Source organism: Enterobacter sp. DN, from assembly GCF_046054285.1.
Classification (GTDB): domain Bacteria; phylum Pseudomonadota; class Gammaproteobacteria; order Enterobacterales; family Enterobacteriaceae; genus Enterobacter; species Enterobacter hormaechei_C.
Genome location: NZ_JBJJTG010000010.1, coordinates 1 through 56,075, shown reverse-complemented (window position 1 = coordinate 56,075; position 56,075 = coordinate 1). Strand labels below are relative to the sequence as shown.

The following is a 56,075-nucleotide window of genomic DNA, read 5'->3' as shown; positions in this document are numbered from 1 at the left end:
CGAAGGTGTGATGAATACCGTTGAAGTGCTGATCCATATCCATCGACGGCTTATCGCTGTCTGGCTTACCGACGATGCGCGCCGGGACGCCAGCGGCGGTGGTGTGCGGCGGTACAGGCTGGAGCACAACCGACCCCGCGCCAATCTTCGCGCCGCGTCCGACTTCAATATTGCCGAGGATTTTAGCGCCCGCGCCAATCATCACCCCTTCACGAATTTTCGGATGGCGATCGCCGCTGGTTTTACCGGTACCGCCCAGCGTAACGGATTGCAGGATCGACACGTCATCTTCGATCACCGCCGTTTCACCTACAACAATGCCGGTGGCGTGATCGAGCATGATCCCGCGGCCAATTTTCGCCGCCGGGTGAATATCGACCTGGAAGGTCACGGACACCTGGTTTTGCAGGAAGATGGCCAGCGCGCGGCGTCCCTCATTCCATAACCAGTGGCCGATGCGGTACGCCTGTAAAGCATGGAAGCCTTTGAGATACAGTAGCGGCGTGGAGTATTTATCCACCGCCGGGTCACGCGTGCGCACGGCCTGGATGTCGCAGGCGGCAGAAGCAATCATCTCCGGATCTGCGGCGTAGGCCTCTTCTACCACCTCACGAATGGCAATAGCAGGCATGATAGGGGAAGCCAGTTTATTGGCGAGCATATAGCTCAGGGCGCTGCCGAGATTTTCGTGCTTAAGTAGCGTCGCGTGATAGAAACTGGCCAGCATGGGCTCACAGTCGGCCAAAGCTCGGGCTTCGGCCTTAATATTATTCCAGACGATATCCAGTTCTTCACACGGCATTGCTTGCTCCAGACGATAGTTAATGACCAGCCAGTTCTGCGCTGGCTGGGTCATTCAGGTGACGATACTTCCCGGCTAATTGCTGCTGCGCTCGTCCTTGCGCGCACGACCTAATAAGGTCAATGCTGCCTCGCGCGCATTTTTTCCGCAATACAATACCTGATAAATTTCCTCGGTTATTGGCATTTCGACACCGAAACGGTGCGCCAGTTCGCGAACTTCCTTGGTATTACGATAGCCTTCAACCACCTGACCAATCTTCTCCTGCGCGCTTTTTACATCGCTGCCCTGTCCGAGCATCATGCCAAAGCGGCGGTTACGCGACTGGTTATCGGTGCAGGTCAGCACCAGGTCGCCCAGCCCTGCCATTCCCATAAAGGTGGCCGGATCGGCACCCAGCGCTTCGCCCAGGCGGGACATTTCGGTCAGGCCACGGGTGATCAGCGCAGTACGCGCATTCGCGCCGAAACCGATGCCGTCAGACATCCCGGCCCCGATGGCAATGACGTTCTTCACCGCACCGCCCAGCTGCACGCCGATAAAATCGGGGTTGCTGTACACGCGGAAGCTTTTGCCGCAGTGCAGCAGTTGCTGAAGATCGTCGGAAAATGCCTGGTCGGTGGACGCCAGCGAAATCGCCGTCGGCAAGCCCGCAGCCAGCTCTTTGGCAAACGTCGGCCCGGAGATCACCGCCAGCGGGATCGCTGTTCCCAGCGCTTCGCGGGCAACATCCTGCAACAGACGTCCGGTTTCCGCTTCCAGCCCCTTCGTCGCCCACACAATACGCGCATCCGCACGCATCAGCGGCTTAATCTGACGCAGGACTTCGCCAAACACATGGCTTGGCACCACAATCAAAATATTGCGGCTGGCCGCCAGCGCGGTCGCGAGGTCGCTTTCCAGATACAGGGAGTCAGGGAACGGAACGTCCGGGAGAAACGCCACATTGCAGCGGTCGTGTTGCAACGTCGCGATATGTTTTGGATCGTGGCCCCACAGGACCACGTCGTGACCATTTCTTGCCAGGGTGATGGCAAGAGCGGTGCCGTAAGAGCCGGCACCGATCACAGTCATTGACGCATTAACAGTGCTCATCAGGCATCCTGATGTTGTTCGGTACCTTCGCCAGCCTGCTGCTGTAGATAGTTCATGAACAGCGCATCAAAGTTTACTGGCGCAAGGTTCAGTTGCGGGAATGTACCGCGAGAAACCAGGCTGGTGATGCATTCACGCGCATACGGGAACAGGATGTTCGGGCAGTATGCACCCAGGCAATGCGCCATCTGGTTGCCTTCGATGCCACCGATGGAGAAGATACCGCCCTGCTGAACTTCGCACAGGAATGCGGTTTCTTCGCCCAGAGAGGCGGTCACGGTGACACGCAGTACGACTTCATACACATCATCCGCCAGTTGGGTGGATGCGGTATCCAGATCAAGTTTAACCTCTGGCTGCCAGTCTTTCTGGAAAACGTGCGGCGCATTTGGCGCTTCGAAAGAGACATCCTTGGTGTAGATGCGCTGGATCTGGAAAGTCATCTCGGTGTTGTTTTGTTCTGACATGGAAAAACCCTTTTTAATTGTCCTAAAGTCTCTAGCTCAGCAGCGGATCGAGTCCACCACGGGCGTCGAGCGCATACAAGTCATCACAGCCGCCAATGTGCTGCGCATCAATAAAAATCTGTGGAACCGTTGTGCGACCACTGCGTTGGATCATCTCTTCGCGTTTAATCGCGTCACCATCGATCGGCAGTTCCTTGAACGTTACGCCTTTGCTGGACAGCAGCGCTTTCGCTCGGTGGCAGAACGGGCACGTTGCTTTGGTGTAGATCTCAATATTGGCCATCACTTAACTCCTTATTTACCGCGCACTAAAGGAAGATTCTCCCCGCTCCAGCCGGAGATGCCTTCTTTCAGCACCGTTACGTTTTCAAAGCCTGCTTTATGCAGTGCGTTGGCAGATTCCTGCGCCTGCATGCCAGTGCCGTCAACAACAATAATCGGCTGGGCTTTATGCTTCTCCAGCTCACCAATGTTGTTCGCTTTAATTTCCGCTGGCAGCAGGTTGATAGCACCTGCGATGTGACCCTTGCGGAAATCGTCGCGCTGACGCAGATCGACAACCACGGCGTCCTCTTTGTTGATCAGACGTGTCGCTTCACCGCGGGTGATCACCTTAATTTTAGACGTCAGTCCCTTAAATGTGGTGAACAGTACAGCGACCAGCAGGCCAATCCACGCGATGCTCAGAACCGGGTGGCGGCTAACGAATTGCATAATTTCTTGCATGGGGGGTAACAACTCCCGACTAAGTGATTAAAAAAACCAGGACAGGAGTATACCTGTGCGCTGTGGCAAATACAGCCAGCGACATAAAGCTAATCTATTTTCTGCGGCATGCCACGTAAAAAAAGCCTCAAAATGGCTTGAGAACAGCATTGCCCCCGCGCTTTCTTTGATCTTCTGCGGCTATTTTATCGATTCAGCTGTAGTAAAATTACGCAAATTTTTTGTCTCTTGAGCATGAGGTTGTCGCAATGTCGGTTTCTAAAAAACCTATGGTACTGGTGATTCTGGATGGCTATGGCTACCGTGAAGATCAACAGGATAACGCCATTTTCAACGCCAAAACCCCGGTTATGGATGCGCTATGGGCAAAACGTCCCCACACCCTGATTGATGCGTCTGGCCTGGAAGTGGGTCTGCCGGATCGTCAGATGGGCAACTCTGAAGTGGGTCACGTTAACCTGGGTGCGGGCCGTATCGTTTATCAGGACCTGACGCGCCTGGACGTTGAAATCAAAGAACGTACATTCTTTGCCAACCCAACGCTCACCGGAGCGGTTGATAAAGCCGTTGCCGCAGGCAAGGCCGTTCACATTATGGGTCTGCTCTCTGCGGGGGGCGTTCACAGCCACGAAGATCACATCATGGCGATGGTAGAACTGGCCGCTGAGCGCGGTGCGGAAAAAATCTATCTGCACGCCTTCCTGGATGGTCGCGATACGCCGCCACGCAGCGCAAAAGGTTCTCTTGAAGCGTTTGAAGATAAATTTGCCGCACTGGGCAAAGGCCGCGTGGCGTCCATCGTTGGCCGTTACTATGCCATGGACCGCGACAACCGCTGGGACCGCGTTGAGCAAGCCTATGATCTGCTGACCCTGGCAAAAGGTGAGTTCCAGTTCCCGACCGCCGTTGAAGGCCTGGAAGCGGCTTACGCGCGTGATGAAAACGACGAATTTGTGAAGGCAACCGTGATCCGCGCTGAAGGCCAGGCCGATGCCGCCATGGAAGATGGCGATGCGCTGATCTTCATGAACTTCCGTGCTGACCGCGCGCGCGAAATCACCCGCGCCTTCGTCAACAGCGATTTCGACGGTTTCGCCCGTAAGAAAGTGGCGAAGATCGATTTCATCCAGTTGACCGAGTATGCAGCGGATATCAAAGCCCCATGCGCGTATCCACCCGCTTCCCTGGAAAATACCTTCGGCGAGTGGATGGCGAAAAACGATAAAACGCAGCTGCGCATCTCCGAAACTGAGAAGTATGCGCACGTGACCTTCTTCTTTAACGGCGGCGTAGAAGAGCCGTTTAAAGGCGAAGACCGCATCCTGATTAACTCGCCGAAAGTCGCCACTTACGATCTCCAGCCAGAAATGAGCTCTGCGGAGCTGACCGAAAAACTGGTGGCCGCGATCGAAAGCGGTAAATACGACACCATCATCTGTAACTATCCGAATGGCGACATGGTGGGCCACACCGGCGTGATGGAAGCAGCCGTTAAAGCGGTTGAAGCGCTGGACCACTGCGTTGAGCAGGTCGCGAAAGCGGTTGAATCCGTGGGCGGCCAGCTGCTGATCACCGCTGACCACGGTAACGCAGAACAGATGCGTGATCCGGCAACCGGTCAGGCGCATACCGCCCATACCAACCTGCCTGTTCCACTGATTTATGTAGGTGATAAATCAGTGAAAGCTGTGGAAGGCGGCAAGCTTTCCGACATCGCGCCAACCATGTTGTCGCTGATGGGTATGGAAATCCCTGAAGAGATGACTGGCAAGCCGCTGTTCATCGTGGAATAATCGCTCCCCATGAGGGGAAAGGCGATTTTTTCAATCACATGGGTCGTGAAGCCGCTTCGGTTATCAGTCAGACCTCTGCTTTGCGCCAGCGCACTCAGCGCTGGCGTATTGCTGTGCGCCGCATCCGCCCACGCGGATGACCGCGATCAGCTTAAATCCATTCAGGCCGATATCGCCGCCAAAGAGCGTGCGGTACGTCAGCAGCAACAGCAGCGCGCCACCCTGCTCGCCCAGCTTAAAAAGCAGGAAGAGGCCATTTCCGCCGCCGCGCGTAAGCTGCGTGAAACACAAAACACCCTTGCCCAGCTCAATAAGCAAATCGATGAAATGAACGCGTCGATTGCGAAACTGGAGCGTCAGCGCGATGCCCAGGAGCGGAACCTTGCTGCACAGCTTGATGCTGCTTTCCGTCAGGGTGAGCACACAGGCCTTCAGCTGATCCTCAGCGGTGAAGAGAGCCAGCGTGGTCAGCGTTTACAGGCCTATTTCGGCTATCTAAACCAGGCGCGTCAGGAGACCATTGCGCAGCTGAAACAGACGCGCGAAGAAGTCACCACGCAAAAAGCCGAGCTGGAAGAGAAGCAGAGCCAGCAGCAAACGCTGCTCTACGATCAGCAGGCGCAGCAGGAGAAGCTTGAGCAGGCGCGCAATGAGCGTAAGAAGACGCTCGCCGGGCTGGAGTCCTCTATCCAGGCAGGACAAAGCCAGCTGAGCGAAATGCGCGCCAACGAATCCAGACTGCGTAACAGCATTGCCCGGGCAGAAGCCGCGGCCAAAGCGCGCGCCGAAAAAGAAGCGCGCGAAGCGCAGGCGGTGCGTAATAAGCAGCAGGAAGCCTCCCGGAAAGGCACCACCTACAAACCGACTGAAAATGAACGTTCCCTGATGTCGCGTACCGGCGGCCTCGGCTCCCCGCGTGGTCAGGCTTACTGGCCCGTTCGCGGTACGATCCTGCATCGCTATGGCGAACAGTTGCAGGGTGAGCTACGTTGGAAGGGGATCGTTATCGGTGCGTCTGAAGGTAGCGAAGTGAAAGCCATCGCCGATGGCCGCGTGATCCTGGCCGACTGGCTACAGGGTTATGGGCTCGTGGTGGTGGTTGAACACGGTAAAGGCGATATGAGTCTTTACGGCTACAACCAGAGCGCGCTGGTCAGCGTTGGCACCCAGGTGCGCGCGGGTCAACCCATTGCCCTTGTGGGCAGCAGTGGCGGTCAGGGCCGCCCGTCACTCTATTTCGAAATTCGTCGTCAGGGTCAGGCGGTCAATCCACAGCCGTGGTTGGGAAGATAGGTTTTGCTTCAATTTCGTCGAATTGTTGTTTCCGTAGTCAGCGCACTGGCGCTGGCTGCACCGGTTTATGCAGGCAAACTCGCGATTGTGATTGATGACTTCGGTTATCGACCACACTATGAAAATCAGGTGCTGGCGATGCCGCCAGCCATCTCTGTCGCCGTCCTGCCTAATGCGCCTCACGCGCATGAAATGGCGACCAAAGCGCACAATGGCGGCCATCAGGTCCTCATCCATCTGCCGATGGCCCCCCTCAGCAAGCAGCCGCTGGAAAAAGATACCCTGCGCCCGGACATGAGCAGCGACGAGATCGATCGCATCATCCGCGATGCGTACAATAAAGTGCCGTATGCCGTGGGTCTGAATAACCATATGGGCAGCGCGATGACCTCCAGCCTGTACGGTATGCTGAAAGTGATGCAGGCGCTGGAGCGTTACAATCTCTATTTCCTCGACAGCATGACCATCGGCAACAGCCAGGCGATGCGTGCCGCTCAGGGGACAGGTGTAAAAGTCATCAAGCGCAAAGTATTCCTGGACGACTCCCAGAACGAAGCGGATATCCGCGTGCAGTTCAACCGCGCGGTACAGCTGGCGCGCCGTAACGGTTCGGCGATTGCCATTGGGCATCCGCATCCGTCTACCGTTCGCGTTTTGCAGCAAATGTTGTCGGGCTTACCCGCCGATATTACGCTGGTGCGTCCGAGCGATCTGCTCAATGAACCTCAGGTGGATACTTCTCGTCCGGGTAGCACGCAACCATCCGCAACGCAGCCGCGTAATCCATTCCGCGGCGTGAAGAACTGCACGCTGAAACAGCCGCCTGAACCGGTCTATGCAACCCGCTTCTTCTCGGTGATTGGCGAAAGCATCAGCAGCAGTACACTGGTTAAATACGTCCAGCAACAGTGGCAGGGTTGGGGAAAAAAAGCCTGATCGGCTAACGCCTATTCTGCCAGATAAGAGTCCGACTGCTCTTTTGCAACGGACTCTTTCTTTTCCCGATCCTGATACCAGGCCTTGAAATACTTCAAAAAACTGTACGCCGTGGCATAAAACCCTGTCACCACACCTACTTTGCCCTGACGCCAGGCACCGCTAAACAGATACCATTTGAAAAATGCGCCGATAGCGCTGATCGCGCCGCGACCAAGAGAGGGACGTATCGTCTGATATTGAACCAGGCGAGTGGTATATCCGTTTAATTTATTAAAAAGTTCATGCAGCGAATGAAACGTCTCATGTCTGACATAACCTGGAATACGTTCAGAACGGAGAAAACCTTCAACCTGATCGTCTACTGGCCGGTTATTAAATCGCGACTGCGTACGGTTAAAAAGACGCACCGGATAATCCGGTGATGAGACGGGATAAATCGTTCGGACATTTTCTCCCAAAACAAACCAGTGACGACATATCCGCCACGCCATATCCAGTTCGGGTTCATCGCCCATTTTTAATTCTAAAATAGCATCAACGGTTTCTTGATCGAGTATTTCGTCACTGTCCATGCACAGCACCCAGTCGTTATGCGCATGGGATACGGCATGGTTCATCTGCTCGCCGTGCCAGCTATATTTTTTGAATATGGGCGACAATCCATAACTCTGGCAAATATATATCGTCGAGTCTGTACTTCCGGAATCCACTATAACGAATTCATCTGCTATTTTTAAAAGAGGAGGAATAACATCGTGCAACGTTCTTTCGGAGTTAAACGTTAATAAGCAGACCGTTATTTTAAACATATTTTCACTCTCTCAATAACGACATAAAATTTTTCACTCATACTATCGAATTGAGAAGAGGCGATTAAAGTCTTAAATCGCACTTTTAAAATAAGCGCGTTTAAAATGTTTTCTTGTAAAAAGACAAAGAAATACAAAAAATCTATTTTATTTCAGTAAATTCTTTATAATGCGGTCAGATGAAGGGTAGCATACGGATTCAGACATGCCGCAAAAACGTAAAATCCTCCTCCTGGACACGGGCAAAGAATGGGGGGGAGGTACCAACAGTATGCTTGAGCTTCTGAAGCGAATCAACCGCGACAAATTCGACATTACTTGTTGTTTTTACAGTGATTATAGTCGTGCTGAAGGTCAAACGATTGGCCAGGTGCTCAATAGCATTGGGATCCCGCTACTCGTTATCCCTCAACGTAAGCAACCGGCATGGGCAAAACTACTGAAAGAAGCGGGACGTGGTCTGCTGTTTTTCTCGCGTTCAGCGCGCAAAGCATTTACGCGGCATATCGATACCCTGTGGCGCATTCGCCCCAACGTCAGCAAGATCGAGACCATTTTCAGGGAAGGTGGATTCGATACGCTGTATATGAACAACCAGCCAGGCTCTAACGAAGAAGGGTATCTGGCGGGCGCAAACCTGCATGCGCGGATAATCCAGCACTGCCGGATTGAACCGGTGCTGACCCCGCCGCTGGTGAAGCTGGTCAATGCCCATGCCACAAAAATCATCGCCGTCTCGCACGGCGTTGAACGCGTGTTGCTTCAGCATGGCGTCCGGCCAGCGCTGTGTACCACGGTCAACAATGCTATCGACATCCACCAGCCTTTGCCCGACCGACGCGCGATGCGCCAGCGTCTGAACATTGATGACGACACGTTTGTGTTCGGCAGCATTGGCTCGCTAATCCCTCGCAAAGCCAACCACCATACGCTGGAGGCGCTGGCACAGTTCAGCCAGAGGCACCCGCAGGCAAAATGGAAGATGGTGCTGGTCGGTGAAGGGGCGGAGCGCGGCGCACTGGCGGCACAGGCTGACGCGCTGGGTATTGCTGAGCACGTCATTTTTACCGGTTTCCAGAACACGCCTTTTGACTATCTCGCCACCTTTGACGCATTTATTCTGGCCTCGAAGAGCGAAGGCCTGCCGCGCGTCGTGCTGGAGGCAATGCTGCTGAATATTCCCGTGATTGGTTCAAAGGTGACCGGCACGGCAGAATTGATCGATCATGAGTCGACCGGCCTGCTGTTTCCCTGGAGCGACGTGTCGCAACTTGCTCAACATCTGGATAATATCTGGCAGGATCCTGCTCTGCGCGCCCGGCTCGCCGCTGCCGCACACCAGAATGTCTGCAACATGTATGCCATTGAAAGCTATGTTAACGGTGTCGAGGCCGTTCTTGGCGCGCAATAACCAAACGAGAAGAACATGTTTAAATTCCTGAATGCTCGCTACCGCCACATTACCGGGCGTCATAACATTCCTTACGCTTCCCTTCCGGTCACGCGCGATCTCGTTGCGGTGGATTCTATTGTGATCCCGTGTACGGGCGCGGATTTCGTCGAAGAGGCGTTATTGTCAGCGACCTTTGCAGAGCGTTATGCCACCGACGTCAGCGAGATTGTTATCGTCAGCGATCAGCCTGAATCCGCTTTCGGCGAGCTGCCGCCAAAAACCCGCGTTGTTACCCTCACGCTTCCAAAACGTGAAGAAGGTTACCGCTATAAGCAGATCTACCTCAGTCGTCTGGTGAAGCTTAACGCTCCGTTGCAGGCGCGCGGTGAAGGTGTGCTGATGATCGACTCCGATCTCAACCTGCTTAAAATGCCAGAGATCAACATGGCGGATATGCACATCTACTCCAGCTTCCGTCAGGGCAAAATGATTGCCAAGCTGGACGGCGCGCCAGCGGAGAAAGTGCCGGCATATTACAAAGAAACGGTGCGTCCGTATCTGGTCGATCACGTTAACGGCGCGTTTCTTGCCGCCACCAAAAAGACCTGGCGCCGTATCTGCCCGCTGTGGCTGACGCTGTTCCAGGATACCTGGGAGCTGATGGACGACACGCAGCCGCCGACCGATCAGCTGCCGCTCGCTGCGCTGCTGGACATGCTGGATGTAAAAACGGTTAACCTCGGTGACTGGATGAACTGGCCGGTCTCCAAGAAGATCGGCGGTCAGGAAGCCGTTGTGCCGAAAGAGGTGATTGGCGCGCACGGTGGTTTCCCGCTTTCCGAATGGCAGAAGTATCTGGAATCGCCGGATAACAGGCTGCTGTTCAAAGGCCAGGATTACACCCGCAAGGTGCGTTACCTGACGGACGAAGAGAAAAAGAATCAGTAAAAAAAGGGGCCGCTGGCCCCTTTTTAATTACTTATCCCAGCTCAGGATCACTTTCCCTGACTGGCCGGACCGCATTGCGTCAAAGCCCTGCTGGAACTCATCGATGGAGAAACGGTGAGTGATAATCGGGGACAGATCCAGACCGGACTGGATCAGCGCGGCCATCTTGTACCAGGTTTCGAACATCTCACGGCCATAGATGCCCTTAATGAACAGCCCCTTGAAGATGACTTTGTTCCAGTCAATGGACATATCTGACGGTGGAATACCCAGCATCGCGATACGGCCACCGTGGTTCATGGTGTCGAGCATGGTGCGGAACGCCGGTGGCGCGCCGGACATCTCCAGACCCACGTCAAAGCCTTCGGTCATGCCCAGCTCTTCCATCACATCGGTCAGGCTCTCTTTCGAGACATCCACCGCGCGGGTGACGCCCATTTTGCGCGCCAACGACAGGCGGTATTCGTTCACGTCGGTGATCACCACGTTGCGCGCACCCACATGCTTCGCCACGGCTGCCGCCATAATGCCGATGGGGCCCGCGCCGGAAACCAGCACGTCTTCACCCACCAGGTCGAAGGAGAGCGCCGTGTGTACCGCGTTGCCGAACGGGTCGAAAATGGAGGCCAGATCGTCAGAGATATTGTCCGGGATTTTGAAGGCGTTAAACGCCGGGATCACCAGATATTCCGCGAAACAGCCCGGACGGTTCACGCCCACGCCGACGGTGTTGCGGCACAGGTGGGTACGCCCACCGCGACAGTTACGGCAGTGACCGCAGGTAATGTGGCCTTCACCGGAGACGCGATCGCCAATGTTGAAGCCTTTTACTTCCTGGCCGATACCCACCACTTCGCCGACATATTCGTGACCGACAACCATCGGTACCGGAATGGTTTTCTGCGACCACTGGTCCCAGTTGTAGATGTGAACGTCAGTACCGCAGATGGCGGTTTTACGAATTTTGATCAGCAGATCGTTATGACCGACTTCCGGCTCCGGCACGTCGGTCATCCAAATCCCTTCTTCCGCTTTCAGTTTGGATAACGCTTTCATCATACGTCCTCAGGCAATGACGCCCAGCTGTTTGCCGATGCGGGTAAAGGCTTCCACCGCACGTTCAATTTGTTCAGGCGAGTGCGCCGCAGACATCTGGGTGCGGATACGCGCCTGACCTTTTGGTACCACCGGGAAGAAGAACCCGGTCACGTAAATCCCTTCTTTCTGAAGCTCACGAGCAAATTTCTGCGCGACAACCGCGTCGCCCAGCATCACCGGAATGATTGCGTGATCGGCACCGGCCAGGGTGAATCCTGCGGCACTCATTTTTTCACGGAACAGGCGGGCGTTAGCCCACAGGCGGTCGCGCAGCTCAGCCCCGGATTCCACCATCTCCAGCACTTTAATGGAGGCAGCCACAATCGCCGGCGCCAGGGAGTTGGAGAACAAATACGGGCGGGAGCGCTGGCGCAGCCACTCGACCACCTCTTTACGCGCGGCGGTGTAGCCGCCAGACGCGCCGCCGAGCGCTTTGCCCAGCGTACCGGTGATGATATCCACGCGGCCCATTACGTCGCAGTATTCGTGGGAGCCACGACCGTTTTCGCCGACAAAACCGACCGCGTGAGAGTCATCCACCATCACCAGCGCGTCGTATTTATCCGCCAGATCGCACACGCCCTTCAGGTTGGCGATCACACCGTCCATGGAGAACACGCCGTCGGTGGCGATCAGGACGTGGCGAGCCCCTGCTTCACGGGCCTCTTTCAGGCGCGCTTCCAGCTCCACCATGTCGTTGTTGGCGTAGCGGAAACGCTTCGCTTTGCACAGGCGTACGCCGTCGATGATGGAGGCGTGGTTCAGGGCGTCGGAGATAATCGCGTCTTCTGCGCCGAGCAGGGTCTCAAACAGACCGCCGTTGGCGTCGAAGCAGGAGGAGTACAGAATCGCGTCTTCCATTCCGAGGAAGTTCGCCAGCTTTTGCTCAAGCTGCTTGTGGCTGTCCTGCGTACCGCAGATAAAGCGAACGGAGGCCATACCGAAACCGTGGGTGTCCATGCCGTTTTTCGCCGCGGCAATTAGCTCAGGGTGATTCGCAAGACCTAAATAGTTGTTCGCGCAAAAGTTGATCACATGGCTGCCGTCGGCAACGGTGATGTCCGCCTGCTGGGCAGACGTGATAATACGCTCTTCTTTGAACAACCCTTCCGCACGTGCGGTGTCGAGGTCGCTGTTTAACTGTTTGTAAAAATCACCACGCATTGCAATTCTCCAGACTCGGCAAATTTTGGCACATATTACCCAAACCAATAGTTCATGACGAGATGACGCAGTATCTCTTCTCGTTTTTGCAGCATAAATCACGCGTACCCCTGCTGCATATCGGTGAATGGCTGAAGCCTGAGCATTGTGATGATATGATAAAGAGATTAGCGTTCGGGATATTCCCCGACTCATACTTCAAAGGTTACAGTTATGATCATCGTTACTGGCGGCGCGGGCTTTATCGGCAGCAATATTGTTAAGGCCCTCAATGACAAAGGCATCACCGACATTCTGGTGGTGGACAACCTGAAAGACGGCACCAAGTTCGTGAACCTGGTGGATCTGAACATCGCTGACTACATGGATAAAGAAGACTTCCTTATCCAGATTATGGCGGGTGAAGAGTTCGGCGAGATCGAAGCCATCTTCCACGAAGGTGCGTGCTCCTCCACCACCGAGTGGGACGGCAAGTACATGATGGATAACAACTATCAGTACTCCAAAGAGCTCCTGCACTACTGCCTGGAGCGTGAAATTCCGTTCCTGTACGCCTCTTCCGCGGCAACTTACGGTGGGCGCACTTCAGATTTCATCGAATCCCGCGAATATGAGCAGCCGCTGAACGTTTACGGTTACTCCAAGTTCCTGTTTGATGAGTACGTACGTCAGATCCTGCCAGAAGCGAACTCGCAGATTGTCGGCTTCCGCTACTTCAACGTCTACGGGCCGCGCGAAGGCCACAAAGGCAGCATGGCGAGCGTGGCGTTCCACCTGAACACCCAATTAAATAACGGCGAAAGCCCGAAACTGTTCGAAGGCAGCGACGGCTTCAAGCGTGACTTCGTCTACGTGGGCGATGTGGCGGCAGTAAACCTGTGGTTCCTGGAAAATGGCGTGTCCGGCATTTTCAACCTGGGCACCGGCCGCGCGGAATCCTTCCAGGCGGTGGCAGACGCGACGCTGGCGTACCATAAGAAAGGCAGCATCGAGTACATTCCGTTCCCGGATAAGCTGAAAGGCCGCTACCAGGCATTCACCCAGGCGGACCTGACTAACCTGCGCGCCGCAGGCTACGACAAGCCGTTCAAGACCGTTGCCGAAGGCGTAACGGAATATATGGCCTGGCTGAACCGCGACGCATAAGCATGAAAATTCTGGTGATCGGCCCGTCATGGGTGGGCGACATGATGATGTCGCAAAGTCTCTATCGCACGCTCAAGGCGCGTTATCCCCAGGCGATAATCGACGTGATGGCACCCGCATGGTGCCGTCCGCTGTTATCGCGTATGCCGGAAGTGAACGAGGCGATCCCGATGCCGCTCGGACACGGGGCGCTGGAAATCGGTGAACGCCGCAAACTCGGCCACAGCCTGCGCGAGAAACGCTATGACCGCGCGTACGTGCTGCCTAACTCCTTCAAATCCGCCCTTGTGCCCTTCTTTGCGGGCATCCCGCACCGTACCGGCTGGCGCGGTGAAATGCGCTACGGCCTGCTGAACGACGCCCGGGTGCTGGATAAAGAGGCCTGGCCGCTGATGGTGGAGCGCTACGTGGCGCTGGCCTACGACAAAGGCGTGATGCGCAGCGCGAAAGATCTGCCGCAGCCGCTGCTGTGGCCGCAGCTCCAGGTAAGCGATGGGGAGAAATCCCACACCTGCAACGCATTTGGCATTTCGTCCGAACGCCCGATGATTGGGTTCTGCCCTGGCGCAGAATTCGGTCCGGCAAAACGCTGGCCGCACTATCACTATGCAGAGCTGGCGAAACAGCTTATCGATGAAGGCTATCAGATTGTGCTGTTTGGCTCGGCGAAAGATCATGAGGCGGGCAATGAAATTCTCGCCACGCTGAGCACCGAGCAACAGGCATGGTGCCGCAACCTGGCCGGGGAAACGCAACTCGAGCAGGCGGTTATCCTCATTGCCGCCTGTAAGGCCGTGGTCAGTAACGACTCTGGCCTGATGCACGTCGCCGCCGCGCTGGACCGCCCGCTGGTCGCGCTGTATGGCCCAAGCAGCCCGGACTTCACGCCGCCGCTGTCGCACAAGGCGCGCGTGATCCGTTTGATCACCGGCTACCACAAGGTGCGCAAAGGCGATGCCGCAGAAGGTTACCATCAGAGCCTGATCGACATTACCCCGCAGCGTGTTCTCGAAGAACTCAACGCACTGCTGTTGAGCGAAGAAGGATAACGGATGCGGGTATTGATCGTTAAAACCTCCTCAATGGGTGATGTTCTGCATACGCTGCCGTCGCTGACGGACGCCATGCGGGCCATTCCCGGCATCCGTTTTGACTGGGTGGTGGAAGAAGGCTTCGCGCAGATCCCCACCTGGCATGAAGCGGTTGATCGCGTGATCCCGGTGGCCATTCGCCGCTGGCGCAAAGCATGGTTCTCCGCACCGATTAAAGCCGAACGCAAAGCCTTCCGCGAAGCGGTGCAGGCCCGGCGTTACGACGCGATCGTCGACGCCCAGGGGCTGGTGAAAAGCGCCGCGCTGGTCACGCGTCTGGCGCACGGCGTAAAGCACGGCATGGACTGGCAAACCGCCCGCGAACCGCTGGCGAGCCTGTTCTATAATCGTCGCCACCATATTGCGAAGCAGCAGCACGCCGTGGAACGTACCCGCGAGCTGTTCGCTAAGAGTCTCGGCTATGCAAAACCCGACCTCCAGGGTGACTACGCCATCGCACAGCATTTTCTGCGCGAAACGGACAAGGATATCGCGCCCTATCTGGTCTTCCTGCATGCCACAACGCGCGACGATAAGCACTGGCCGGAAACGCACTGGAGAAGGCTGATTGAACTAATGCAACCTTGCGGTATCCATATTAAACTCCCGTGGGGCGCTGAACATGAGCGGCAGCGAGCGGAACGTCTGGCAGCAGGTTTTTCCCACGTCGAGGTGTTACCCAAACTCACGCTGGCGCAGGTTGCCGCACAGCTGGCGGGCGCTAACGCCGTCGTTTCTGTGGATACAGGGTTAAGCCATTTAACCGCCGCACTGGATCGTCCTAATATCACGATTTTCGGCCCGACCGATCCGGGGTTGATCGGGGGTTACGGTAAAAACCAGCATCAGATGGTCAGCCCTACGCAACAAACGAAGGATATTAGCGCAGATGCTATTTTTTCATTTTTACAGGGCAGCCATCGGCTTTCCAACAGGGATATTTAACCCATGAGTTATGTATTTCTGCTGATTTTACTCTTTCCGGTGAAACTCATCCGGAAGCTGTTTCGAAAGGACACGGGCAAGAACCTTGTCATTCAGACAGCCAAAATCGGTGACTTTATTAATGCGACGCCTCTTCTGGCATATCTGCAAAAAAGCGATGTGTTGATCAGTCGCAGCGTTGGCGCGCTGGCGAAGCATGATGAGACTATTGAGCAGATCTATTTTATTGAGCAGCATAAGCGCAACCTGTGGCGTAAACTGTGCTTCGCGTGCAGGATCATGAACCGCTACGACAACGTCTACCTGCTACAGCCCAACAGCGTGAACCTCTTTTTTGCCGCCGTCTGCAATGCCAAAAACAAACAATTTTTAAGCATTTACACGCGCAGGTGGTATCACGGGATTTTCTATCTCGCGGCCGACGGTACCGTTGAGCATGGCAAAAAAACGCTTTCGGTGACGAACTACCTGAAACTGGCCGACCGCTCGCTCACGTGGCAAGACTCTCCCAAGCACGCCACAAAGCCACTCTTCAAGCCGACGACCTGGCCGGCCATTCTTGATAAACCTGGCGTTATCCGCATCGGCATCAGTATTGCGGCGGGCAATAAAGCCAAAACCGTCCCTCCGGTTATCTGGAAGCGGATTGTTGATCAACTCGCTGATTTACCCTGCGAGTTTTATGTCTTCGGCGCGCCAAACGAACAGTCGTGGATGGACGATATCACCCGTCTTTACGGTGACATCCCCAATTTTATCAATCTTATTGGCAAAATTTCGCTGGAAGAGCTTCCCTGGGCCATTTCTAAGATGGACTGCTATATCGCGTCTGACTCGGGGAATGTCTACATCGCAGACGCCGTCGGCGTGCCGGTGGTCCTGCTGTTTGGACCGTGTTGTCACTATGAACAGCGTCCGCTTGGCAATGTGATGCTGATCGGGAATGACGATAACATTTGTTCTTATGTGTTTGAAACGCGCTATTACTTCCCGCAAGAGCGGGAAGCGCTATTCTCTGTCACTGACTCCGCGTTACACGATCTTCAGCAGTTTATCCGTACACTACCAAAAGCCCGCTCACTGGCTAGCGCTACCGACGCTCAAGGAAACTAATTTTTATGGCTTTTTTAAGCGTCATTATTGCTGCGCATAACGCTGAAGCTACGCTGCACGCCACGCTTTCAAGCCTGCTGGCAGCAACCGATCAGGACACTGAAATTATTATTTTCAATGACAGTTCTGAGGATGCCACGCAGGCAATAATTGATGAGTGGTCGCCGAAATTTCCTCAGATCATAACGCGCACCGTGAACTTTCGTAACGTTGGCCGGGTAAGAAACAGCGCTGTCGCGCTGGCATCGGGTGAGTATATTACGATGCTCGACAGTGATGATTGCTTAAAGCCGGGCAGCCTCAGGGACGCAATAGCCTTCCTGAAAGCGCAACGTCCGGACATGTTACTGACTCGTTTGCTTGAGATTCGCGATCCCCGGAGAATGACTTCAGACTGGCAGGGATTTAATCCTGTGCCATTGTCACAACATGAAGCAATTGCTCGTTTCTTACTTCATAAAGACTTTCAGGCACATCTCATTGGCCAGTTTATTCATCGTAGTCTTTACGAGAAAAACCCCATACCTCCGATGTTATGTTATGAGGATTTCGCTGTCTTCCCGGGAATGTTGATGCAATCGAGCAAAATAGCCTATCAACGCCAGGGGCATTATTATTACATCAAGCGTCGCGACAGTTTGTCGAGCAGTCTGGACGCCAGTAAAATTTCAACGCTTGTCGAATGCACGTTACAGATGGAAAGAACATTTCCGTCACGCTACAAACATCTCGTCAATTGCCACTGGTTTGATATTTACAGCAACCATCGGTCCTGTCTGACAGACCAACAATTGCAGCTCGTGAAACAACGCGTAAAGACCATGTATACATTGTCTTTTTTCATGTCCACCGATGTTCGTTTTAGCTACAAAAAAAGGGTTATTGAGGCGTTATGGAAAAAATAAAACCACGGCTATATCAACTGACGATCGCTTTAAGCCTCATCTCCTTGATACTGGCCTTAGTCAGTTCTGGGAAGCAAAGAGAGTTTTTCTATATCGCTATTTACGTCAGTATTATTGGCCTGGCTTTCGAATATAAAAAAATCACTTTGCGACCTTTTACTATAGCGCTGCCCATTCTGCTGATTGGGTTACTTAACCTCGGCTGGTACTTACTCTATGAGTATCATAACGAGGGCCTCAACCTTTACAGCGACTACCTCGGTGCCAGCAAAAAGTTAATTTTAGCGAGTGTCCTGATTTTCTATATCGACCGCTTTAAGTTTTATATCGATAAGGATACCTTCAGGAAATTCTTCTTCTTCGCAACGGCCCTGGGGTTTGTGCTCGCCACAGGGTATGGCTTGTGGCAGGCCTCGCAAGGTATGACTCGCGTTGAGATGGCAATTAACCGTGCCACCGTTTCAGCTTATGTTTATTCTGTCCTGTCACTGGCTTTTGTATACAGTCTTTACCTTCAACAGAACGTGAAGCTGTATGTTGTTGCGGGCTTCACTATATTAATCTCTTACTTCGTCATACTGTTGACGGGGACCCGCGCTGCGATGGGTTTATATCTGCTTCTGGCGATTGTGCTCACGCTTTATCATTTCAGAAAGATTCATCTTAAATCAGCCCTCATCTTTTTATGCATTGTTGCAGGCGTTGTAATCGTTAGCTACAAGCCATTGATTTCGCCAAAAATACAACAAACCCAACGTGAGGTTGAACGTTATCAACAAGGTTTTGACCGCACCTCACTCGGCGCACGTTTTTCGATGTGGACTATCGGGATCGAGAATGGTCTTGCCCATCCGTTAGGGCAATCGCTGGAAGAGCGTGAAGCGTGGACCCGACACTACATTAAAGACGGCCATCCTCACCTTGGCAGTGCACTCGAATACATCAAAGTCCACCTGCATAATGAATTTATTGAGAAATACTCTTTGCAGGGGATCCCCGGCGTAGCGGTAATGCTCTTTTTCTTCGTTTCGATGATTGTGTATGCCCTACGAAACAGAAATGCACTGCTGCTGACGTCGATGCTTCTTTTGCTTTTGTATGGACTGACAGATGTCATACTGCTCAGTTCAGAAGCCTTAATCTTCTTTATGATTTTGTTTGCGCTAAGTACACCTTTCTCACAAACAAAACAGCAATAACAAATATGCCCGCCTGGCGGGCATAACTATTTTTTGTACTGGTAAAACTCCGCCAGCGTCATCCCCACGGTCTTATCTGATAACCAGGTAAAGAGCTGCTCCAGATCCTGATACAGCCCCTCAATCGCGACCTCGTCTTTAAAAGTAGGGCTCCCGCCAGGCATAAATTCCGACGAATGCAGCATGAATTCCACGTAGTCATTCCCCTGAGCCAGGCACTGCTGCGCAACCTTAATCATCTCCGCCGCATTTCCTCCGGACGGACGTAACCAGTTAACTGACGGAGAACGGTATTTACCGCGCAGACGATCATAACCCTGCTTCAGGGAATTCAGCCATGCCGGGTGTTTATACTGGATGCTCATCGGCACTTCGAGGAGAGGGCTGTTTCCCGGCCGGGAAATGTCGTCTACGTCCAAAAAGTAGGCACGATCGGGAAAATGCTGGTAATTCGTTCCGCCCTTACCCTGCGGGGCACCTTTCGCGTTGCGCCAGTTCACGCGCGGCGTAACGGAACAATCTACCTGATACCCTAGCTCAATCAGCAACTGGGCGTAACGGCTGTCGAATGCCCAGCGCCCGGCGCGATGGCTGAGCATTTTTGTCTGGAAAGTCTCTTCCAGTAAGCGGGTCATGAAGAGCACTTTCTCACGCATGACCTCGTCTGAAAACTCAATCAGATAAGGCTGCCAGCGCCAGTCATCACCGGTCAGATCGTGTTCCGGAGGGCTATTCCAGGCATGGAGATGCATTCCCACCTCACCCTGGCCGCGGGCTATGACCTCTTTCGCGAACTCAATGAATACCGGTTCGACTGCCATCTCGTAGTTGGTCAGCCAGACGGGCTTAAAGCCGAAGCGTTCACAAAGCGCCTGAAACCGCGCCAGGTAGCGCGCGTTTTCCGTTTTGATCAACCGGTGGTTCTGCCAGAGATTATCCCCTTCGGTATCGATCGTGATGATAAACGCTGGTTTTTTCATAATGAGCCCGCAAGACAAAATAGTTAGCGCTATGTTACGCACGCCCGAAAGCAGGAGTAAACCCTTCCAGGGAAATTCCTGACATTATGGAGAAAGAGTGCAAGTCGTTACCAGGTCTATTAGAATTGCCAATAGTACAACGCCGATAAGATGATGATGAATAACTTACCTGACACGCCTGATTTGCGCATTTTACTGATCAAACTTCGCCATCATGGTGACATGTTACTCACCACCCCCGTCATCAATTCATTACGCCAGAAATGGCCTGACGCCCAAATCGACGTGCTTCTCTATGAAGAGACGCGAGACATGCTCGCCGCGCATCCGGCAATCAGGACGATCTATGGTATCGATCGTAAATGGAAGCAGCTGGGGACGCTGAAGCACCTGCAAAAAGAGTGGCAGTTGCTTCGTGCTTTACGTGCTCAGCATTATCATCTGGTGATCAATCTTGCCGATCAGTGGCGCAGCGCGATTGTTACCCGCTTCACCGGTGCACCGGTTCGGCTCGGGTTCGCTTTTAATAAGCGCAATAATGCCTTCTGGCGTTTTTGTCACAGTGAACTGGTCTCGGTCGCCAGCCATCAGTCGCTGCACACCGTTGAACAAAATCTCTCCATACTGTCAGCGCTGCCGGTAATGGCCAACCCTACCGTGACCATGGCTTACAGCGCGGATGACTGGCGCCATGCTCACCAAAAGCTGTCGCAAAAGGGCGTGGGAGACCGCTACATCGTTATTCAACCCACTTCACGCTGGTTCTTTAAGTGCTGGGATGAAGGCAAAATGGCGCAAACTATCGCCGCGTTGCAGCAGGACGGCCACACTATCGTCCTCACGGCGGGACCGGACAAGAAAGAGCTGGCGATGATTGACCGCATTCTTGCCGCCTCCCCGCAGACGGGTGTTGTATCACTGGCAGGCCAGTTAACCCTGCGCCAACTGGCCTCGCTAATCGATCACGCGATCCTGTTCATTGGCGTTGACTCCGTACCCATGCACATGGCCGCCGCCCTTCAGACGCCCTGCGTGGCGCTGTTTGGCCCGTCAAAATTGACGTTCTGGTCGCCATGGCAGGTTAACGGAGAGGTCATCTGGGCAGGTAACTACGGCCCGCTTCCCAACCCTGACGCCATTGATACAAAAACGACGGAACGTTATCTCGACGCCATCCCCGTTGATGCTGTCGTCTCCGCCGCAAGGAGATACCTGCAATGAAGCTTCATCGTCTGGCCATTGTGCGCCAAAAATATCGTCCGGATGGGGGAGCAGAACGTTTTGTCTCCAGGGCACTTACCGCGCTGAGCAATCAAAATCTTGAGCTCAACGTCATCACCCGCGAGTGGCAGGGCGAAAAGCAGGACGACTGGCATATTCATATTTGCGATCCCCGGAAGTGGGGCCGCATCAGCCGTGAGCGCGGCTTTGCACACGCCGCACGCGCGCTGTGGCAGCAACAGCAGTTTGATATTGTCCAGAGCCACGAACGTATTCCGGGCTGCGATATTTACCGCGCCGGGGATGGTGTACATCGACGCTGGCTGCTACAGCGTACGCGTATTCTTCCCGCCTGGCGCGCGAAGCTGCTTATGCACGATCGCTATCACCGCTACGTGATGCACGCAGAACGTGAAATGTACCAGGCTCCCGAGTTGAAAGCCGTTATCTGTAATGCGGAGATGATCAAGCGCGAAATCGTCGAAGACTTTGATATTGACGCAAAAAAGATACATGTGATTTATAATTCAATAGATTCCAGCCGCTTCGTTCCGGCAGAAGAGAGGCAACGCGCTGTACTGCGTCAGCAATTTGGCTTACCCGCTGATGCCGTCATTTTCTGCTTCGTGGGTTCAGGGTTTGAACGCAAGGGGCTGGCAAGCGCTATTCGGGCTATAGCAGGAACCTCGGCGTGGCTGGTTGTGGTCGGTCAGGATAAAGCGGAAAGCCGTTATCGCGACCTCGCCCGTTCATTAGGCTGTGAGGGGCAAATCCGTTTCCTGGGGATGCAAAAAGAGACGCTGCCATTTTATCAGCTTTCTGATGGTTTACTGCTGCCGACGCTGTATGATCCTTTCCCTAACGTCATACTTGAAGCAATGGCCTGTGGATTGCCCGTCATTACGTCAGAGAGTTGCGGTGGTTCAGAATTTATTGAGCAAGGCCAGAACGGGTTTTACTGTGATGCACTTGATATCCACACATTGAAGGAGGCCGTCATGTCCATCCCTTCACTGGAAAAAAATAACAATATGGGGCTTGCGGCGCGTGAACGCGTCAGAGAAGCAACCCCTGAAAAACTATCAAGTCAGCTTATTTCGCTTTATCAAAAATTACTGGATTAATAATGCGCATCCTAATGATTATTGATGGTTTACCCGGTGGAGGAGCCGAAAAAACGGTTCTCACCCTCTCCAGCGGACTGACAGAACTGGGGCATCAGGTCACCCTTTTCTCCTTACGGAAGGTGTGCGACTACGCCATTCCGGAAGGCATCGATTTTCAGGTTGTGCAGGATACCTGTAAAAAACCCTGGCGGAAGCTGACCGAGATCCCGCGTCGCGCCCGTTTGCTGGATCGCGCCATCGAGCAGGCAGAACGCAGCGGTAAATTTGATGTCGTCTTCTCACATCTGCATAAAACCGACCGTATCGTGGCGCACAGCCGCGTGCTGGATCGGGATAAGGTCTGGTTCTGCGTACACGGGATGTTCTCCTTCTCCTATTTGCGCCATCGCAGCGGGCTTTCTCGCTGGTTTAAGCATTATAAAATTCGTCATACCTATGAAAACCGCAACGTGGTGGCGGTATCCGGCGCCGTGCTGCACGATCTGTCTGAAGTACTCGCGATCCCCCTGCGGCGCAAAGCGGTTATCCATAACCCCTTTGATATCCCTGAAATTCAGCGTCTGGCGGAAGCGCCCTTTGAGATGCAGGGGCAGGATTACATTATCCATGTTGGCCGTTTTCATGAACACAAACGTCACGACAGGCTGCTGCGGGCGTTTGCGCTGAGCAAGATCGACGCATCGCTGGTGTTGATGGGCAAAGGTTCTGACGCGAAAATAAATCAGCTCAAACAGCTTGCCGCTAAACTGGGAATTGAAAACAAGATCGTCTTCCGCCCGTTCGAAACCAACCCCTACCCGTGGATCAAAGGGGCACGCCTTTTAGTGTTAAGTTCCGACTGCGAAGGTTTTGGTAATGTACTGGTAGAGTCCATTATCTGTCAGACCCCACCGGTGAGTACAAACTGCCCTGGCGGCCCTGCTGAGATCCTTACTGGCCCCCTGACGCGTGGTCTGACAGCGTTAACCGACGAATCACTGGCGAAAACACTGGCAGAACTGTATGCCTCTCCGCCGGTTGTTGATCGCGAAACGATCGCATCGTTCGGTATCAACGCCATTTGCCAGCAATACATTGCTTTGGTCGACAACCAAAAATAATCAGGTTTCATATGCAAAATTCAGCGCCTTTATTAAGCGTGGTGGTGGCCGTTTATAACGGTGAAGCTTTTCTCGATCAGTTCTTTACCTGCCTTGTAAATCAACACATCGACAGTATGGAAGTCATCATCGTGAATGACGGTTCCACTGACCGCTCGATGCAGATTGTCGAAAAATGGCGCGAAAAGCTGCCACAGATGCAGGTTATTGAACAACCTAATCAGGGCGTGTCCATCGCGCGTAATACTGGCCTGGCCGTTGCGACCGGGCAGTATCTCTCTTTCCCGGATATTGATGATGTCTTCAAACCCGGCATGTACCAGCGTCTGCTGGATATGGCCGTCACGCAGAACCTGGATGTCGCCACCTGCAATGGCAACTACGTCTGGGAAAATAACAAAAAACCGTCTCGCCCTATCTTCCCTGAAGATAAGCTCGCCTCAACGGGCGTCATGAATGGCGCGGCATGGTTAAAAAAGGCGCTGGATTCACGTAAGTTCCTGCATGTGACCTGGCTGAATATCTATCGTCACGATTTTATTCGTCAGCACGGCTTCCGTTTCGAGCCAGGCCTGCGCCATCAGGATATCCCGTGGACGACTGAGGTGCTGCTTGCCGCGGAACGCGTTCAGTACACCAGCGAACGCTTTTACGACTACTACATTCACTCCGCCTCGGTATCGCACACCCCGGATAATGACGACACGCTGATTCGCTCTGCGCGCCATTATATGAAGATCCTGAAGATGCTTGATGCCATTAACCAGCGCTACCCGGATAAAGTGAAAAATATCCCGGCCTGTTACTGGCAAATCGCTAAAGAGGGTCTGGGAATTATTCATACCTTCGACAACATGAAGGATGAGGCGAAGAAATCAATGATAATCAAAGAGTTCTTCGACACCGGGATCTGGAAGCTCATCTGGAAAAGTGCCAAAAGCCCGCGTTTGCGCTGGCGCCTGGGCCGGCGCTACTTCCGTTTAAAACGGTATCTGGCATAAGAGATAGCTTTAGCACGCTTAAATGCTTAGAATTTCCCGGCCGAAACTAAAAAAACGGATAATCGCTTGGAATTGTTGTATACCGCCCTGCTCTACATCATTCAGCCACTGGTGTGGCTGCGACTGTTGCTTCGTAGCCGTAAAGCGCCTGCGTACCGTAAACGCTGGGCCGAACGTTATGGCTACTGCCGCAATAAAGTGGCGCCGGACGGTATTCTGCTGCATTCCGTGTCAGTCGGGGAAACGCTGGCCGCCATTCCACTGGTGCGTGCCCTGCGCCACCGTTATCCGTCACTGCCCATCACCGTCACCACGATGACGCCAACCGGCTCAGAGCGCGTGATGTCTGCCTTCGGTAAAGACGTGCATCACGTCTACCTGCCGTACGATCTCCCCTGCGCCATGAACCGTTTCCTGAATACCGTGCGCCCTAAACTGGTGATCGTCATGGAAACCGAACTGTGGCCGAATATGATTTCCGCCCTGCATGCCCGTAAAATTCCTTTGGTTATCGCCAACGCGCGTCTGTCGGAACGCTCGGCGAAAGGGTACGGCAAGCTGGGTAAATTTATGCGTCGCCTGCTCAGCAAAATCACGCTGATCGCCGCGCAGAACGAAGAAGATGCCGCGCGCTTTATCGCCCTCGGCCTGAAGCGCAACCAGCTTGCGGTCACGGGTAGCCTGAAGTTCGATATTTCCGTCACCCCTGAACTCGCCGCCCGTGCGGTAACACTGCGTCGTCAGTGGGCGCCGCGTCGCCAGGTCTGGATTGCCACCAGCACCCATGATGGCGAAGAAGCCATTATTCTTCAGGCTCACCGCCAGCTGCTGGAAAAATTCCCTGATTTACTGCTGATTCTGGTTCCTCGCCATCCTGAGCGTTTTAAAGATGCCCGCGAGATGGTGCAAAAAGGCGGTTTCAGCTTCACCCTGCGCAGCAGCGGCGAAATCCCCTCTGGCAGCACGCAGGTGGTGATTGGCGATACGATGGGCGAACTGATGCTGCTGTACGGGATCGCCGATCTTGCATTCGTTGGCGGAAGCCTGGTGGAGCGCGGTGGTCATAACCCGCTGGAGCCGGCAGCCCACGCCATCCCCGTGCTGATGGGACCACACACGTTTAACTTCAAAGATATCTGCGCGAAATTGCAGCAAGCCGATGGCTTAATCACCGTGACCGACGCGGATTCGGTGGTCAAAGAGGTCTCTACCCTTCTGACTGACGAAGATTACCGCCTGTGGTACGGTCGTCACGCCGTTGAAGTCCTGCATCAGAACCAGGGGGCGCTGACCCGTCTGCTGCAACTTCTGCAACCTTACCTGCCGCAGCGGAGCCACTAATGTCAACGCGTCTGTCGGTCGTGATGATCGCCAAAAACGCCGCCGACCTGCTTCCGGATTGCCTGGCCTCTGTTGCCTGGGCTGACGAAATCGTCATTCTCGACTCCGGAAGTACGGACAACACGGCGGACGTTGCCCGTGCAGCCGGAGCAAAAGTCTTTACCGACACCGACTGGCAGGGCTACGGTATTCAGCGCCAGCGTGCGCAGGGTTACGCCACGGGCGATTACGTGTTGATGATCGATACCGATGAGCGCGTCACCCCGGAACTCCGACAGGCCATTCAAATGGTGCTTGCCGCGCCACAGCCCGGCGCGGTCTACAGTATCGCGCGTCGTAACTATTTCCTGGGCCGCTTTATGCGCCACAGCGGCTGGTACCCCGACCGCGTGATGCGCCTCTATGCGCGCGAGCGTTATCAGTACAACGACAACCTGGTCCATGAATCTCTGGCCTGCGATGGCGCTCAGGTCATCCCCCTGACGGGCGATCTGCTTCATCTGACCTGCCGCGATTTCGCCAGCTTCCAGCGTAAACAGCTGAACTATGCCACCGCCTGGGCACAGGAGCGGCATACGCGCGGCAAGAAGGCCACGCTGACCGGCATCTTCACCCACACGCTGGGCGCGTTTCTGAAAACGCTGCTGCTGCGTGGCGGCGTGCTGGACGGCAAACAGGGCTGGTTACTGGCCGTAGTGAATGCCCAGTATACTTTCAACAAATACACCGAGCTGTGGGCGCTGAACCGCGGCTACTCAGAGAAAACGTGAGCCATGAGCACAAAAGCGATTTATCCGGGTACCTTCGATCCGATCACTAACGGTCATCTTGATATCATCACCCGTGCGGCGTGTATGTTCGACAAGGTGATTCTGGCCATTGCCGCCAGCCCGAGCAAAAAGCCGATGTTCGACCTGAACGAACGCGTGCAGCTTGCCACCGATGCGATTTCGCATCTGTCGAATGTTGAGGTCGTCGGATTCAGCGACTTGATGGCAAACTTTGCCCGTGACCGGCAGGCCAATATCCTGATCCGCGGTCTTCGCGCGGTAGCAGACTTCGAATATGAGATGCAGCTGGCACACATGAACCGCCATCTGATGCCGGAGCTGGAGAGCGTATTCCTGATGCCCTCCAAAGAGTGGTCCTTCATCTCTTCTTCGCTGGTGAAAGAGGTGGCGCGCCATCACGGGGACGTTACCCACTTCCTGCCGGTTAACGTCCACCAGGCGTTGATGGAAAAGCTAAAGTAACCCTACTTCTGGCACTGACGGCAGTAAAACGTGGCGCGCTGAGCGTGCTTCGTGGCAATAATCGGCGTCCCGCAGGCTCTGCACGGCTCACCCTTACGGCCATAAACCTGCAACTCCTGCGCAAAATAGCCCGGCTTCCCGTCGCTTTGCAGGAAATCCTTCAGCGTCGTCCCGCCCTGCTCAATTGAGCGCAGCAGTACCGCTTTAATTACTCTGACCAGCAGCTCGCACTCCTGCGCCGACAGCGAGGAGGCCAGCCGATCGGGATGGATCCCGGCGGCAAACAACGATTCGCTGGCATAGATATTTCCCACGCCCACCACCAGCTTGTTATCCATCAGCCAGGGTTTAATCGGGGTTTTCTTTTTCGCGCACTTCTCTTTGAGATAATCCGCGTTAAACGCCTCTGACAGCGGCTCAGGTCCGAGATGCGCCAGCACGTTGTGTCCTTCCAGCTCTTTGGTCCACAGCCATGCGCCAAAGCGACGCGGGTCGGTGTAACGCAGCACTTTGCCGTTACTCATCACCAGATCAACGTGGTCGTGCTTTTCCGCAGGCAACTCTTCGGTGAGGATGCGCAGGCTTCCCGACATGCCCAGATGGATAATGATCCAGCCGTCAGGCAGCTCCAGCAGCAGGTATTTCGCGCGGCGCTGCACGCTCAGGACGGGTTTGTCGCTTAACGCGTGGATCTCATCGGACACCGGCCAGCGCAGACGCCCGTTGCGAACGACAGCATGAAGAATAGTCGCGCCAACCAGATGGGGCTCAATGCCGCGGCGGCTGGTCTCTACCTCTGGTAATTCAGGCATGGTTCCTCCGTTGAGATGCAGAATGCAAAAAACCCCGCAGTTGCGGGGTTTTTCAATACAAGGAGACTAAAATTATTTGATTTTAGCTTCTTTGTACAGTACGTGCTGGCGTACAACTGGATCGAATTTTTTCAGTTCCAGTTTTTCCGGCTTAGTACGTTTGTTCTTCGTGGTGGTGTAGAAGTGACCTGTACCAGCAGAAGAAACCAGCTTGATTTTCTCGCGAATACCTTTAGCCATGATTTATTTCCTCTTTAAGTACTTAGTACTTTTCGCCACGGGCACGCAGTTCGGACAGAACTGTATCGATGCCTTTCTTATCGATTACACGCATACCTTTAGCAGATACGCGCAGGGTGACAAAACGCTTCTCGCTCTCAACCCAGAAACGGTGAGAGTGCAGGTTCGGCAGGAAACGGCGTTTAGTCGCGTTCAGTGCGTGGGAACGGTTGTTACCGGTCACCGGACGCTTGCCAGTAACTTGGCAGACTCGGGACATGTCTATTCTCCAAAAATCAAATTAGCTCGAGCTTCGTATGGGGTATCGGCGCCTCGTCAGGCTTTACAGCCCGGTCATCGCATAGTTCTATTGAACTCTCGATTGCCAGGCCCAAATGCCAAACCCGAGATTCTCAAAGGTGGCGTAGTATACGCTGACTCGGCGGTGTGCTCAAGTCCCGAACAGACAAAGATCCCGATGGATCGCGAGAAAAGGCCTAAATCCAGCCACGTTCGGCAAAAGAAATGTACTCTCCGCGGCCAATTATCAGATGGTCCAGCACACGAATGTCCATGAATTGACAGCATTTGATAATACGTTCGGTAATTGCTTTGTCAGCTCTGCTTGGTTCTGCACAGCCAGAGGGGTGATTATGCGCGAGGATCACGCCGGCTGCATTCACTTTTATCGCTTCCCGCACAATTTCACGCGGATGCACCTCAACGTGACTCAATGTTCCCGAAAAAAGGCGGGTATGTTTCAGTACCCGGTTTTTGTTGTCGAGAAAGATCACCATAAAGATCTCCCGCTCCAGATCGGAGAGCTGGCTTTGCAGAAATTCGCGGGTCATGTCGGGGGTGAGGATCGGGTCTTCTTCCTCCATACGCACGTTGTAAAATCGCCGGGCCAGCTCGGCAATGCCCCGTAGCTGGGCATATTTCGCCACGCCAATGCCCTCAACGTGCGTAAACGCCTCCAGCTCAGCGGTCAGCAATCCATACAGTGAACCGAAATGGTCTATCAGTTCTTTCGCCAGCGTAAATACCGTTTTCCCCGGCGTGCCTGTGCGTAAAAAGAGCGCCAGCAGCTCGTCGTCCTTTAACAACGTGACGCCATGACGCAGCATTTTTTCACGCGGTAGCAGCAGTTCAGTCTCTTCCATGCCCGGCCTCCTTCTGTTTGCCATTATGCTGCCACAGGCAAATTCGGGGTTCGACGCTGGCATTTCGTTCTTGCGTAACGCCTCGCAAAGTGAATTAAGGACATCATCACCCCGTTTTAGGGATTGTGATAAAATGCCCGCTCTCTGGTGAAACCCAACAGGAAAGAATCATGATGAGCCTGGCCGGTAAAAAAATCGTTCTTGGCGTCAGCGGCGGTATTGCTGCCTATAAAACGCCAGACCTGGTGCGCCGTTTGCGCGAGCGCGGGGCCGACGTACGGGTCGCGATCACCGAAGGCGGCAAAGCCTTTATCACCCCCCTGAGCCTGCAAGCCGTCTCGGGATACCCGGTATCCGACAGCCTGCTCGACCCGGCGGCCGAAGCCGCAATGGGCCACATTGAGCTGGGGAAATGGGCCGATCTGGTTATCCTTGCCCCCGCCACGGCAGATTTAATTGCCCGCGTGGCAGCCGGTATGGCGAACGATCTGGTAACGACCATTTGCCTCGCCACGCCTGCGCCCGTCGCGGTTGTGCCCGCAATGAACCAGCAGATGTACCGCAACGCCGCTACCCAGCATAATCTGGACACGCTGGCCTCGCGCGGCCTGCTGATTTGGGGACCGGACAGTGGCAGCCAGGCCTGCGGCGACGTTGGGCCAGGGCGTATGCTCGACCCATTGACGATTGTTGATATGGCCGCCGCCCATTTCTCGCCTGTCAACGATCTGCAACATCTCAACATCATGATTACCGCGGGCCCCACGCGCGAGCCGCTGGATCCGGTGCGTTACATCACCAACCACAGCTCAGGCAAAATGGGCTTTGCGATTGCTGCCGCGGCAGCCAAACGCGGCGCGAACGTCACGCTGGTGAGCGGCCCGGTGTCGCTTACCACCCCTGCGTTTGTGCAGCGTATTGATGTAACGACCGCGCTGGAAATGGAAGCCGCCGTACAGGCACATGCTCAACAGCAGCATATTTTTATCGGCTGTGCGGCCGTCGCTGATTACCGCGCCGAAACCATTGCCGACGCCAAAATTAAAAAGCAAGGTGATGAATTAACAATAAAAATGGTGAAGAACCCGGATATCGTTGCCGGTGTCGCCGCATTGAAAACTCATCGACCTTACGTTGTTGGGTTTGCCGCAGAAACGAATAATGTGGAAGAATATGCCCGGCAAAAACGTACCCGCAAAAACCTCGATTTGATTTGCGCGAACGACGTATCGCTGTCCACGCAAGGATTTAACAGCGACAGCAACGCATTGCACCTTTTCTGGCAGGAGGGAGATAAAGTCTTACCGCTTGAGCGCAAAGAACTCCTGGGCCAACACTTACTGGACGAGATCGTTACCCGTTATGATGAAAAAAATCGACGTTAAGATTCTGGACCCGCGCGTTGGCGAGCAATTTCCGCTGCCAACGTATGCCACCTCCGGCTCTGCCGGTCTTGACCTGCGCGCCTGTCTTGATGACGCCGTAGAACTGGCGCCGGGTGCAACGACCCTGATCCCGACCGGGCTGGCGATTCACATTGCTGACCCGTCACTGGCAGCGGTGATCCTGCCGCGCTCTGGCCTGGGCCACAAGCATGGCGTCGTGCTGGGTAATCTGGTCGGCCTGATCGATTCTGACTATCAGGGTCAGCTGATGGTATCCGTCTGGAACCGTGGCCAGGACAGCTTCACCATTGAGCCGGGCGAGCGTATCGCGCAGATGGTGTTTGTACCGGTGGTGCAGGCAGAATTTAACCTGGTGGCAGACTTCGACGCTACCGACCGTGGCGAAGGCGGCTTCGGCCATTCCGGGCGCAAATAACCGCCCGACAAACACGCATCTCACAGCGCCATAATGCAATAACAAACCGCAAACGTCAGTTTGCGGGTCGCTGTGTGGTTGCCAGCCTGACAAGTGCTTATTTTCAGGGGTATTTTGTAACATGGCAGAAAAACAAACCGCGAAAAGGAATCGTCGCGAAGAAATACTTCAATCTCTGGCTCTGATGCTTGAATCCAGCGACGGCAGTCAACGCATCACCACCGCAAAACTGGCGGCCTCTGTGGGCGTGTCAGAGGCGGCGCTGTATCGTCATTTCCCGAGCAAAACCCGGATGTTTGACAGCCTGATCGAGTTTATCGAAGACAGCCTGATCACGCGCATCAACCTGATTCTGAAGGATGAAAAAGACACCAGCACGCGTCTGCGTCTGATTGTGCTGCTGATTCTGGGCTTTGGTGAACGTAACCCGGGTCTGACCCGTATTCTGACCGGCCACGCGCTGATGTTTGAACAGGATCGTCTGCAAGGCCGTATAAACCAGCTTTTTGAGCGTATCGAAGCCCAGCTGCGTCAGGTTCTGCGCGAGAAGAAAATGCGGGAAGGCGAGGGATATAATACGGATGAGACCCTGCTGGCAAGCCAGATCCTGGCTTTTTGCGAAGGGATGCTCTCCCGGTTTGTGCGCAGCGAGTTTAAATATCGACCAACGGACGATTTTGACGCCCGCTGGCCGTTAGTGGCTGCTCAGTTACAGTAACGCCATCGCCGGATGGCGGCTTTGCCTTATCCGGCCTACGAACGGGTAGGCCCGGTAAGCGTAGCGCCACCGGGCAATTGAATTATACGCCAAACTCTTCGCGGTATTGACGCACCGCCGCCAGATGATCAGCCATCTCAGGCTTCTCTTCCAGATACGCAATCAGGTCTTTCAGCGTGATAATCGACGTGACCTTGCAGCCATAATCGCGCTCCACTTCCTGAATAGCAGAGATGTCGCCGCGCCCGCGCTCCTGACGATCGAGCGAAATCAGCACACCCGCAAGCGTTGCGCCGTTAGCCTGGATAATCTCCATCGATTCACGGATCGCGGTACCTGCGGTGATCACGTCATCCACCAGCATCACGCGCCCCTGCAACGCACTGCCTACCAGATTGCCGCCTTCACCGTGGGTTTTGGCCTCTTTACGGTTAAAGCAGTACGGTACGTCGCGGTCATGGTGCTCCGCCAGCGCTACCGCCGTGGTGGTTGCAATTGGAATGCCTTTGTACGCGGGGCCAAACAGCAGGTCAAAATCAATCCCGGAATCCACCAGCGCTTCGGCATAGAAGCGGCCTAACAGTGCCAGGTCGCGCCCGGTATTAAACAGCCCGGCGTTGAAGAAATACGGGCTTTTACGCCCGGATTTCAGCGTGAACTCGCCAAACTTAAGTACCTGCTTGTTAAGCGCAAACTCAATAAACTGGCGCTGATACGATTTCATGGATTTGCTCCTTTGTCTTTTCAGTCTTACAGGCAAAAAAAAGGCGACTCATTGGTCGCCTTAAAATCAATTTTCTAACGCCGCTTTCTGCGTCGCTACAATAGATTCGATTCCCCCTCGGGCCAACGCCAGCAAGGTGAGCAGTTCTTCGTGAGTGAATGGCTCGCCTTCTGCCGTACCCTGCACTTCAATGATGCGACCATCTTCGGTCATCACCACGTTCATGTCGGTTTCTGCGGCAGAATCTTCAACGTATTCCAGATCGCAAAGCGCCTCGCCGTTAACGATACCAACGGAGACAGCAGCAACCATCCCTTTCATTGGGTTGGTTTTCAGCTTACCGGCGGCAACCAGCTTGTTCAGGGCATCTGCCAGCGCCACACAGGCACCGGTAATAGAGGCCGTACGCGTGCCACCATCGGCCTGGATCACGTCGCAGTCCAGCGTGATGGTGAACTCACCCAGCGTTTTCAGGTCAACCGCGGCGCGGAGCGCACGCGCGATCAGGCGCTGGATCTCCATAGTACGGCCGCCCTGCTTACCTTTTGCCGCTTCACGGGCATTACGGGTATGGGTTGCGCGCGGCAACATACCGTATTCGGCGGTGATCCACCCCTGGCCCTGACCTTTCAGGAAGCGAGGCACGCCCTCTTCAATGGACGCGGTGCAAAGCACCTTGGTGTCACCAAACTCAACCAGCACGGAGCCTTCAGCGTGTTTTGTATAGTTACGGGTCAGGGTGACGGGACGCACCTGGTTGGCGCTACGACCTGCTGGACGCATGATGGATTCTCCGGCTTGAAACGAATGTGGCTGCGCATTATACGGATAAAGGACGCTTATTCCTATCCTGAGAAGCCCCTGAAAGCTATAATCCCCCCATCTCTCCTTTAAAAACGGGAATGTCTATGATCCGCAGTATGACCGCCTACGCCCGGCGTGAAATCAAGGGTAGCTGGGGTAGCGCTACCTGGGAAATGCGCTCGGTAAACCAGCGCTATCTGGAAACGTATTTCCGTATGCCGGAACAGTTCCGCAGCCTGGAGCCTGTGGTGCGTGAGCGTATCCGTACGCGTCTGACCCGCGGGAAAGTGGAATGTAATTTGCGTTTTGAGCCCGATGCCAGTGCACAGGGCGAACTGATCCTGAACGAAAAGCTGGCAAAACAGCTGGTTAATGCGGCGAACTGGGTCAAAATGCAGAGCGATGAAGGCGAGATCAACCCGGTTGATATTCTGCGCTGGCCTGGCGTGATGGCCGCCGGAGAGCAGGATCTGGACGCGATTACCGCTGAAATCCTGGCTGCACTCGACGGCACGCTGGACGACTTTATCGTTGCCCGCGAAACCGAAGGCCAGGCGCTGAAAGCGATGATTGAGCAACGCCTTGAAGGCGTGAGCGCCGAAGTCGCTAAAGTGCGCGCTCATATGCCAGAAGTGCTGCAATGGCAGCGTGAGCGTCTTGTCGCCAAACTGGAAGAGGCGGAAGTTCAGCTGGAAAACAACCGTCTGGAACAAGAGCTGGTGCTGATGGCGCAGCGTGTGGACGTGGCTGAAGAGCTGGATCGTCTGGAAGCGCACGTTAAAGAGACCTACAACATTCTGAAGAAGAAAGAAGCGGTAGGCCGCCGTCTCGACTTTATGATGCAGGAGTTCAACCGCGAGTCGAACACGCTGGCGTCTAAGTCTATCAATGCAGAGGTAACCAATTCAGCGATTGAGCTGAAGGTCCTGATTGAGCAGATGCGCGAGCAGATCCAGAATATCGAGTAATTCCTTTCAGGGTGGTGTTGCCTCGCACACCACCCATTACTTTTTCTAATCCTTATTTAGCCTTACTTTCTTTTCCTCCCGCCTTATCACAAGCCCGCCAGGCATGCGTTGATAAATTTCTGTAGGGCAAACCCCCTCGCCTTAGAAAATCTCAATCGTGATCTTCCGCACAAATCGCTAATCTCCTCCTCTTCATTCCGGAGGGTTTATGCTGCTTCACATTCTCTATCTTATTGGCATTACCGCAGAAGCCATGACCGGCGCGCTCGCTGCCGGACGTCGCCGTATGGACACCTTCGGCGTGATTATTATTGCCACGGCCACCGCGCTCGGCGGCGGGTCCGTGCGCGATATCCTGCTTGGCCATTATCCGCTCGGCTGGGTAAAAAACCCTGAGTACGTCATTATCGTGGCAACGGCAGCCGTGCTAACCACGATTGTGGCCCCGGTGATGCCTCATCTGCGCCGCGTGTTCCTGGTGCTGGATGCGCTTGGGCTGATTGTTTTTTCCATCATCGGCGCGCAGATCGCTCTCGATATGGGTGAAGGCCCGGTTATCGCCACCATTGCTGCCGTGATCACGGGCGTGTTTGGCGGGGTGCTGCGGGATATGTTCTGCAAACGTATCCCGCTGGTTTTCCAGAAGGAACTGTATGCCGGCATCTCCTTTGCCGCGGCAGTGCTTTATGTCGCCTTGCAGCACTATGTCACCAGCCACGATGTGGTGGTTATCTCCACCCTGCTGTTTGGCTTCACCGCGCGTATGCTGGCATTGCGCCTTAAGCTGGGCCTTCCCGTTTTTCATTACAAACACAATGCGCATTAATGTCAGAACGGGCAGGCGCCGGATAATCAGTTACTCGAGTAGTTGTAACCGTAGTGATGATAGCCGTAGCCGTAAGCGTTGCTTGCCCGCTTAACGACGCCGTTGAGAATCACCCCTTTGGTATTGACGCCACTCTGCTCCAGACGCTGTACACAGACCAGCATCTCCTTCACGCTGTTCATCCCGAAGCGGGCGACCAGCAGCGTGGTGCCTGCGCGACGGCCGACGACAGCCGCGTCGGTGACCGCCAGGATCGGTGGCGTATCGATAATCACCAGATCGTAGCGTTCATTCGCCCAGTCCAGAAGCTGCTGGAAACGCGTATGCATCAGAAGCTCCGCCGGATTAGGGGGGATCTGCCCACGCACGATGGTATCGAACCCGCCTTTATCGAAGGTCTGAACGCCCTGGGTATACTCCGCCTTACCGGACAACATCTCCGATAAGCCGCAGGTATTGTCGAGCTTAAACAGATCATGGGCATACCCGCGACGCATATCCGCATCAATATAGAGCACTTTCTGGCCCGCCTGCGCCACGACGGCCGCCAGGGTACTGCTGACAAAGGTTTTACCGCTGTCAGGCGTGGCGCCAGAGATCATCAGTATATTGTTCGCTGACTCCATCATCGCAAAATGCAGACTGGTGCGCAGGCCGCGAATCGCCTCCACGGAGAGATCGACCGGGTTATCCGCCGCCAGGAAGGGGATATGTTTGGTCTTATGGCGCAGCCCTGAGGACATAAAGTCTTTTTTGCGCAAACGCATCTTTTTAGCCAGCCATTCCGACAGCGGTACGGTGGCATAGACGTTAATCCCATGCTCCTCCAGCTGCTCCGGCGTTTCAATGCCCATACGCAGCATACTGCGCGCCAGGATCCAGCCCACAGAGACGAACAGACCCAGGAGAACCCCCAGAACGACGACCAGCGCTTTTTTCGGCTTGACTGGCTGCGGCCGGGTCACGGCCGGATCGATAATGCGGACGTTACCAATTGCGCTCGACCGGGCGATGCTCAGCTCCTGTTCGCGGTTAAGCAGCTGCTGGTAGATAACGCGTCCCGACTCCACATCACGGCTCAGGCGCAACACCTCCTGCTGGGTTGACGGCATGGACGATACCCGTTTATTCAGGCGGTTTTTTTCCTGCTCCAGCGTCTGGCGTTTCTCAATCAGCGCCCGGTAGGTGGGGTGATCTTTTTTGTAGAGCTGCGAAATTTCCGCTTCCCGGAAGGTCAGTTCATTGAGCTGATTGTCCGCATTTACAATCTGCTCCAGCACCGCTTTTGCCTCCAGGTTCAGGTCAACGGAGTCATTTTGCTGGCGATAGCGGTTGAGCTTCTCCTCGGCCTGGTCCAGCTCGCTGCGCACCTGCGGAAGCTGCTGCTTCAAAAATTGCAGGCTTTTCGCATCCTGCGCCGCCTGGCGAGCCACGTTCTGTTGTAAATAGTTATCGGCGATGCAGTTAAGCACGCGCGCCATCTCATCGGGATCTTCCCCCGTGATGGTCAGGCCAAGCATCCCACTGTCCTTGCTGCGCTCGCTCACGGAAAAACGCAGCTGTAGCGCGTCAATGGCCTCCAGCTCGCTCAGCTGTGTAATCGTAAATTGCGTGCCCGGCTTCGCCTGGATAGCGGCAATGGTAATGGCGATATTCGCCGCGCTCAGCGGCTGTCCCACGACGCCCTGTAACGTCACGTTATCGCCTTCCAGCTGATAGTGGCCCTTCTCGCCGACGGTCAGCGTCAGCTTTTGCGCCCGGCCCGCGACAGGGGGAAGATTGAGCATACGGATATCGACGATGCCAGGCTGTTGCCCGGTGAGCCGCGCCCAGCCGCGTCCGACAAGGGGAAAATAGTTTTCACTTACCTGCGTGCGCAGGTTCAGGTCATCAATCGTTTTACCGAGGATCATGCGCGACTGGAGAAGCTGAAGCTCCGGCGCCGACTCAGGCGAGGAGTCAGGGATGAACTCGCTAAGGTTACTGAGTAGCGCGTTGCCCTGCTTCTGTTCCACCTGTATCAGCGCATCGGCCTGATAAACTGGTGTGGCAAAGAGCGCATAAAGCAGTGCCGCCAGCGTGAACAGCGCGGTAAGGATGAGAATAAATTTTCGATGGTCGAGCAGCTCACCCAACAGGCGCACCAGATCGATCTCGTTATTCGCGGCAGACGCATCATGGGCGTGAAGGTTATTTGTTGACATAAAACGTAACTATCCCGTGTGATTAACTGAGCCGTTTCGCCCATTCCAGACTGGCCTGCTCCAGCAGCCCATAAACATATTCAAATGCGTCCCGGTTTTTACGGTAGGGGTCCGGGATCTCTTTTCTGCCCGTCCAGTGACCAAAGAGCATCATTTTGCCGCGCGCCTCCGGTGCGATAGCCGTGACCTGCTCGATATGTTCCAGCTCCATCGCCAGAATCAGATCGTAGTCGCGCACCATGGCGGCGGTGAGCCTGCGCGCCACGTGGCCCTCAAGCAGGGTGCCGCGTTCGGCGGCGATCTCTGTCGCCTGTGAATCGGCGGTGCGCCCTTCCAGGCCACAAATTCCCGCTGAATCGACCCGGGCGGCGGGAAGCAGCCGGCGCAGCAGCCGTTCCCCAATGGGAGAGCGGCAGATATTGCCGGTACAGATCACCAGGATGGCGTTAAACGTTAGTTTGGCCATGTTCTGATATATCTCCCTGTTTCAGTCAGGTCATGTACGCCGGTAATGGTCGGCACAAGCTGAGAGATCACGCGGTTCCAGCGCACCAGCGGCGCGGTGGTGACATAGACGATGTCGTAAGGCTCAAGCTGAAATTCGGTGCTCAACACCATCGCGGTGGCATCCCGGGCGTTAAGCTGGTAGACGTTGGCGATTTTGCCGTTCTGCTTGCCCTGCAACGGACGAATCACAAAGATCCCTGTGGCGTCGGCCATATCCTGATTCACGCCCTGCGCATTACCCAGCGCTTCCGCCAGCGTCATGCCGCTACGGTCCATCTTCAGGGTGCTCTGTTTACCCACCTCGCCCATGACAAACACTTTCAGGTCGTCATTACGGGGAATGAAGAGAATATCGCCCGGATAGAGGAGTTTGTTCTGGGTGAGATCGCCGCGCTGCATCAGCGCGTAGAGAGAAATGTGCGTGTCCTGGCCGTTATGGGTCAGCACCACGTGGCGCCAGTCCGCCTCCGACGTCAGGCCGCCTGCCGCATTGATCGCATCCATTATGGTCAGCGGAATGTTAGTGATGGGCTGCTGGCCCGACTTAGCCACTTCGCCCGTCACGTAGGCTTTTTGCGAGCGGAACGCCGCGACGCTGACATCCACCTGCGGGCTCTCAATCACCGAGTCCAGCCGGGCGGCGATCTCATCGCGCACCTGGGCCAGCGTTTTGCCGACGACGCGGATTTTGCCGATATAGGGGTAGAAGATCGTGCCATCGGCATTTACCCAGTTGCCCGTATCGCTGGCGCTACGGTACTGACCTGCGGGGGTGGTCAGCTCCGGGTGGTCCCAGACGGTAACCATCAGTACGTCGCCGACGCCGATGCGATATTGGTAGTTCTGGAGCTGGCGATCCAGTTCAGGATTCGCGCAGGAGTCGACTTTGCCAGGCAGCAACTGCTCCACCAGCCCCGGCGTGAGCGGATAGACGTTGACCATCTTATTCAGATCGTAATTGCTGTCAGGCAGATCGATAATATCTTTGCCTGGGGTGCTAAGTCCCTGGCCCGGTACGATAGTACAACCGCTTAACGCCATCATAGCCAACGCAAGCACGGAAAATTTAACGTTTTTCATTCAGGAAAATCATCTGGTTAAGTAATGCCTGTTTCATCCGGTACTACTGCCCTACCGGGGTTTCGCGTTCTGACGTCATGTCATAGAGCTGATATTTGCGGCCTAACATCTGGCCGCCATCACGCGTGAGAGGCGTCCACGAGACCACCGCCCGGTTGCGATTTGGGCCGATCGTCATCAGATCAAGCGGGATCGAGATGTAGAAGCCTTTGCTAAAGCCACCTTCGCCATAATCCTCTTTCGAGACGTTGGTCAGCGCCGCCCAGGCGCCTACCGTCACGCCGCTGTCGAATCGCTTCGCGACGTCGAGGGTGGCGCCTTTATCCTTCGCCAGGTACTGCCCGACGCTCAGCTTCATCAGCACGCTGTTGAGCTTCGCCGGGTTCCAGTAGGCGGTGATAAATCCGGTTGGCGCGCTGTAGTCGGTGAAGCGCATCATGTCGTCCCAGTCGCGCTGCTTGACGTAGTTCGCATCCACGCCCAGCGCCCAGTCGCTATCAAGCGGGCGCCAGAGCGCCTCTGCTCCCACGCCGCCGTACATGGTTTCGAGGTAGCCGCCATAAATCTGGGCATAGAAGCCGTGCCCCAGCGCATCGACATAGTTGGCCTGTAAGTTGTTGATGTAGACGTCATTGCTGACATAATCGCGAATATGGGTTCTGACGCGCGGCAGGCTGGAGTCAGCGGGAAGCAGCGAGGATTTGAACTTGTCGTAGTTGTTATAGAGGTTGGCGAACACGCCGCCGTCGAGCAGCAGACGATCGGTCAGCCAGTAGCTGGCGCTGGCCATCACCCCCACCTGGAACATATAGAAATCTTCCGGACCGCCCAGCGACTGCGCCAGCGTCGGTTTGACGCTGTAGCTGAAGCGATCGGCGCGAATACGGTAGCCGCGCCCGAACGCTGTGGTATCCACAGGCTCGACGCGCTGCTGCCTGAGCGCCTCCTCCTGGCCGAGCGGCTGTCCCGCCAGCTGTTTGCGCAGGCTGGTGACATCGGTTTGCGTCGTGACCAGCGGCAGATGGTCACGCCGCTGGGTGATAGCGATCGTGTCGACCCCGTCGGGCAGGTTATTGATCAGAATACGGTTGGCGCGATCCACCGCTTCGCGCGGATCGCGATAGCGATACTGTTCGCCGGTCATGTATAAGGTATTGCCGTGCTGAAGGATCTCCGGCGCATCGAAGCCTGCGTTGTACTTAAGCGCGGTGAGCTGGTTTGCCGCCGAGGTATAGTCCAGCGTCTCGCCTGCCGGTGCCGGTTGCCAGGCCGGTTTCGGGTTATCACGCAGCGCGGGGCGCAGATCGTTAAAGTTGGTCCGCAGGGTGAAGCCAAACATCAGCGTATTGCCGCGCTCGTAGCTGAGGTTGAGATCGGCCCAGTCGGCAACGCGATAGACTGCCCCCACGTTGATATGGCTCGACTGCTTAATGGAGCCGGCAAAATCATCGGCATAATTGTTGCCGTCATACTCGAGCTTCAGGCGCAGGGGCTGCCAGGGCGTCTGATACTGGAGGCCGCCAAACAGCGACGCCGGACCACGAAACATATCGCTAAAGCTGATATCCCCGGCATCATGTGATTCGCCGCGGGTGCAATACTTATTGTTGTCGTGGCACAGCGGGTTACCCACGTTGTCGCTATTACCGGGATATCCCCAGGCTATTCCAAAGGTAAAATCGACCGGTCCGGCCATTTTACTGGCAACCAGATATTCACCGTCGAACAGGCCGGTGCCCGCAATATCGCGCTTGCCGAGCGCCACCTGCGGCAGGCTATAGTCCTCTTCCCACAGACGAACCTTAAAATCGAATGACTTATCCTTGTAGCTTTGATCGCCGCTGAAATCCTCGTCGCTGCTGTATTTGCGGGTGCGGACGTCGGTATAACGAATCGTCCCTTCCAGCCACGGAAAGAGCACGACCGAAGAGGAGTAAAAACGATACTGGTTGTTATCGCGGTAGTTGACGCTGAATTCCCCTTCCCGGCCAAAGCGCGCGTCGGGCATTTGCATCAGGCCGGTGCCGCCAAAGTCGGACTGTGAAGGTCCGGTCGGATCGGGCCAGGTACGCAGCTCCGCGTGGCAGGCAGAAGAGATCGCCAGAGCAAGGCCGCTCAGTAAAAAAAGTTTGTTCATCAGTCAGGTATCCGCCGCGTCAGGAGCGCAACGATTTGCTCATTCAGACCGGTAAAATCGTCCGGCACCGCCCGGGGATCAAACCCCACCCACAGAACAGCGCCCGGCTCTGCTTCAATATGGCGTGCGTTCCAGTACGCCACCGGCGCAACAACCCTACTGCCGTCAGGATCGATAACGGTCACGTTATTCCTGTCGGCGCCAGCCAGCCGCAGCTGCCCCTGTAAGTAATCCCTAATGCTTGCGCCCGGTCGCCAGGCCAGTTTCCCCGGTGTGGCGACCGCCCCCATCAGCGTGACGGTGCGGGGCGCAGGCGAGAGCCACAGATCGTAACGGCCCTCAAGGGAACGATCGCCGCGGGCGTCGGTACGCACGGCGTCTGGATCGAGGCTGACAAACTGCCGCCCGACGATCCGCAGGGAGCGGATCTGTGTAGCGACAGTGCGAATGGTCGCGATCCGCTCGTCATCGGCGCGATTCTGCCAGGCTGAAAGCGACGCCAGCACCTGCTGTTGCGTCTGTTGCGCTCGCCGCGTGGCGGAAGGGGTTGCGATGACAGCGCCCTGCCACCAGACGTTGTTCAGCTGCGGCTGGGTGACCAGCCGGGAGAGCGTATCGGCCTGTCCAGCAGACCACGTTTTGCCCGGCTGATGCACGGTAACGACGCTTGCGCATAAGGCGGGCAGGCTGAAGAGAGATAGCCCTACGCCAGGTAACCATTTTCTGAGTCTGTTCATGGGGCGGGCTTCAACATCGTCATGGTGACAGGGAATACGCCCGCGCCGAGCATCTGTTCGCTCTGGCGTACCTGGCCGGTGGCGGAATCAATCCAGAAGGTGTTATGCCAGCGACGATCGAGGCCGTCGGCCTGCACCGTCTCCTGCCAGACCTGACAACGTAGCGTGTTTCCGGCAAGGGTCAGGTTTTCCGTCCCGCTCAGGGAGAAGCGCGAGGTCAGGTGTACGGAGCGATACCGCCCCTCTTCCTGCCAGCGCACATCGCGCGACCACTGGCTGCCGTCGCGGAGCTGCGGCGTGTGGCGCAGCGGATCGTGCTCAAGGTTGGTTACCTCAAGCAGGTTATAAGGGAGCTTGAGCGTGTGGATAAGGCGACCGTTATGCGTGACGATCATCGCATTATCCTGCGATAACCACTTACTGTTTCCCTGTTCGATGTATCCGAGAACCACCAGGATCCTCGGGCCATTATCCAGACGCAGGTACATGGTTGAGTATGGGAGCACCTGAATCTGCCCGTCCGTTACCGTCACATCCTGGCGCCCGTCCAGGCTGGCGTTAAAGGTCTCAATAATGCTCTGCTGGCTCGGCGTACATCCCTGGATCAGCAGAGTCATGATGAGCAGAATAAACAGTCTCACCAGAAATCCTTGATTAAATAACATTGAAATCAATCAAATACCCGGCTTTGATATCGCCACCGGGTCAAGTCGTTGCGCTGTTCAGCGCAAGGCTATATCGCCTTGCGCACCAGCCTTAGCGGGTAACTGTCGTCGTGGAAGTACCATTGCCTGAGTCATCGCCACTGTCGCTTGCCGCGACAACGGCTAACGTCGCTACGCCGGCAATCGCAGCGGTGGTGACAACAGCGGTTGTCCCAATCGCGCCTGCCGCCAGTCCCCCCGTAGTGCCAGCGGTAGTTCCCACCGTTGCTCCGGTTGTTGTACCGGTTGTTGCTGCGCTGGTACTACCTGCTTCGGTGGTAGCGCCTATAGCAGGCAGGGCAGTCGCCAGCGTGAGTGCCGTCAGCACTGTACAAAGCGTCCTTTTCATTTTTGGTCCTCATTCAAATGAAGGAAAATATGAGCACCTGGAAACCAGGTCCCGGTTAACGGGCATAAAGCCCGGGGCTGAATTCCGGCCCGACAGGGACGGAAAATCATCCATGTAAAAGCCCTGGGCTCTGAACACCAGCGCATATAAACCGCCAGGATATATTTCGGTACCCTTAATTGCTTCAATTGGAGTTCAGATAGTTAACTCCCTCACGGGGTGCAAAAAGAAAGGAAAACGCAGAAGTGATGCGAAATGCACCCCAGCGGTAACTACCTTAAAAATTTTGGATAAGATAATTCTTATAATAATTTGACGCAATGATTTCCGGCAGAATAAATATGACTAATTGTTAACCAGAAAACACTCAACATATTATTAATAAAATAGTTAAACAGCTGAAATTAAAAGCAAAAATACGAACAATACTCAGGCTGCATTGCCTATAACTCCTTCATTCCCGGCTATTGCCCTCGATTAATAGTGATTGAGATCAATTAAGCCGTTCTCTCAAAGAAAATAAAAACGCAAGCAGAGCAAATTCTGAAATTGGGTTCAGGGATAATATTTCCTCAAAATATATTTACCATGAATAATTCATTTATATTCATAATTATTGCGTATATAAACCGCGTCTCATAAATACGCTATTCACGGCAGCGGAAGTGTGCCCCCTCGCCAGTCTGTTCAGGAGCGCACGCAGATTAAAATCCACCGATGTGCTCTGCGGCCAGCCATTTTGCCAGGGCATCAATCTGAGGCTGATGCAGCCAGTTTACGATCTGGCGGGCCTTCTCCTGCCCGACACCCGGCAGCATCCGCCACTCCGCTTCGCTTCGCTGAATCAGCGCCTGCCAGGTGCGATCCCCTGCCGCCTTGAGCGTCGACCGGGCCAGCGGTATTCCCATCGCGGTGATCCAGCGGATAAAAGGTCGCTCCCGCGCCAGGTTAAACTGATGCCACAGCGCAGCGCCATGCGATGCCGATATCCCCGGCGTCGCGGTGAGCTGCGCCTGCGTGAGCTGTAGCCAGGAGAAGAGGTGCTCAAACCGATGCGCCTGATAGAGGGTCCGCCATCCTGATTCGCCCACTCCTTCGATATCTAACGCCTGCCTGGAACTTAGCCACGTCAGCCGGGCAAAAAATTGCTCCATGCACTCCGGGGAGGCATAGAAACAGGTTAAACCGTTATAGCGCGATGAGGGCGGCTGCGGTTTACGGCGATCCACATTGCGCCACACCACGTTATCCAGCCGGGGAATACCTTGTCCCGCCAGGCTTACCAGCACCTGATCGCCGGGGGCAATATCCAGCCTCTGCCAGCGGTTAACCGACCCTAAGCTGACGCGCTGTACGCGTTTATCGTCGAGCATCAGCGGCTCAAGCTGCGCAATCGCGGTGATCCGCCCGGTACGGCCAACGGTAAAGTGAATCGCTTTGACTTCCGTCACCTGGGCCACAGGAAGGTATTTCCATGCGACGACCCAACTCCCTTCCCCCGGCAGCCATCGCTCGCCCGGCGGCTCTGCCGAGGCGCGAACCACAATGCCATCCGTGGCGAAGGGCAACGAAGCCTTAAACCAGGCCGTCCGCTGCGCCTCCACATCAGCCGCGTTTTTAACCGGCACGGTATAGCGGGCCGTCAGGGTAAAACCTGCCTCCGCCAGCGCGGAAAGGCGTGCTTTCATCGCTTTTGGGCCGTTCGGCCAGGCCCAGATAAAAATGCCTGTCTGCTTCAGCGCTGCGCGATCGGTCGCGCGCATCATCGCTCCCGCTACCTTCGCACGCGCGTTCATCCCTCCCATCCGCTGCTGGATATGCCCCTCGCGCAGCAGAAAAAGTTCACCCTGCAACACGCTGTTGGCAAGCGGCCCGGCCAGCGTTTGCGGAATAGCGGGAATTATTCGCGCCTGTGCCGTCCACTCTTCCCCCTGTAAGCCGTCGCCCCGACTAATCGCCTGCGCCAGCTTGCCGTTTTTGTAGACCAGGGTGACCGCAACACCATCCACCTTTGGCTGTACCCAGAGATCCTGCTGCGTCGCCATCCAGCGGCTTAGCGCCTGCTTGCTTTCTACCTTATGCACGCCGGTATGGGCGAAGGGATGCTTCACCGTCCCACTGGCGGCAGGGCGATCGTCGTGCAGCGGTTCATCGTGAAAACAGCGCTGCCACTGTTTTAAGCGGGCGTTAAGCCTGTCGTAAACGTCGTCACTCACCTCGCTGCTGCCCTGCTTCCAGTAATCTTCATTCCAGCGGGTCAGCTGCGCCTTCAGGGCCGCGATCTCCTGCCCGGCTTTAGCCGGTGACCAGACCGGGCAGATTGCCATCGCCCCGCTGCTTAAGAAGATCATCAGTATGCTTATCCATTTCACCATTATTACCCCTCCCTGTTTTGCGAAGGGTATACCCTGCCCGGGAGCCGCAGACCAGCTGCAAAATTGCATTTTACGAGCGCGCTTCAGAGCATTGTTTTTATTGCAGCAAAAGGAAGGTAAAAGCTGAAAACGGCACGCAAAATTTAATCATCCAGGGGAAAAAGTGTGACAAAGGCTACGTCACACAGCGGCGACGTGTATAATAAGCCCGTATGTAGGACTTCTTCGTTAACACATACAAAAGACTCTCATGGCTCAAGGCACGCTTTATATTGTTTCTGCCCCTAGTGGCGCGGGTAAATCCAGCCTTATTCAGGCACTGTTAAAAACCCAACCGTTGTACGATACGCAGGTTTCTGTTTCTCACACCACGCGAGCACCGCGTCCGGGTGAAGTGCACGGCGAACACTATTTCTTTGTTAATCACGACGAATTCAGAGCGATGATTGGCAGAGACGCGTTTCTTGAACACGCAGAAGTTTTCGGTAACTACTACGGTACTTCGCGTGAAACCATTGAGCAGGTTCTGGCGACCGGCGTGAACGTGTTCCTGGATATCGACTGGCAGGGCGCACAGCAAATTCGTAAGAAAATGCCTGATTCGCGCAGTATCTTTATTTTACCGCCATCGAAAGATGAACTGGATCGCCGCCTGCGTGGTCGCGGCCAGGACAGCGAAGAAGTTATCGCGAAGCGTATGGCGCAGGCAGTTGCAGAAATGAGCCATTACGCGGAATATGATTACCTTATTGTGAATGATGATTTTGATGCCGCGCTGAGCGATCTCAAAACTATCCTTCGCGCAGAACGTCTGCGTATGAGCCGCCAGAAGCAGCGACATGACGCATTAATCACCAAACTGTTGGCAGACTGAACCCACTTTCAGTATCATGCCCAGTCATTTCTTCACCTGTGGAGCATTTTAAGTATGGCACGCGTAACTGTTCAGGACGCTGTAGAGAAAATTGGTAACCGTTTTGACCTGGTGCTGGTCGCCGCGCGTCGCGCTCGTCAGATGCAGGTAGGCGGTAAAGATCCGCTGGTACCGGAAGAAAACGATAAAACCACCGTTATTGCACTTCGCGAAATCGAAGAAGGTCTGATCAACAACCAGATCCTCGACGTGCGTGAGCGCCAGGAGCAGCAAGAGCAGGAAGCCGCTGAATTACAAGCTGTTACCGCTATTGCTGAAGGTCGTCGTTAATTAAACCTGCGGGTCGCCCTTGTATCTGTTTGAAAGCCTGAATCAACTGATTCAAACCTACCTGCCTGAAGACCAGATTAAGCGTCTTCAGCAGGCGTATCTCGTTGCACGTGACGCTCACGAGGGCCAGACACGTTCAAGCGGTGAACCCTATATCACGCACCCGGTAGCGGTGGCCTGTATTCTGGCCGAGATGAAACTCGACTACGAAACGCTGATGGCCGCCCTGCTGCACGACGTGATCGAAGATACCCCTGCCACCTACCAGGACATGGAACAGCTGTTTGGCAAAAGCGTTGCCGAGCTGGTGGAAGGGGTCTCTAAGCTTGATAAGCTGAAATTCCGCGACAAGAAAGAGGCGCAGGCCGAAAACTTCCGCAAGATGATCATGGCGATGGTGCAGGATATCCGCGTCATTCTCATCAAACTGGCTGACCGCACCCACAATATGCGCACGCTGGGCTCACTTCGCCCGGATAAACGTCGCCGCATCGCCCGTGAAACCCTCGAAATTTACAGTCCGCTGGCGCACCGTTTAGGTATTCATCACATTAAAACCGAGCTGGAAGAGCTGGGTTTTGAGGCGTTGTACCCGAACCGCTATCGCGTGATTAAAGAGGTGGTGAAAGCCGCTCGCGGTAACCGTAAAGAGATGATTCAAAAGATCCTCTCTGAAATCGAAGGGCGTTTGCAGGAAGCGGGCATTCCGTGCCGCGTGAGCGGTCGCGAAAAGCATTTGTACTCTATCTACTGCAAAATGGTGCTTAAAGAGCAGCGTTTTCACTCGATCATGGATATCTACGCGTTCCGCGTCATCGTCCACGATTCAGACACCTGTTATCGCGTGCTGGGGCAGATGCACAGCCTGTACAAGCCGCGTCCGGGGCGCGTCAAAGATTACATCGCCATTCCAAAAGCGAACGGATACCAGTCTTTGCACACCTCCATGATTGGCCCGCACGGTGTCCCTGTTGAGGTGCAGATTCGTACCGAAGATATGGATCAGATGGCGGAGATGGGTGTCGCGGCGCACTGGGCTTATAAAGAGCACGGCGGCGAAAGCAGCACCACCGCGCAAATCCGCGCCCAGCGCTGGATGCAGAGCCTGCTGGAGCTGCAACAGAGCGCAGGTAGCTCGTTTGAATTTATCGAGAGCGTTAAATCCGATCTCTTCCCGGATGAGATTTACGTTTTCACGCCGGAAGGGCGCATTGTCGAACTGCCTGCGGGCGCGACACCGGTCGACTTCGCTTACGCCGTGCATACCGATATCGGCCATGCCTGCGTAGGTGCCCGCGTCGACAGGCAGCCTTATCCGCTGTCGCAGCCGCTCTTCAGCGGACAGACGGTGGAGATCATTACCGCGCCGGGGGCACGTCCTAACGCCGCCTGGTTGAACTTTGTCGTGAGCTCAAAAGCGCGCGCAAAAATCCGCCAGCTGCTGAAAAACCTCAAGCGCGACGACTCCGTTAGCCTGGGGCGTCGTCTGCTCAATCACGCGCTGGGTGGCAGCCGCAAACTGGCAGAGATCCCACCAGAAAACATTCAGCATGAGCTGGAGCGTATGAAGCTCGCCTCGCTGGATGACCTGCTGGCAGAGATTGGTCTCGGCAACGCCATGAGCGTGGTCGTGGCGAAGAATCTGCAACAAGGCGAAACGACAGCCGTTCCTGCCACCACGCAAAATCATGGTCACCTGCCGATCAAAGGCGCTGACGGGGTGCTCATCACCTTCGCCAAATGCTGCCGTCCTATCCCGGGCGACCCGATTATTGCGCATGTCAGCCCGGGTAAAGGGCTGGTGATCCACCATGAATCCTGCCGTAACATCCGTGGCTATCAGAAAGAGCCTGAGAAGTTCATGGCGGTCGAGTGGGATAAAGAGACGGCCCAGGAATTTATCACTGAAATCAAGGTGGATATGTTCAACCACCAGGGTGCCCTGGCGAACCTGACGGCAGCGATCAACACCGCCTCATCCAACATTCAAAGCCTGAATACGGAAGAAAAAGATGGCCGCGTTTATAGCGCCTTTATTCGCCTGACCGCCCGTGACCGTGTGCATCTGGCCAATATTATGCGCAAGATCCGCGTGATGCCGGACGTCATTAAAGTCACCCGTAACCGAAACTAGCATTATGAATTCAAAACGTTACGAGCGAATCTGCGAAATGCTCGCCAGGCGTCAGCCTGATCTGACGGTCTGCATGGAGCAGGTCCATAAACCTCATAACGTCTCTGCTATCGTCCGCACCGCAGATGCCGTCGGCGTGCATGAAGTCCACGCCGTCTGGCCTGGCGCACGTATGCGTACCATGGCCTCCACCGCCGCAGGCAGCAACAGCTGGGTATCCGTGAAAACTCACCAGACTATTGGTGAAGCGGTCTCGCACCTGAAAGGGCGTGGCATGCAGGTTCTGGCAACCAACCTCTCTGCTAAAGCCGTGGATTTCCGTGAGATCGACTACACCCGTCCGACCTGCATTTTAATGGGCCAGGAGAAAACGGGGATCACGCAGGAAGCACTGGATTTGGCCGATCGGGACATCATCATTCCAATGATCGGCATGGTCCAGTCACTCAACGTGTCGGTCGCCTCGGCGCTGATCCTGTATGAAGCGCAGCGCCAGCGTCAGAATGCCGGAATGTACGAGCGCAGCAACAGCATGCTGCCTGAAGAGGAGCAGCAGCGCCTGCTGTTTGAAGGTGGCTATCCGGTGCTGGCTCGCGTTGCGAAGCAGAAGAAATTGCCTTACCCCCACGTCAACGCGCAGGGCGAAATTGAAGCCGATGCCGAGTGGTGGTCCACCATGCAGTACGCGGGGTAAATCATGAAAGGCCGCCTGCTGGACGCCATACCGCTCAACAGCCTGACGGGCGTGGGCGCGGCACAAAGCAGTAAACTGGCGAAGATAGGCCTGCACACCGTGCAGGATCTCCTGCTCCACCTCCCCCTGCGCTACGAAGACCGTACTCAGCTTTATAAGATTGGCGATCTGCTGCCCGCTATTTACGCCACCGTTGAAGGGGAAGTGCTGAACTGCAACATCACCTTTGGCGGACGCAGGATGATGACCTGCCAGATCAGCGACGGCACCGGCATTCTCACCATGCGCTTTTTCAACTTCAATGCGGCAATGAAAAACAGCCTTGTCACTGGACGACGCGTACTTGCGTACGGTGAAGCCAAACGGGGCAAATACGGCGCGGAGATGATCCACCCGGAATACCGCGTGCAGGGCGATCTCAGCTCACCTGAGCTACAGGAGACGCTCACGCCGGTCTATCCAACCACTGAAGGCATTAAGCAGGCTACGCTGCGCAAGCTCACCGACCAGGCGCTGGAGCTGCTTGATACCTGCGCCATTAACGAGCTGCTGCCGCCGGAGCTGGCGCAGGGCATGATGAGCCTGCCGGAGGCGTTGCGCACCCTGCACCGTCCACCGCCAACGCTTCAGCTTGTTGATTTAGAGAGCGGGAAACACCCCGCCCAACGGCGTCTTATCCTTGAGGAATTACTGGCTCACAACCTGAGCATGCTGGCCCTGCGCGCAGGTGCGCAGCGCTTCCACGCGCAGCCATTAAGCCAGCGTGATGAGCTCAAAGATAAGCTGCTGGCCTCACTGCCGTTTAAACCCACCGGCGCCCAGGCGCGGGTGACTGCCGAGATCGAACGCGATATGGCGCTGGATGTGCCGATGATGCGCCTGGTGCAGGGCGACGTGGGTTCCGGGAAAACGCTGGTCGCCGCGCTGGCCGCTTTGCGCGCCATCGCCCACGGTAAGCAGGTGGCGCTGATGGCGCCGACGGAACTGCTGGCCGAGCAGCACGCCAACAATTTCCGTAACTGGTTCGCCCCGCTGGGAATTGAAGTGGGCTGGCTGGCCGGGAAGCAGAAGGGCAAAGCGCGCCTTGCGCAGCAGGAAGCCATTGCCAGCGGGCAGGTGCAGATGATTGTCGGCACGCACGCCATTTTCCAGGAACAGGTGCAGTTTAACGGCCTGGCGCTGGTCATTATCGACGAACAGCACCGCTTTGGTGTTCATCAGCGTCTGGCGCTGTGGGAGAAAGGTCTGCAACAGGGCTTCCACCCGCATCAGCTGATCATGACCGCCACGCCGATTCCGCGCACCCTGGCGATGACGGCCTACGCCGATCTGGATACCTCCACCATCGACGAACTCCCCCCGGGCCGTACGCCGGTGACAACGGTCGCCATTCCGGACACGCGCCGCAGCGACATCATTGACCGCGTGCGCAACGCCTGCACCCACGAAGGACGTCAGGCTTACTGGGTCTGTACCCTGATTGAAGAGTCTGAGCTGCTGGAAGCGCAGGCTGCCGAAGCCACGTGGGAAGAGTTAAAGCTCGCCCTGCCGGAGCTGAACGTCGGTCTGGTTCACGGGCGCATGAAGCCTGCCGAGAAGCAGGCGGTGATGCAGTCGTTCAAACAGGGCGAGCTGCATTTGCTGGTCGCGACCACGGTCATCGAAGTGGGCGTGGACGTGCCGAACTCCAGCCTGATGATTATTGAGAACCCGGAGCGCCTGGGCCTGGCGCAGCTCCACCAGCTACGAGGCCGCGTGGGCCGTGGCGCGATCGCCTCTCACTGCGTGCTGCTCTACAAAGCCCCTCTGTCGAAAACCGCGCAGATGCGTTTGCAGGTATTACGCGACAGCAATGACGGCTTCGTCATTGCGCAAAAAGATCTGGAGATCCGCGGCCCGGGCGAACTGCTGGGCACGCGTCAGACGGGTAACGCCGAATTTAAAGTGGCGGATTTGTTGCGCGATCAGGCCATGATCCCCGAAGTACAACGCCTTGCGCGTCATATTCATGAACGCTACCCCGAACAGGCGGCAGCGTTAATTGAACGCTGGATGCCGGAAACCGAGCGGTATTCCAACGCCTGACGGTCAGCCAAACATCGGCAGCATCAGGTAGAGCTTAATGACCAGCGCGTTGACAATATCAATGAAGAATGCGCCCACCATCGGCACCACCAGAAACGCCATGTGCGACGGGCCGAACCGTTCGGTGATCGCCTGCATATTCGCGATGGCCGTTGGCGTCGCTCCCAGACCAAACCCACAGTGGCCCGCAGCCAGTACCGCCGCATCATAGTTTTTGCCCATCATGCGCCAGGTAACAAAGATGGCATACAGCGCCATGAACACGGCCTGCACCGCCAGGATCGCCACCATCGGCAGCGCCAGCGAGGCCAGTTCCCACAGCTTGAGGCTCATCAGCGCCATCGCCAGGAACAGCGACAGGCTGACGTTCCCCAGCACGGACACTGCGCGCTCAAAGACGCGGTAGAAGCCCATCTGCGCCAGACCGTTGCTCAGGATCACCCCGATAAACAGCACGCAGACAAAGGTTGGCAGTTCGAAAGCCGTTCCCGCCAGCCATTGCGCAACGATTTTGCCCACGGTTAGGCAGATGGCAATCATGGCGATGGTTTCAATCATCACCAGCGAGGTGATGCTGCGGCCAACGTCCGGTTTTTCAAATGCTGTCGGCACCATTTCATCGTCTGGCCTGCCTTCCGGCGTGGTGGAGTGTTTCACCAGATAGCGCGCTACCGGGCCGCCAATCAGCCCGCCAAGCACCAGGCCAAAGGTCGCACAGGCCATTGCCACTTCCGTTGCGTTTTCAAAGCCATAGCGTTCGATGAACAGCTTGCTCCACGCCGCGCCCGTTCCGTGGCCACCTGACAGGGTAATCGACCCCGCCAGCAGACCCATCAGCGGATCCAGCCCCAGCAATGACGCCATACCGATGCCGATGGCGTTTTGCATCAGCAGCAGGCCCACCACAACAATCAGAAACACGCCCAGCACCTTGCCGCCCGAACGCAGGCTTGCGAGGTTAGCGTTCAGGCCGATAGTGGCAAAGAAGGCCAGCATCAACGGATCTTTCAGGGACATATCAAAATCGATTTCCCAGCCCATGCTTTTTTTCAGCACCAGCAGGGCCAGCGCCACCAGCAATCCACCGGCGACAGGTTCAGGAATGGTGTACTTTTTCAGAAAGGAAACACTGTGTACCAGCTTGCGACCAAGCAGAAGAACCAGCGTTGCGGCAACAAGGGTCGACAACGTATCGAGATGAATCATAAAAGGCTCCTGTTATGCGCGTGTTCCATACACACGCGGCGTTATCCTGGGCCGGGTGATGCTCGTCATGAGCCGCCGGCGCGAAAAGTGTAATTTTTTTTTCCTGTTCGTTGTAGAAAACCTGCTCACACCGGCAGATTTTCTCTCTTTTTTTTGCTGGCAATCGTTTGCTTTTACCAGGTGGTCAGCTAAAATGCCCGCTTTTCCACCGTGGGATTGCCGCCGATGTCTGTTAACACTCTGGAGTCTGCTGATGCGCAACCGATTGCGCAGAAGCAAAACAGCGAACTGATTTACCGCCTTGAAGATCGTCCCCCGCTGCCTCAAACCCTGTTTGCCGCCTGCCAGCACCTGCTGGCGATGTTCGTTGCGGTCATCACGCCGGCTCTGCTGATTTGCCAGGCGCTGGGGTTACCGGCGCAGGATACGCAACACATCATCAGTATGTCTCTGTTCGCTTCCGGCGTGGCCTCCATCATTCAAATTAAAGCCTGGGGTCCGGTGGGCTCGGGTTTGCTGTCGATTCAGGGCACCAGCTTTAACTTTGTGGCGCCGCTGATCATGGGCGGTACGGCACTGAAAACCGGCGGCGCAGATGTCCCGACGATGATGGCGGCGCTTTTCGGCACCCTGATGCTGGCAAGCTGCACAGAGATGATCATTTCCCGCGTTCTGCACCTGGCGCGCCGGGTGATCACCCCGCTGGTCTCCGGCGTGGTGGTGATGATTATCGGCCTGTCACTGATCCAGGTGGGTCTGACCTCCATCGGGGGCGGCTACGCGGCAATGAGCGACCATACCTTCGGCGCGCCGAAAAACCTGCTGCTGGCAGGCGTGGTGCTGGCGATCATTATTCTGCTTAACCGCCAGCGTAACCCGTACCTGCGCGTGGCATCGCTGGTGATCGCCATGGCGGCCGGTTACCTGCTGGCGTGGGCGCTGGGCATGTTGCCGGAAAACACCACCCCAACCAACAGCGCGTTGATTACCGTGCCAACGCCGCTCTACTACGGCCTGGGCATTGACTGGAGTCTGCTCCTGCCGCTGATGCTGGTCTTTATGATCACTTCGCTGGAAACCATTGGCGATATCACCGCCACCTCCGACGTGTCCGAGCAGCCGGTCTCCGGCCCGCTGTACATGAAACGTCTGAAAGGCGGCGTGCTGGCGAACGGACTGAACTCGTTTGTCTCGGCGGTGTTCAACACCTTCCCGAACTCCTGCTTTGGCCAGAACAACGGCGTGATCCAGCTGACCGGCGTGGCCAGCCGCTACGTGGGCTTCGTGGTAGCGCTGATGCTGGTGGTCCTCGGCCTGTTCCCGGCGGTGAGCGGGTTTGTGCAGCACATCCCTGAGCCGGTGCTGGGCGGCGCGACGCTGGTCATGTTCGGTACCATCGCGGCCTCTGGCGTGCGTATCGTCTCCCGCGAGCCGCTGAACCGCCGCGCAATCATGATTATTGCGCTGTCTCTCGCCGTAGGGCTTGGCGTCTCCCAGCAGCCGATGATTTTGCAGTTTGCCCCGGACTGGGTGAAAAACCTGCTCTCTTCCGGCATCGCCGCGGGCGGTATTACCGCTATTGTGCTGAATCTCATTTTCCCGCCTGAAAAGAACTGATCCCCACACGGCAGGCTGTCAATGCCTGCCGTGACATCTCTTTACACCATTCCCGCCTTGAGCATTGCGCATAAATCGTGCATAACACCCTTATGTGCGTTTCGCGGGAAGGAAGACCATGAAATTTATTGGAAAGCTGCTTATCTATCTTCTGGTAGCCCTGCTCATTGTAGTGCTCGCCTTTTATTTTCTGCTCCAGACCCGCTGGGGCGCATCGCAGGTCAGCAGCTGGATCACGGTGAATACCGATTACGAGCTCAACTTTGACCTGATGGATCACCGCTTTTCATCCCCTTCTCACATCCTTCTGGAGAACGTTACCTTCGGACGAGATGGCAAACCGGCCACGCTGGTCGCTAAAAAAGTGGATATTGGCTTAAGCAGCCGCCAGATCACCGACCCGCTGCATATGGATGCCATCACCCTGTTCGATGGCACGCTGAATTTATCGCCGCAGACGGCGCCGCTGCCGTTCCAGGCCGACCGTCTGCAACTGAATAACATGGCCTTTAACAGCCCGAATACGGAGTGGGATCTCAGTGCGCAAAAGGTGACCGGCGGCGTCAGCCCGTGGCAGCCCGAGGCGGGGAACGTACTCGGGAAAAATGCGCAAATCCAGATGAGCGCCGGGTCGCTCACGCTCAACGGCATACCGGCCAACAACGTGCTGATTCAGGGACAACTCAACGGCAAAGAGGTGGTGCTGAATACCATCGGTGCCGATATGGCGCGCGGCTCGCTGACGGGCTCGGCTCTGCGTAATGCCGACGGTGGCTGGGTTATCAACACCCTGCGTCTGAATGAGATCCGTCTGCAAAGCGACAAATCGCTGCTGGATTTCTTCGCCCCTCTCTCCACCCTGCCTTCGTTACAGATTGGGCGGCTGGAAGTGACCGATGCCCGTCTACAGGGGCCAGACTGGGCGGTAACCGACCTCGATCTCAGCCTGCGTAACCTCACCCTGAGTAAAGGGGACTGGCAAAGCCAGGAGGGACGGTTATCCATGAACGCCAGCGAATTTATTTACGGCTCGCTGCATCTGTTTGACCCTATCCTGAATGCGGAATTCTCCCCGCAGGGCATTGTGCTGCGTCAGTTCACCTCCCGCTGGGAAGGGGGCATGGTGCGTACCTCCGGCAACTGGCTGCGCGAGGGTCAGGCGCTGGTGCTGGACGACGTTGCCATTGCCGGGCTGGAATATACGCTTCCGGAAAACTGGAAAACGCTGTGGATGGACCCGCTCCCGGCATGGCTGAACAGCGTGACGCTGAAAAAATTTGGCCTGAGCCGCAACCTGGTGATCGACATCGATCCGGCGTTCCCGTGGCAGATCACCTCCCTCGACGGTTATGGCGCTAATCTGCGGCTGGCGCAGGATCACAAGTGGGGCGTGTGGGGCGGTAACGCAACCCTCAACGGGGCGGCAGCAACCTTTAACCGCGTCGACGTGCGTCGCCCGTCGCTGGCGCTGAATGCCAACGCCGCAACGGTAAATATTACCGATCTGAGCGCCTTTACCGAGAAAGGGATCCTGGAAGCGACCGCCACCGTGTCACAGCTGCCACAGCGACAAACCACCGTGAGCCTGAACGGGCGCGGTGTACCACTCAACGTTTTGCAGCAGTGGGGCTGGCCAGCGCTGCCGATTGCAGGCGACGGCAATATTCAGCTCACCGCCAGCGGAAGCGTGCAGGCCAATGCGCCGCTGAAGCCGACGGTGAATGGGAAGCTGAGCGCAGTGAATATGGATAAACGGCAGGTGCAACAGAAGATGACCGGCGGGATGGTGTCTACGGTGGCTCCGGCACAGTAAAAAGCCGGGTGGCGGCTTCGCCTTACCCGGCCTACGAGGTTTTGGTTCCTTCTACCGTGGGTGAGGGCATCAGACCGCATAATTACCGTAGGCCCGGTAAGCGAAGGGTATGAACCGGAAACATGGGTAACACTTTAGACCGGATACATGGGTAACAGTTATAACTGGCATAGAAGAGGAGACTCGCTATGCCCTGGACTGAGACCCGACCTATGCAACGCCTTG

54 protein-coding genes (1 of these 54 running past the window's edge) are annotated in these 56,075 nt (G+C 55.6%); 30 read left to right on the top strand and 24 right to left on the bottom strand.

Annotated features, from left to right (window positions below):
- The 5 genes from cysE to ACJTMZ_RS19360 all read right to left on the bottom strand — a co-directional run.
- Positions 1-802, bottom strand: partial view of a serine O-acetyltransferase gene (gene cysE, locus ACJTMZ_RS19380; RefSeq protein ID WP_022646641.1) — the 5' portion only. 20 nt of this gene lie to the left of the window's left edge; only the first 802 of its 822 coding nucleotides appear in the window; the start codon lies at positions 800-802; its stop codon lies off the left edge, out of view.
- A gap of 75 nt (positions 803-877) precedes the next feature.
- On the bottom strand, positions 878-1,897 hold the full coding sequence (gene gpsA, locus ACJTMZ_RS19375; protein WP_006812398.1) for an NAD(P)H-dependent glycerol-3-phosphate dehydrogenase: 1,020 nt from the start codon (positions 1,895-1,897) through the stop codon (positions 878-880).
- A complete protein-coding gene (secB, locus tag ACJTMZ_RS19370) occupies positions 1,897-2,364 on the bottom strand; it encodes a protein-export chaperone SecB (protein ID WP_014168079.1) in 468 nt (155 codons plus the stop codon). The genes gpsA and secB overlap by 1 nt, the downstream gene beginning before the upstream one ends.
- Positions 2,365-2,395: 31 nt before the next feature.
- Positions 2,396-2,647, bottom strand: coding sequence for a glutaredoxin 3 (gene grxC, locus ACJTMZ_RS19365; RefSeq protein WP_003860837.1), 252 nt, complete (start codon positions 2,645-2,647; stop codon positions 2,396-2,398).
- A gap of 11 nt (positions 2,648-2,658) precedes the next feature.
- On the bottom strand, positions 2,659-3,090 hold the full coding sequence (locus ACJTMZ_RS19360; RefSeq protein ID WP_003860840.1) for a rhodanese-like domain-containing protein: 432 nt from the start codon (positions 3,088-3,090) through the stop codon (positions 2,659-2,661).
- A gap of 248 nt (positions 3,091-3,338) precedes the next feature.
- Between ACJTMZ_RS19360 and gpmM the strand changes: the two genes are divergently transcribed.
- From gpmM to ACJTMZ_RS19345, 3 genes are read left to right on the top strand one after another with little or no spacing between them, the layout of a single operon-like run.
- Complete coding sequence (gene gpmM, locus ACJTMZ_RS19355; protein WP_032646785.1) at positions 3,339-4,883, top strand: 2,3-bisphosphoglycerate-independent phosphoglycerate mutase; 1,545 nt, start codon at positions 3,339-3,341, stop codon at positions 4,881-4,883.
- A 33-nt stretch (positions 4,884-4,916) separates the two neighbouring features.
- Positions 4,917-6,176: a murein hydrolase activator EnvC gene (envC, locus tag ACJTMZ_RS19350; RefSeq protein ID WP_026094345.1), complete on the top strand. Its 1,260-nt coding sequence runs from the start codon at positions 4,917-4,919 to the stop codon at positions 6,174-6,176.
- A 3-nt stretch (positions 6,177-6,179) separates the two neighbouring features.
- Positions 6,180-7,112, top strand: a complete 933-nt coding sequence (locus tag ACJTMZ_RS19345) for a divergent polysaccharide deacetylase family protein (protein WP_032620676.1) — start codon at positions 6,180-6,182, stop codon at positions 7,110-7,112.
- A gap of 11 nt (positions 7,113-7,123) precedes the next feature.
- On the opposite strand, the gene ACJTMZ_RS19340 is transcribed toward ACJTMZ_RS19345, so the two are convergent.
- Entirely contained in the window at positions 7,124-7,924 is an 801-nt protein-coding gene (locus ACJTMZ_RS19340; RefSeq protein WP_058700846.1) for a glycosyltransferase family 2 protein, read from the bottom strand.
- A 205-nt stretch (positions 7,925-8,129) separates the two neighbouring features.
- Here ACJTMZ_RS19340 and ACJTMZ_RS19335 point away from each other — a divergent pair, with 205 nt between their 5' ends.
- Positions 8,130-9,335: a glycosyltransferase gene (locus tag ACJTMZ_RS19335; RefSeq protein ID WP_017693957.1), complete on the top strand. Its 1,206-nt coding sequence runs from the start codon at positions 8,130-8,132 to the stop codon at positions 9,333-9,335.
- A 15-nt stretch (positions 9,336-9,350) separates the two neighbouring features.
- A complete protein-coding gene (locus ACJTMZ_RS19330) occupies positions 9,351-10,265 on the top strand; it encodes a hypothetical protein (RefSeq protein ID WP_023302890.1) in 915 nt (304 codons plus the stop codon).
- Between the two features lie 27 nt (positions 10,266-10,292).
- On the opposite strand, the gene tdh is transcribed toward ACJTMZ_RS19330, so the two are convergent.
- Positions 10,293-11,321 (bottom strand): L-threonine 3-dehydrogenase, encoded by a 1,029-nt coding sequence (tdh, locus tag ACJTMZ_RS19325; protein ID WP_017383610.1) that lies wholly within the window; start codon positions 11,319-11,321, stop codon positions 10,293-10,295.
- Positions 11,322-11,330: 9 nt separating this feature from the next.
- Complete coding sequence (kbl, locus tag ACJTMZ_RS19320; protein ID WP_015570030.1) at positions 11,331-12,527, bottom strand: glycine C-acetyltransferase; 1,197 nt, start codon at positions 12,525-12,527, stop codon at positions 11,331-11,333.
- A 213-nt stretch (positions 12,528-12,740) separates the two neighbouring features.
- Here kbl and rfaD point away from each other — a divergent pair, with 213 nt between their 5' ends.
- From rfaD to ACJTMZ_RS19290, 6 genes are read left to right on the top strand one after another with little or no spacing between them, the layout of a single operon-like run.
- Complete coding sequence (gene rfaD, locus ACJTMZ_RS19315; protein WP_003860858.1) at positions 12,741-13,673, top strand: ADP-glyceromanno-heptose 6-epimerase; 933 nt, start codon at positions 12,741-12,743, stop codon at positions 13,671-13,673.
- Between the two features lie 2 nt (positions 13,674-13,675).
- A complete protein-coding gene (gene rfaF / locus ACJTMZ_RS19310) occupies positions 13,676-14,722 on the top strand; it encodes an ADP-heptose--LPS heptosyltransferase RfaF (protein WP_015570031.1) in 1,047 nt (348 codons plus the stop codon).
- 3 nt (positions 14,723-14,725) lie between these two features.
- Positions 14,726-15,709, top strand: a complete 984-nt coding sequence (gene rfaC / locus ACJTMZ_RS19305) for a lipopolysaccharide heptosyltransferase RfaC (RefSeq protein ID WP_023302889.1) — start codon at positions 14,726-14,728, stop codon at positions 15,707-15,709.
- Positions 15,710-15,712: 3 nt separating this feature from the next.
- Positions 15,713-16,822 carry a glycosyltransferase family 9 protein gene (locus ACJTMZ_RS19300; protein ID WP_017693958.1) on the top strand — a complete coding sequence of 370 codons (1,110 nt, stop codon included), beginning with the start codon at positions 15,713-15,715 and terminating at the stop codon, positions 16,820-16,822.
- A gap of 5 nt (positions 16,823-16,827) precedes the next feature.
- Positions 16,828-17,727: a glycosyltransferase family 2 protein gene (locus tag ACJTMZ_RS19295; protein WP_017693959.1), complete on the top strand. Its 900-nt coding sequence runs from the start codon at positions 16,828-16,830 to the stop codon at positions 17,725-17,727.
- Entirely contained in the window at positions 17,715-18,926 is a 1,212-nt protein-coding gene (locus tag ACJTMZ_RS19290) for an O-antigen ligase (RefSeq protein WP_015570034.1), read from the top strand. The genes ACJTMZ_RS19295 and ACJTMZ_RS19290 overlap by 13 nt, the downstream gene beginning before the upstream one ends.
- A 26-nt stretch (positions 18,927-18,952) precedes the next feature.
- Here the strand turns inward: ACJTMZ_RS19290 and ACJTMZ_RS19285 are convergent, their stop codons facing one another.
- Positions 18,953-19,906, bottom strand: a complete 954-nt coding sequence (locus ACJTMZ_RS19285) for a polysaccharide deacetylase family protein (protein ID WP_047364927.1) — start codon at positions 19,904-19,906, stop codon at positions 18,953-18,955.
- 150 nt (positions 19,907-20,056) lie between these two features.
- Here ACJTMZ_RS19285 and rfaQ point away from each other — a divergent pair, with 150 nt between their 5' ends.
- The 7 genes from rfaQ (at position 20,057) to coaD (ending at position 26,949) form a co-directional block, all read left to right on the top strand.
- Positions 20,057-21,127, top strand: a complete 1,071-nt coding sequence (gene rfaQ / locus ACJTMZ_RS19280) for a putative lipopolysaccharide heptosyltransferase III (RefSeq protein WP_149500103.1) — start codon at positions 20,057-20,059, stop codon at positions 21,125-21,127.
- Positions 21,124-22,251: a glycosyltransferase family 4 protein gene (locus ACJTMZ_RS19275; RefSeq protein WP_015570036.1), complete on the top strand. Its 1,128-nt coding sequence runs from the start codon at positions 21,124-21,126 to the stop codon at positions 22,249-22,251. Before rfaQ ends, ACJTMZ_RS19275 begins: the two co-directional genes overlap by 4 nt.
- A 2-nt stretch (positions 22,252-22,253) precedes the next feature.
- Positions 22,254-23,354: a glycosyltransferase gene (locus tag ACJTMZ_RS19270; protein ID WP_047364924.1), complete on the top strand. Its 1,101-nt coding sequence runs from the start codon at positions 22,254-22,256 to the stop codon at positions 23,352-23,354.
- Positions 23,355-23,365: 11 nt separating this feature from the next.
- Positions 23,366-24,355, top strand: a complete 990-nt coding sequence (locus ACJTMZ_RS19265) for a glycosyltransferase (RefSeq protein WP_015570038.1) — start codon at positions 23,366-23,368, stop codon at positions 24,353-24,355.
- A gap of 66 nt (positions 24,356-24,421) precedes the next feature.
- A complete protein-coding gene (gene waaA, locus ACJTMZ_RS19260; protein WP_003860874.1) occupies positions 24,422-25,696 on the top strand; it encodes a lipid IV(A) 3-deoxy-D-manno-octulosonic acid transferase in 1,275 nt (424 codons plus the stop codon).
- Positions 25,696-26,466 carry a glycosyltransferase family 2 protein gene (locus ACJTMZ_RS19255; RefSeq protein WP_040117053.1) on the top strand — a complete coding sequence of 257 codons (771 nt, stop codon included), beginning with the start codon at positions 25,696-25,698 and terminating at the stop codon, positions 26,464-26,466. Before waaA ends, ACJTMZ_RS19255 begins: the two co-directional genes overlap by 1 nt.
- Positions 26,467-26,469: 3 nt before the next feature.
- A complete protein-coding gene (coaD, locus tag ACJTMZ_RS19250) occupies positions 26,470-26,949 on the top strand; it encodes a pantetheine-phosphate adenylyltransferase (protein WP_015570040.1) in 480 nt (159 codons plus the stop codon).
- Between the two features lie 2 nt (positions 26,950-26,951).
- Here coaD and mutM read toward each other — a convergent pair whose 3' ends face one another.
- The 4 genes from mutM to radC all read right to left on the bottom strand — a co-directional run bounded on the left by mutM (position 26,952) and on the right by radC (position 29,143).
- Positions 26,952-27,761 carry a bifunctional DNA-formamidopyrimidine glycosylase/DNA-(apurinic or apyrimidinic site) lyase gene (mutM, locus tag ACJTMZ_RS19245; RefSeq protein ID WP_003860879.1) on the bottom strand — a complete coding sequence of 270 codons (810 nt, stop codon included), beginning with the start codon at positions 27,759-27,761 and terminating at the stop codon, positions 26,952-26,954.
- Between the two features lie 72 nt (positions 27,762-27,833).
- The gene (gene rpmG / locus ACJTMZ_RS19240; RefSeq protein ID WP_003024094.1) at positions 27,834-28,001 is read right to left on the bottom strand and encodes a 50S ribosomal protein L33; all 168 of its coding nucleotides are present in this window, start codon (positions 27,999-28,001) and stop codon (positions 27,834-27,836) included.
- A 22-nt stretch (positions 28,002-28,023) separates the two neighbouring features.
- Positions 28,024-28,260 (bottom strand): 50S ribosomal protein L28, encoded by a 237-nt coding sequence (gene rpmB, locus ACJTMZ_RS19235; protein ID WP_002436699.1) that lies wholly within the window; start codon positions 28,258-28,260, stop codon positions 28,024-28,026.
- A gap of 217 nt (positions 28,261-28,477) precedes the next feature.
- The gene (gene radC, locus ACJTMZ_RS19230; protein ID WP_006812419.1) at positions 28,478-29,143 is read right to left on the bottom strand and encodes a RadC family protein; all 666 of its coding nucleotides are present in this window, start codon (positions 29,141-29,143) and stop codon (positions 28,478-28,480) included.
- Positions 29,144-29,316: 173 nt separating this feature from the next.
- Between radC and coaBC the strand changes: the two genes are divergently transcribed.
- From coaBC to slmA, 3 genes are all read left to right on the top strand, one after another.
- On the top strand, positions 29,317-30,528 hold the full coding sequence (gene coaBC, locus ACJTMZ_RS19225; protein ID WP_026094347.1) for a bifunctional phosphopantothenoylcysteine decarboxylase/phosphopantothenate--cysteine ligase CoaBC: 1,212 nt from the start codon (positions 29,317-29,319) through the stop codon (positions 30,526-30,528).
- Positions 30,506-30,964, top strand: coding sequence for a dUTP diphosphatase (dut, locus tag ACJTMZ_RS19220; RefSeq protein ID WP_015570042.1), 459 nt, complete (start codon positions 30,506-30,508; stop codon positions 30,962-30,964). Before coaBC ends, dut begins: the two co-directional genes overlap by 23 nt.
- 121 nt (positions 30,965-31,085) lie before the next feature.
- Entirely contained in the window at positions 31,086-31,682 is a 597-nt protein-coding gene (gene slmA / locus ACJTMZ_RS19215; protein WP_003860901.1) for a nucleoid occlusion factor SlmA, read from the top strand.
- Between the two features lie 82 nt (positions 31,683-31,764).
- Here slmA and pyrE read toward each other — a convergent pair whose 3' ends face one another.
- Both pyrE and rph read right to left on the bottom strand, forming a co-directional pair.
- On the bottom strand, positions 31,765-32,406 hold the full coding sequence (gene pyrE / locus ACJTMZ_RS19210; protein ID WP_015570043.1) for an orotate phosphoribosyltransferase: 642 nt from the start codon (positions 32,404-32,406) through the stop codon (positions 31,765-31,767).
- A gap of 66 nt (positions 32,407-32,472) precedes the next feature.
- Positions 32,473-33,189: a ribonuclease PH gene (gene rph, locus ACJTMZ_RS19205; RefSeq protein WP_015570044.1), complete on the bottom strand. Its 717-nt coding sequence runs from the start codon at positions 33,187-33,189 to the stop codon at positions 32,473-32,475.
- Positions 33,190-33,314: 125 nt separating this feature from the next.
- Here rph and ACJTMZ_RS19200 point away from each other — a divergent pair, with 125 nt between their 5' ends.
- Positions 33,315-34,178, top strand: a complete 864-nt coding sequence (locus tag ACJTMZ_RS19200) for a YicC/YloC family endoribonuclease (RefSeq protein ID WP_003860907.1) — start codon at positions 33,315-33,317, stop codon at positions 34,176-34,178.
- A gap of 208 nt (positions 34,179-34,386) precedes the next feature.
- Complete coding sequence (locus ACJTMZ_RS19195; protein WP_015570045.1) at positions 34,387-35,004, top strand: trimeric intracellular cation channel family protein; 618 nt, start codon at positions 34,387-34,389, stop codon at positions 35,002-35,004.
- Positions 35,005-35,030: 26 nt separating this feature from the next.
- Here ACJTMZ_RS19195 and etk read toward each other — a convergent pair whose 3' ends face one another.
- The 8 genes from etk to ligB form a co-directional block, all read right to left on the bottom strand.
- The gene (gene etk, locus ACJTMZ_RS19190) at positions 35,031-37,208 is read right to left on the bottom strand and encodes a tyrosine-protein kinase (protein ID WP_023302881.1); all 2,178 of its coding nucleotides are present in this window, start codon (positions 37,206-37,208) and stop codon (positions 35,031-35,033) included.
- Between the two features lie 22 nt (positions 37,209-37,230).
- A complete protein-coding gene (locus tag ACJTMZ_RS19185; RefSeq protein ID WP_023295706.1) occupies positions 37,231-37,674 on the bottom strand; it encodes a phosphotyrosine protein phosphatase in 444 nt (147 codons plus the stop codon).
- Entirely contained in the window at positions 37,662-38,795 is a 1,134-nt protein-coding gene (locus ACJTMZ_RS19180; protein ID WP_045349559.1) for a polysaccharide export protein, read from the bottom strand. The genes ACJTMZ_RS19185 and ACJTMZ_RS19180 overlap by 13 nt, the downstream gene beginning before the upstream one ends.
- A 43-nt stretch (positions 38,796-38,838) precedes the next feature.
- Entirely contained in the window at positions 38,839-40,932 is a 2,094-nt protein-coding gene (locus tag ACJTMZ_RS19175) for a YjbH domain-containing protein (RefSeq protein ID WP_075262134.1), read from the bottom strand.
- Positions 40,932-41,669 (bottom strand): capsule biosynthesis GfcC family protein, encoded by a 738-nt coding sequence (locus ACJTMZ_RS19170; RefSeq protein ID WP_040117050.1) that lies wholly within the window; start codon positions 41,667-41,669, stop codon positions 40,932-40,934. The genes ACJTMZ_RS19175 and ACJTMZ_RS19170 overlap by 1 nt, the downstream gene beginning before the upstream one ends.
- Positions 41,666-42,310, bottom strand: coding sequence for a YjbF family lipoprotein (locus ACJTMZ_RS19165; RefSeq protein ID WP_047062550.1), 645 nt, complete (start codon positions 42,308-42,310; stop codon positions 41,666-41,668). The genes ACJTMZ_RS19170 and ACJTMZ_RS19165 overlap by 4 nt, the downstream gene beginning before the upstream one ends.
- A gap of 115 nt (positions 42,311-42,425) precedes the next feature.
- A complete protein-coding gene (locus ACJTMZ_RS19160) occupies positions 42,426-42,722 on the bottom strand; it encodes a hypothetical protein (protein ID WP_017383628.1) in 297 nt (98 codons plus the stop codon).
- 704 nt (positions 42,723-43,426) lie between these two features.
- Entirely contained in the window at positions 43,427-45,097 is a 1,671-nt protein-coding gene (gene ligB, locus ACJTMZ_RS19155; RefSeq protein WP_047062549.1) for an NAD-dependent DNA ligase LigB, read from the bottom strand.
- A gap of 250 nt (positions 45,098-45,347) precedes the next feature.
- On the opposite strand from ligB, the gene gmk reads away from it, so the two are divergent.
- From gmk to recG, 5 genes are read left to right on the top strand one after another with little or no spacing between them, the layout of a single operon-like run.
- Positions 45,348-45,971: a guanylate kinase gene (gene gmk, locus ACJTMZ_RS19150; protein WP_006177710.1), complete on the top strand. Its 624-nt coding sequence runs from the start codon at positions 45,348-45,350 to the stop codon at positions 45,969-45,971.
- A 54-nt stretch (positions 45,972-46,025) separates the two neighbouring features.
- Complete coding sequence (gene rpoZ / locus ACJTMZ_RS19145) at positions 46,026-46,301, top strand: DNA-directed RNA polymerase subunit omega (protein WP_000135058.1); 276 nt, start codon at positions 46,026-46,028, stop codon at positions 46,299-46,301.
- Between the two features lie 19 nt (positions 46,302-46,320).
- Positions 46,321-48,435: a bifunctional GTP diphosphokinase/guanosine-3',5'-bis pyrophosphate 3'-pyrophosphohydrolase gene (gene spoT / locus ACJTMZ_RS19140; RefSeq protein ID WP_003860921.1), complete on the top strand. Its 2,115-nt coding sequence runs from the start codon at positions 46,321-46,323 to the stop codon at positions 48,433-48,435.
- 4 nt (positions 48,436-48,439) lie between these two features.
- Positions 48,440-49,129: a tRNA (guanosine(18)-2'-O)-methyltransferase TrmH gene (trmH, locus tag ACJTMZ_RS19135; RefSeq protein WP_003860922.1), complete on the top strand. Its 690-nt coding sequence runs from the start codon at positions 48,440-48,442 to the stop codon at positions 49,127-49,129.
- Positions 49,130-49,132: 3 nt separating this feature from the next.
- On the top strand, positions 49,133-51,214 hold the full coding sequence (recG, locus tag ACJTMZ_RS19130) for an ATP-dependent DNA helicase RecG (protein WP_252011106.1): 2,082 nt from the start codon (positions 49,133-49,135) through the stop codon (positions 51,212-51,214).
- Between the two features lie 3 nt (positions 51,215-51,217).
- Here recG and gltS read toward each other — a convergent pair whose 3' ends face one another.
- Positions 51,218-52,420: a sodium/glutamate symporter gene (gltS, locus tag ACJTMZ_RS19125; protein WP_006812438.1), complete on the bottom strand. Its 1,203-nt coding sequence runs from the start codon at positions 52,418-52,420 to the stop codon at positions 51,218-51,220.
- Between the two features lie 225 nt (positions 52,421-52,645).
- Here gltS and xanP point away from each other — a divergent pair, with 225 nt between their 5' ends.
- Together xanP and ACJTMZ_RS19115 are read left to right on the top strand one after the other, a co-directional pair.
- Complete coding sequence (gene xanP, locus ACJTMZ_RS19120) at positions 52,646-54,037, top strand: xanthine/proton symporter XanP (RefSeq protein ID WP_015570053.1); 1,392 nt, start codon at positions 52,646-52,648, stop codon at positions 54,035-54,037.
- A gap of 118 nt (positions 54,038-54,155) precedes the next feature.
- Complete coding sequence (locus ACJTMZ_RS19115) at positions 54,156-55,850, top strand: AsmA family protein (protein ID WP_252011110.1); 1,695 nt, start codon at positions 54,156-54,158, stop codon at positions 55,848-55,850.
- Positions 55,851-56,075: the final 225 nt, after the last annotated feature.

Excerpts from the sequence above, each read along its gene's own strand:
- gpsA (WP_006812398.1), bottom strand. The coding sequence starts at position 1,897 with ATGAGCACTGTTAATGCGTCAATGACTGTGATCGGTGCCGGCTCTTAC.
- secB (WP_014168079.1), bottom strand. The coding sequence starts at position 2,364 with ATGTCAGAACAAAACAACACCGAGATGACTTTCCAGATCCAGCGCATC.
- grxC (WP_003860837.1), bottom strand. The coding sequence starts at position 2,647 with ATGGCCAATATTGAGATCTACACCAAAGCAACGTGCCCGTTCTGCCAC.
- ACJTMZ_RS19360 (WP_003860840.1), bottom strand. The coding sequence starts at position 3,090 with ATGCAAGAAATTATGCAATTCGTTAGCCGCCACCCGGTTCTGAGCATC.
- gpmM (WP_032646785.1), top strand. The coding sequence starts at position 3,339 with ATGTCGGTTTCTAAAAAACCTATGGTACTGGTGATTCTGGATGGCTAT.
- ACJTMZ_RS19340 (WP_058700846.1), bottom strand. The coding sequence starts at position 7,924 with ATGTTTAAAATAACGGTCTGCTTATTAACGTTTAACTCCGAAAGAACG.
- ACJTMZ_RS19335 (WP_017693957.1), top strand. The coding sequence starts at position 8,130 with ATGCCGCAAAAACGTAAAATCCTCCTCCTGGACACGGGCAAAGAATGG.
- ACJTMZ_RS19330 (WP_023302890.1), top strand. The coding sequence starts at position 9,351 with ATGTTTAAATTCCTGAATGCTCGCTACCGCCACATTACCGGGCGTCAT.
- tdh (WP_017383610.1), bottom strand. The coding sequence starts at position 11,321 with ATGAAAGCGTTATCCAAACTGAAAGCGGAAGAAGGGATTTGGATGACC.
- kbl (WP_015570030.1), bottom strand. The coding sequence starts at position 12,527 with ATGCGTGGTGATTTTTACAAACAGTTAAACAGCGACCTCGACACCGCA.
- rfaD (WP_003860858.1), top strand. The coding sequence starts at position 12,741 with ATGATCATCGTTACTGGCGGCGCGGGCTTTATCGGCAGCAATATTGTT.
- rfaF (WP_015570031.1), top strand. The coding sequence starts at position 13,676 with ATGAAAATTCTGGTGATCGGCCCGTCATGGGTGGGCGACATGATGATG.
- rfaC (WP_023302889.1), top strand. The coding sequence starts at position 14,726 with ATGCGGGTATTGATCGTTAAAACCTCCTCAATGGGTGATGTTCTGCAT.
- ACJTMZ_RS19300 (WP_017693958.1), top strand. The coding sequence starts at position 15,713 with ATGAGTTATGTATTTCTGCTGATTTTACTCTTTCCGGTGAAACTCATC.
- ACJTMZ_RS19295 (WP_017693959.1), top strand. The coding sequence starts at position 16,828 with ATGGCTTTTTTAAGCGTCATTATTGCTGCGCATAACGCTGAAGCTACG.
- ACJTMZ_RS19290 (WP_015570034.1), top strand. The coding sequence starts at position 17,715 with ATGGAAAAAATAAAACCACGGCTATATCAACTGACGATCGCTTTAAGC.
- ACJTMZ_RS19285 (WP_047364927.1), bottom strand. The coding sequence starts at position 19,906 with ATGAAAAAACCAGCGTTTATCATCACGATCGATACCGAAGGGGATAAT.
- rfaQ (WP_149500103.1), top strand. The coding sequence starts at position 20,057 with ATGATGATGAATAACTTACCTGACACGCCTGATTTGCGCATTTTACTG.
- ACJTMZ_RS19275 (WP_015570036.1), top strand. The coding sequence starts at position 21,124 with ATGAAGCTTCATCGTCTGGCCATTGTGCGCCAAAAATATCGTCCGGAT.
- ACJTMZ_RS19270 (WP_047364924.1), top strand. The coding sequence starts at position 22,254 with ATGCGCATCCTAATGATTATTGATGGTTTACCCGGTGGAGGAGCCGAA.
- ACJTMZ_RS19265 (WP_015570038.1), top strand. The coding sequence starts at position 23,366 with ATGCAAAATTCAGCGCCTTTATTAAGCGTGGTGGTGGCCGTTTATAAC.
- ACJTMZ_RS19255 (WP_040117053.1), top strand. The coding sequence starts at position 25,696 with ATGTCAACGCGTCTGTCGGTCGTGATGATCGCCAAAAACGCCGCCGAC.
- coaD (WP_015570040.1), top strand. The coding sequence starts at position 26,470 with ATGAGCACAAAAGCGATTTATCCGGGTACCTTCGATCCGATCACTAAC.
- mutM (WP_003860879.1), bottom strand. The coding sequence starts at position 27,761 with ATGCCTGAATTACCAGAGGTAGAGACCAGCCGCCGCGGCATTGAGCCC.
- rpmG (WP_003024094.1), bottom strand. The coding sequence starts at position 28,001 with ATGGCTAAAGGTATTCGCGAGAAAATCAAGCTGGTTTCTTCTGCTGGT.
- rpmB (WP_002436699.1), bottom strand. The coding sequence starts at position 28,260 with ATGTCCCGAGTCTGCCAAGTTACTGGCAAGCGTCCGGTGACCGGTAAC.
- radC (WP_006812419.1), bottom strand. The coding sequence starts at position 29,143 with ATGGAAGAGACTGAACTGCTGCTACCGCGTGAAAAAATGCTGCGTCAT.
- coaBC (WP_026094347.1), top strand. The coding sequence starts at position 29,317 with ATGAGCCTGGCCGGTAAAAAAATCGTTCTTGGCGTCAGCGGCGGTATT.
- dut (WP_015570042.1), top strand. The coding sequence starts at position 30,506 with ATGATGAAAAAAATCGACGTTAAGATTCTGGACCCGCGCGTTGGCGAG.
- slmA (WP_003860901.1), top strand. The coding sequence starts at position 31,086 with ATGGCAGAAAAACAAACCGCGAAAAGGAATCGTCGCGAAGAAATACTT.
- pyrE (WP_015570043.1), bottom strand. The coding sequence starts at position 32,406 with ATGAAATCGTATCAGCGCCAGTTTATTGAGTTTGCGCTTAACAAGCAG.
- rph (WP_015570044.1), bottom strand. The coding sequence starts at position 33,189 with ATGCGTCCAGCAGGTCGTAGCGCCAACCAGGTGCGTCCCGTCACCCTG.
- ACJTMZ_RS19200 (WP_003860907.1), top strand. The coding sequence starts at position 33,315 with ATGATCCGCAGTATGACCGCCTACGCCCGGCGTGAAATCAAGGGTAGC.
- ACJTMZ_RS19195 (WP_015570045.1), top strand. The coding sequence starts at position 34,387 with ATGCTGCTTCACATTCTCTATCTTATTGGCATTACCGCAGAAGCCATG.
- etk (WP_023302881.1), bottom strand. The coding sequence starts at position 37,208 with ATGTCAACAAATAACCTTCACGCCCATGATGCGTCTGCCGCGAATAAC.
- ACJTMZ_RS19185 (WP_023295706.1), bottom strand. The coding sequence starts at position 37,674 with ATGGCCAAACTAACGTTTAACGCCATCCTGGTGATCTGTACCGGCAAT.
- ACJTMZ_RS19180 (WP_045349559.1), bottom strand. The coding sequence starts at position 38,795 with ATGAAAAACGTTAAATTTTCCGTGCTTGCGTTGGCTATGATGGCGTTA.
- ACJTMZ_RS19175 (WP_075262134.1), bottom strand. The coding sequence starts at position 40,932 with ATGAACAAACTTTTTTTACTGAGCGGCCTTGCTCTGGCGATCTCTTCT.
- ACJTMZ_RS19170 (WP_040117050.1), bottom strand. The coding sequence starts at position 41,669 with ATGAACAGACTCAGAAAATGGTTACCTGGCGTAGGGCTATCTCTCTTC.
- ACJTMZ_RS19160 (WP_017383628.1), bottom strand. The coding sequence starts at position 42,722 with ATGAAAAGGACGCTTTGTACAGTGCTGACGGCACTCACGCTGGCGACT.
- ligB (WP_047062549.1), bottom strand. The coding sequence starts at position 45,097 with ATGGTGAAATGGATAAGCATACTGATGATCTTCTTAAGCAGCGGGGCG.
- gmk (WP_006177710.1), top strand. The coding sequence starts at position 45,348 with ATGGCTCAAGGCACGCTTTATATTGTTTCTGCCCCTAGTGGCGCGGGT.
- rpoZ (WP_000135058.1), top strand. The coding sequence starts at position 46,026 with ATGGCACGCGTAACTGTTCAGGACGCTGTAGAGAAAATTGGTAACCGT.
- trmH (WP_003860922.1), top strand. The coding sequence starts at position 48,440 with ATGAATTCAAAACGTTACGAGCGAATCTGCGAAATGCTCGCCAGGCGT.
- recG (WP_252011106.1), top strand. The coding sequence starts at position 49,133 with ATGAAAGGCCGCCTGCTGGACGCCATACCGCTCAACAGCCTGACGGGC.
- gltS (WP_006812438.1), bottom strand. The coding sequence starts at position 52,420 with ATGATTCATCTCGATACGTTGTCGACCCTTGTTGCCGCAACGCTGGTT.
- xanP (WP_015570053.1), top strand. The coding sequence starts at position 52,646 with ATGTCTGTTAACACTCTGGAGTCTGCTGATGCGCAACCGATTGCGCAG.
- ACJTMZ_RS19115 (WP_252011110.1), top strand. The coding sequence starts at position 54,156 with ATGAAATTTATTGGAAAGCTGCTTATCTATCTTCTGGTAGCCCTGCTC.